Raw genomic sequence first — 56,856 nt, forward strand, 5'->3', positions numbered from 1 at the left:
CCCCCACGGACCCCACCCCGACCCCCACCGACCCCACCCCGACCCCGACGGACCCCACCCCGACGCCCACGGACCCCACTCCGTCCCCGACGGAGCCGACGCCCACCCCCACCGACCCCACCGACCCCACCGCGACCCCCACCGACCCCACGCCGACCCCCACCCACCACTCGCCGCGCCCCACGCACTCGCCGAGTCACCCGGGTGAGCTGCCCGACACCGGCTCCCGGGGCGGCGAATGGATCATCGGGTCCATCGCGGCAGCGCTGGTGGCCGCCGGCGGTACGGTCCTCGTGGCCACGCGCAGGGCTCGTCGCCGCACCTACTGACCGGCACGCGGCCGTGCCCGTTAGCGTGGTTCGATGACCGAACCGCTGCTGCACCTCGCCGAAGCACCTCTGTGGGAGGCGGCCCGGGGGACAGGGACGTACGAGATGTCCACCCGCGGCCGCACCCTCCAGGAGGAGGGCTTCATCCACCTCTCGCTGCCCCGCCAACTCCCCGGTGTGGCCCGGATGCTGTACGGAGGCGACGACCGGGACCTCGTGGTCCTGGTCGTCGACCCCGCCCGCCTCGCCGACCCCGTCCGGTTCGAGGCGATGAAGCCCGGCGGCGAGGAGTTCCCGCACCTGTACGGACCGCTCCCCGTGAGCGCGGTCGTCCAGGTGCGGCCCCTTGACGACTGGTACCACGACCGACGAGAGGAAGACGAACCCCAGTGATCGGCCCCCTCACCGCGGTGACCGGAGCGAGCGGAGCGGTCGGCGGCCGGGTCGCCCGACGGCTGGCCCGGACCGGCGTCCCCGTACGGCTCCTCGGCCGCGACCCCGCCCGGCTGCCCGACGTGCCCGGCGCCGACCATGCGCCCGCCGCCCCCTACGGCGACGGGGAGGCCATGCGCCGGGCCCTCGACGGAGCCCACACCCTGTTTCTGGTCTCCGCCCACGAAAGCCCCCACCGGGTCCGTGAGCACACCACCGCGATCGACGCCGCCGTGGCCGTGGGGGTGGAGCGGATCGTGTACGTCTCTTTCCAAGGCGCCGCCCCCGACGCCACGTTCACCTTCGCCCGCGACCACTGGGACACCGAGGCCCACATCCGTACGGCCGAGATCCGCCACACCTTCCTGCGGGACAACTGGTACCTCGCGGGGCTGCCCGCGATGACCGGGACCGACGGCGTCCTGCGCGGACCCGGTGGCGACGGGCGGGTGGCGGCCGTCGCCCACGAGGACATCGCCGACGCGGCGGCGGCCGTGCTGCTGGACGAGGGCACGGACCACGACGACCGGGTCTACGACCTCACCGGACCCGAGGCGTTCACCCTCGCCGAGGCCGCCGACGAACTGAGCCGGGTCACCGGGCGGCCCGTCGTCTACGTCCCCGAGACCCGGGAGGAGGCCTACGCCTCCCGGGCCGGCTACGGGGCCGAGGACTGGGAGGTGGCCGGCTGGGTCACCTCGTACGAGGCCATCGCGCGCGGTGAACTGGCCGCCGTCTCCGACGCGGTGCCCACGCTCACCGGGCGCCCGGCGCAGAGCTTCGCCCAGTTCCTGGTGGAGAACCCGGACAGCTACCGCCATCTGCTCCCCGGCGGCTGACCGGCGGGCCCACCCCGGCTCACCGCCACGGGATGTGCTTCCACGGACTGCCCTCGCTCTCCGTCAGCAGACGGTGGGCGAGGACGTTCTGTTCGTAGAACGGCCCGTACTCCTCCTCGTCGAACCGCAGCACCCGCCCCAGCGCGTACCCCGCGGAGAACTCCTCCCACGAGCGGTGGGCCGACTTGCTCAGCGCCCCGGCGTACACGATCGCCGCCTCCGCGTCGGCCGGGCCGCAGAACCGCGCCGACAGCCCCCAGCGCGCCAGGTTCACCGCGCGCCCGTAGTCGTACGCGACCGTCGTGCGCACCCGGCCGTCCGGCGGCAGCAGCCCGTCCGCACGGAACCGGGCCTCGTAGCGCATGATCCGGCGCACCAGGTCCTCGATGCCCTTGACCGTGCTCGCTCCGGCCCCGAGGTCCTGGGCGTGCCCGGCGGCGGTCTCCCGCCACTGATCGGCCGAGGGCAGCTCGCCGATCGCCGCCGCCAGCTGCTCGCGGACGCGCAGCGCGAAGTCCGGTTCCGGCGGGCTGTTGGCCGCGTCCAGCAGGAAGTCCAGCTGCCGGCGCCACCCCTCGTGGTCGGTGATACCCCAGGAGTCGCGGAGCTGCTCGCGCTCGTCGACGTACTCGCGGTAGACGGTGCCGATCTCGTTCCACGGCACGGCGTTCCCGATCGCCAGGTGCACCCCGCAGGCCAGCCCGTACGCCAGCGGGCCGTGCAGCGCGCCGTGCCGCAGTGCGACGAGGCGGTTGGCGGAGGTCCGGTCGTTCTCCGCGTACGCCCGCTGCCACAGCGCCAGGTCGGGCGGGGCGGTGGGCAGCAGCAACTGACCCGGTGTTCCCACGTTCACGCCCAGCCACACCTGCGGATCACTCCAGCCGAACTCCGCGACCCACCGCAGCGAGACCCCGCGGAAGACCCAGTCCGGGTGCCAGGCGGGCAGCATGCCCCGGGTGAGGAGCGGCCGGCAGACGAAGCCCGCCGGGTCGATGTGCCGCCGCCACATCACGGTGTCCGGGTCGGCGTCCACCTCGGCGCGCGGGGCCGGGATGTACAGCTCGGTCCCGGCCAGCGCGGACAGCTGGCCGCGCACGTCGCCGCGCAGGGCGGCCTCGTGGAGGAGCTGTTCGGTCTCGGACGGCGGGATCCAGGGGGCGGGGGCCCAGAGTGCGGCGGCGGGCGCGCCCGGGGCCGGGGGAGCGGCGTGCGGGTCCGGGGTCGGGTTCATGAGGTTCCTGACCAGGGGAGGTTCCGGTAGGGGCTTGCAGGGTCCTGGGTCAGGGTGCGGTGCTCGGCGAGCGACTGCCGGTAGGTGGCCTCCGCCGCCTCCGGGCCGTCGTCCTCCGCGCGGTGGACCAGCCGGGCCATGAGGTAGCCGAGGGAGAAGTCCGGCCAGGAGGAGTAGGCGCTCCGCGCGAGTTCGCCGAGGTGCAGGACGTCCTGCTCGGCCTCGTACGGATCGGTGTACCGGGCGCCGAGCGCGAGCCGTACGACGTTGACCGCCCGGCCGAGATCGAAGGCGGCAAGGGTGTCGACGCGGCCGTCCGGGGCCAGCGCGCCGTCGGTCCGGAGCTTGTCCTCGTACAGGGTGATCCATCGCAACGACCGTTCCGCCAGCGCCCGGTCGTCGGCGTCCCGCGCGGTGAACGCCCGGCCCACCGCCTCGGCCCACTCCTCGCGCGTCGGCGTCCGCCCCGTCCTCGCGGCCAGGGTCTGCCGGGCGCGCAGGACGGCTTCCTGGACGCGCCCGACCAGCTGGTTCCTTTTCAGCGACGTGAGGCGGTCGCGGTACTCGGCGCGGTGCTGGATGCCCCACGGACGGCGCAGCCGGGCGCGGTCCGTCGCGTAGTTCTCGTAGGCGGCGCCGAGCCGGTTCCAGATCAGGCCGTTGGTGACGGCCAGATGGGCGCCGAGCGCCAGACCGTGGGGAAGCGGACCGTGCAGGGGCCCGCCGCTGTCGGTGAGCAGCATCCCCCGCTCGGGCCCGCCGAGGCGTTCGGCGGCCTTCAGCCAGGCCTTGAGGCGGCCCGGCCGGGCGTCGGCCATCGCCGCGTACGGGGTGCCGTGGTTCACCGCCAGCCGCCGCACGTCGTACGGCCAGGTCCGGGCCAGCTCGTCGAGACCCACCTCGCGGAAGACCCACTCGGGGTGCCAGGGCGGCAGCATGCCCTGGGTCAGGACCGGGACGCAGGTCCGCCGGGTGGCCTCGTCACGGATCGTGGGCAGCGGGGCCGTCCAGCCGGGGATGTCCGCGTGCAGCCGGGCGACGAGCACGTACAGCCGGGTGCGCGCGAGCAGCTCCACCACGGCCTCGGCGCTCCCGCCCGCGACCGCCGCGGACAGCGCGCGCTCGATCTCCGTGGGCGGCACCGAACCGACGCCTCCTGTTCCTGCCCCGTTCCCCGTCGTCACGGAGCCGATCCTACGAAACGGGCCCCGCGCCCGGCCCGGGTGGTCAGAGGCCCGCCGGGCGCACCAGCCCCGACTCGTACGCGAACACCGCCGCCTGGGTCCGGTCGCGGACTCCCAACTTGACCAGGATGCGGCCCACATGGGTCTTCACCGTCTGCTCGGCGACGATCAACTGCCGGGCGATCTCGGCGTTCGACAGGCCGCCCGCGATCAGCGTCAGCACCTCCGTCTCGCGCTCGGTCAGATCCCCGATCCGCTCCTTGAGCGGCGCGCGGGGCGCCCCGGCCGTCCGGGAGAACTCCACGATCAGCCGCTTGGTGATGTTGGGGGAGAGCAGCGCATCGCCCGCCGCCACCACCCTTACGGCGTGGGCCAGTTCATCGGCGGAGGCGTCCTTGAGCAGAAAGCCGGAGGCGCCCGCGCGCAGCGCCTCGTACACGTACTCGTCGAGATCGAAGGTGGTCAGGACGAGCACCTTCACCGTCGAGCCCTCGGGGGAGGTGATCCGCCGGGTCGCCTCGATGCCGCCCAGCTCGGGCATCCGGATGTCCATCAGGACGACGTCCGGGGCGAGTTCGGCGACCTTGTCGATCGCGTCGAGCCCGTTCACGGCCTGGCCGACGACCTCGATGTCCGGCTCGGCGTTGAGCAGGACCGAGAAGCCCTGGCGGACCATCATCTGGTCGTCGGCGATCACGGCACGGATGGGTGGAGTCATCGGGCTTCCTCGGTCGTCCGGGTTGTCTGCGTGCTGGTGGGGAGAATCGCGGTGACCTCCCAGCCGCCGTCGGGCGTGGGGCCGGTGGCCAGCTCGCCGCCGAGCATCGCGGCTCGCTCACGCATCCCGAGCAGACCGTGGCGTACGCCGGGGGAGGGGGCGGCCGCGTGGTCGGGCGCGGAGTTGACGACCCGGACGGTCAGCCCGGTGGGCCGGTGGCCGATCACCACCTCGGCGCTCGCCCCGGGCGCGTGGCGCATCACGTTGCTCAGGGACTCCTGCACGATGCGGTACGCGGACAACTCGACGCCCGGCGGGAGGGGGCGGGGTTCGCCGGTGGTGGAGCGGGTGACGGCGAGCCCGGCGGAACGCACGGTGGCGACCAGCTCGCCGAGCCGGTCGAGACCGGGCTGCGGGGCATGCCGCGTACTCTGCGCGGGCGCGTCCTCCGAGCGCAGGACGCCCAGCACCCGGCGCAGTTCGGCGAGGGCTTCGAGCGCGTTCTCGCGGATGCCGGTCAGATTCTCCCGCAGCTCGTCGGTGGGGTTCTCCACCAAGTGCGGGGCGACCTGCGCCTGGATGGAGATCACCGACATGTGATGGGCGACCACGTCGTGCAGCTCCCGGGCGATCCGGTTGCGCTCCTCCAGCAGGGTGCGCCGCGCCCGCTCCTCGGCCGTCAACTCGGCCTGGACGACGAGGTCCTTACGGGCGAGGCGCAGGCTGCGCAGCGCGGTGCCGAGCACGATCGCGGTGGCGAACACGAGCGCGGACGCGGCGAGGCCCACATGAGGCAGCGACGGCGTACGCAGGGCCAGGAACAGCGACAGCGCCATCGACAGCGCCAGCGCGGTCACCGCCCGGCGAGGCCGCACGCGCAGCGCCAGCAGGAACAAGGCACCGCCCAGCAACCCCACCCCCGCGAAGGGGGTGGGGTACAGGACCTGAGGAGTCAGGGGGACCATGCTGACCAGCGGGTACGGGAGTTCTGACGGCGCGCCCGCCACGATGACCAGCATCGCCACCGCCGTCAGACCGGTCGCCGCCCACCACGCCCCCACCGGTCGGACCATCCCGGCCACCAGAGCCGCGGCCTGGGCGACGGCCACCAGCACCGCCAGGCCGCTGACCTCGGCCCCGTGCGGGGTGAGTTCGACGGTACGGATCACCATGGCGCCGATCGCGGCGAACACCAGCGCCACCAGGAACACCGGCCGCCACACCGGCGCGCCGGGCTCACCCATACGCGGCACCCGGTCCGCGGGCGCCGCCCACAACTCCTCGTACAGCGCACGTGGCGCACGGCGCACCGCCGCCCGCAGGCGCTCCGCTCTCGATGGCGTCACGGCCCCCACCGCCCCCTCGGCTCCGTTCGCGCTCAGACTAGGCACGTCGCGCCCATCCCTTCCGCTCGGGGGCGGATTCCCGTACGACGAGGGAGCCCCCGCCGCCGCGCCGCCCGCCCTGCTCGTAACTCCGGAACACCGCCCAGCACCCCAGCAGCGCCAGGGCGAACACCGGCAGCCAGAGCAACCGGGCGACCACCCAGCCGGGCCCCTCGGGCACGGTGTGCAGCCCCGGCAGCGGGCCGTCCGCGAGCAGCAGCGTGCTCGTCGTCACGACGATCATCGCGGTCTGGTGCCAGAGGAACACGGTCATCGCCGCCAGGTTCACCACCGCCACCACCGCCCACGCTGCGGGCCTGCGCAGCACCCGCCGCAGCGGTCCGAGCAGCAGCAGCGCCGCCCCGCACTGGGCCAGGCCGAAGGTGACGGCGGCCAGGCTCGGCGGGTCCAGATTCGACATCCGGCCGCCCGGAACGCCGACCATGGAGGCCGGATAGCCGGCCCACAGCACGAGGGCGGCGGCCGCCGTCGCCCCGCCGAGCAGCAGTGCCCAGCGGCTCGTCCGGCCGCGCAGCCCGCCCCGGGCGACCAGCGCCCCCAGGCAGTAGGGCACCAGCCACCCCGCGACCACGTTGACCCACCCCAGCTCGCGCGGGCCGTCAAGCCCCAGGCGTACGAGGTCGACGTGCAGCACCACCACGAGCGGCCACAGCGGGTGCAGCCGCGCCACCAGCGGAGTCAGCGCGGTCAGCGCGGCGAAGACCAGCAGAAACCACAGCGGGGACCAGACCAGCTTGCCCAGCGCCCGGACGGTCGACTCGCCCACCCCGGCCGCCAGCATCGCCGCCGCCGCGAGCGTCCACACCACCAGCACCACCGCCACCGGCCGGAACAGCCGTGCCAGACGGCCGCCCACCCACCGCCCGTACGGCACACCCCGCTTGCGCGCCGCGTCCCAACTCCGGGCCGCCACCATCCCGCCCACCAGGAAGAACACCGCGAGCGTCTGGAAGACCCAGGAGACGGGGGTGAGATGGGGCATGGCGGTCAGCGGGCTCGCCCCGCGCACCGTGCCGCTGTCGGCGACCAGCGCGGTCACCAGCCAGTGCCCGCCCAGCACGCCCAGGATCGCCAGGGCGCGCAGGGCGTCGACGGCCCGGTCGCGGCCGGGCGGGGTGGCGGCCTCGATCCGCGCGACGAGCCCGGTCATCGGGAGGCCCCCGGCGGTTCGGCCCCGGCCACGATCTGGGCGAGGTTCGTCAAGGAACGCGAACCGGGCAGCAGATAGTCGCTGTGGCCGCCGTCGCCCGCGTCGAACACCTCGGCCCCGAACCGGGCCGCCACCGGATCCGTCCCGAACCCCACCGTGGCGACGAACGGCACCCGCACCCGGACATGGGGCACCCGGGCGATCCAGTCGTCACCGCCCCGGCCCGCCCAGACCCGCGCACCGGTGCGCAGCGCGGCCACGCTCTCGGCTCCGACTCCGGGGCTGCCGTACAGCACGAGGGCGTCGGCCGCCGTCCCGGAGGCGGACCGGGCGCAGATCACCGAACCGTACGAGTGGCAGAGCAGGCTGATCCGGGCGGCGGGCCGCACCGCGCGCACCTCGTCCACCAGGGCGCGCAGCCCCGGCGCGGCCTCGTCGGCGCGCCCGGTCGTCAGGGCGGCCGGGCTGACGGTGGCGGGCGAGCGGTAGCCCAGCCAGGCGAGGACGGCCGTGCCCCCACCCAACTCCTCGCGCAGGGCCGTCGCGTCGCGCCGGAGCCGCCCGTACGCGTCCAGACCGACACCGGCCCCCGGCACCAGAACCGCGACCCGCCGAGCCGAGGACAGCTCGCCCACGACCTCCACGCTCCGGCCGCCGTCCCGCCCGTCGAAGGACAGGAACTGCCGCCCGGGCGCTGCCATCGCCCGCAGCGAGGCCGCCCGCGTCCGGTCCCCGTGCGCGTCCGCCGCCCGTCCGGCCGCCCGGATGTCCCGCCGGCTGACCGCGTACCGCTCCGCCAGCGCCGCCGGGCTCGCGTCCCGCAGCGGCCCGAGCGCGGTCGGGGCGGGGGCGGGCACGGCGTCGGGCCGGGCCGCGCCGGACACCGGCACGGCCACCGCGAAGGTGACGAGGGCGGCGAGCAGGGTGCGGCGCAGACGGGGTCTGCGCGGGCGGTCCGCCATGGGGTGAGGTCCTTCCGTACCAGGGGCAATGCGTGCTTCCGGTACAGAAGTTATGAACGGGAGCCGGTAGTCGGCGTCCCGCTGGGGAGTGCACCTGCGGGGTGGCTCTCAGGTATGACGCGGGGTAGGGGGCACGGCGTCATCTCAGGGTCGTACGCCTGGGGGAAAGAGGTGGTGTGCCGTCAGCTCCGGCCCGTGTGCTCCAGGATCGCGGCGGCGAGCGGGGCGTGGACCTCGCGGGGCAGGGCGTGCCCCATGCCGGGGATCTCGACGAGCCGGGCGCCGCGGATGACCTGGGCGAGGTGCTCGGCGTGCGGGGCGGGCGCGACCGGCTCGGCGGGCGCCGAGGTGATCATCGTGGGCACGTCGGTGGCGGCGAGCTGCTCGGTGCGCTCCATACCGGAGTAGTCGGCGCGGGCGTGCGCGGTCCCGGCGTGGTGGTGGCCGGTGTGCGCGATGATCCGGCGCTCCAGCTCGCGGGCGTACGCGGTGTCGAACGGGATCAGGTCGCCGCCGAGCACCCGCCAGTGTTCGACGCGCCGCTCCAGCTCCGCCTCCGGGCCCCGGTCCTCGGCGGGCCGCGACCACAGCTCCATCAGCTCCGGGGAGACGCCGGGCAGCTCCTCCGGCGGGACGCGGCGGCCGTCCGGCGCGACGTACGGAGTGGAGCTGAGCGCGTTCGTCCCGATGACGGTGGCGCTGAGCAGCCGCTCGGGGTGGTCGGCGACGAGCAACTGCGTGAGCATGCCGCCCATCGACATCCCCACCACGTGCGCGCGCTCCACGCCGAACGCGTCCAGCACGGCGACGGCGTCCTCGGCCAACGCGGTGAGCGGATACGGCTGTTCGTCGAAGGTTGCGGTGGAGCGGCCGGTGTCCCGATGGTCGTACCGGATCACCCGGTGCCGTTCGGCCAGCAGCTCGACCAACTCGTCGGGCCAGCCGAGCCCGGACGCCTGCGCACCCATGACCAGGAGCAGGACGGGCGCGTCCGGAGCACCGCGCTCCTCGGCCCAGAGGCGGACGCCGAGGGCGGCATCGACGAAGCGTTCCATGGTGGACCTCACTGTTCGACGATGAATGCTTAGACGAGACGTATCGTCTCGCCATGTCTGTGCAGAGTAGCCCATCATCGGCCCCAGGGCCAGTGGCAAGGGTGAGGGCAAGGGGGACTGGTGGACCGGACGGATTCGGCGGGTGCCTCAGGACCGGAAGGTGCGGCGGTAGGCGTCCGGCGGGACGCCGACGCTGCGCTGGAAGTGGCGGCGCAGGGTGGTGGCCGTGCCCATGCCGGCGGCGGCGGCGACGGTGTCCACCCCGGCGTCGGTCGTCTCCAGCAACTCCTGGGCGTGACGGATGCGTTGGGCGTGCAGCCACTGCAGGGGAGTGGTGCCGGTCAGGTGCTTGAAATGGCGGGCGAGGTGGCGCGAGCTCATCCCCGCCCGGCGGGCCAGGTCCTCCACGGTGAGCGGCTGGTCCAGCCGCTCCAGCACCCACGGGAAGAGATCGCTCAGCGGATGACCGCCCGGCGCGGGGACGGGGGTGGTGATGAACTGGGCCTGGCCGCCGTCGCGGTGCGGCGGGACGACCAGGCGCCGGGCGATCCTGTTGGCGATCGCCGAGCCGTGGTCGAGCCGGACCAGGTGCAGGCACAGGTCCATGGCGGCGGCCTTGCCCGCGGATGTGAGCACATCGCCGTTGTCCACGTAGAGGACGTCCGGGTCGACGGTGGCTGCCGGGTGGCGCCGGGCCAGCTCCCGGGTGTGGCCCCAGTGGGTGGTGGCGCGCCTCCCGTCGAGCAGCCCCGCCGCACCCAGGACGAAGGCGCCCGTGCACAGGGACGCCACCCGTGCGCCCGCCGTGTGGGCCGCGCGCACCGCCTCGACCAGTTCGGCGGGCGGTTCGCGGTCGGTGTCGGCCCAGCCGGGGACGATCACCGTGTCGGCGCGCGTGAGGTGGTCGAGCCCGTGGTCGGGTTCCAGGCGGAAGCGGTCGACCCGCACCGGGCCGCTCCCGCAGAGGGCGAAGTCGTACCAGGGGTCCACGATGTGGGCCAGGTCGGCCCCGAACACCTCCACGGCCACGGACAGTTCGTAGTGGAGGATCCCGTCGGCGACGGCCAGGGCGACAGAGGGCATGTCGGAAACTGTACGGGGCCTGTCGTTTCCGACGCTCGCGCGTGAGGCGGCCCGCGACCAGGATGAGTGGTGTCGAGCCGCGGCGGCCCACCACCGGGGCGGGTCTCGGAGCAGGGCAACAGCGAGGGGGAGTCCCATGGGTTCGGGTCAGCAGGTGGCGGTGTTCGGGGCGTACGGTCACACGGGCCGGTTCGTGGTGGCGGAGCTGGCCGCACGTGGATACGTCCCGGTGCCGTCCGGGCGCAACCCGCAGGCCTTGGAGAAGCTGGCCCTCGACCACGGCTGGACGGCCCGGGTGGCGTCGGCCGACGATCCGGCCTCGCTGGACCGGGTCCTGGCTGGCGTGGTGGCGGTCATCAACTGCGCCGGTCCTTTCGCCTCGACCACCGGCCCCGTGATCGAGGCCGCGCTCCGCGCGAAGATCCCCTACCTGGACGTGGCCGCCGAGCTGGAGGCCAACCTCGACACCTTCGGCCAGTACCGCGAAAGGGCTCTGGGGGAGGGGGCGGTCATCGTTCCGGCCATGGCCTTCTTCGGCGGGCTCGGTGATCTGCTGGTCACGGCGGCGATGGGCGACTGGACCGAGGCCGACGAGGCCCACATCGCCTACGCGCTCAGCAGTTGGCACCCCACCGCCGGAACCCGATTGTCGGGCGCGGTCTCCCGCGAGCGGCGCGGAGACCACCGCCTCCGCTACCGGGGCGGGAAGTGGGAGCGCCGCACCGACGCCGCGCCCGCCCTGGAGTGGACGTTCCCCGAACCGGTGGGCCGTCGGCCGGTGATCGGGGAGTTCACGATGGCGGACGTCGTCACGGTCCCCCAGCACCTCGTGATTCCCGATGTGACCACGTACATGAGCGCCGAGGCCGCCCGTGACGTCGTCTCACCCGACACGCAGGCCCCCGCCGCCGCGGACGAGAGCGGCCGCTCGGACCAGACCTTCCTCGTCGACGCCGTTGTCCGCCGCGGCGACACCGAACGCCGGGCCACCGCGAGCGGCCAGGACATCTACGCCGTCACCGCACCCCTGGTCGCCGAGGCCCTCGACCGCGTCCTCACCGGCCGGACCAGGTCGCTCGGCGTCGTCCCCGCCGGCGGGATCTTCGACGCTCCTGACTTCCTGCGGGCACTGGAGCCGCACATCGCTCTCGACCTGCACCCGGGCAAGGCCGGCGCCTGACCTGCGTCGACTGTCAGGCTCGATCGGTGTGAGCATCCCGTTCCAGGCGGGCGCGCAGGGTGCCCTCGAAGTCTTCGGCGCGGGAGAGCTGCACGCGGAGCTTCTCGACCTGAGCGGCGGCTTCCCGCTGGTAGGTGCGGACGCGTTCCAGGAGGGCTTCGCGCTCGTCGGCACGGAGGGGAGTGTCGGCGTCGAGGCGATCGGTGGCGTCGAGCAGGTCGCGCATCTGGTCCAGGGTGAAGCCGAGCGGCTTCATGCGGCGGATGACCATGAGGCGGGCGACGTCGGTCTCGGTGTAGAGGCGGAAGCCGCCCCGGGAGCGGGCGGAGGGGGCGACGAGGCCGGTCTCCTCGTAGTGGCGGATGGTGCGCAGAGAGAGTTCGGTCCGTGCGGCGACCTCGCCGATCTGCATGTGCTTGCCGTCCACGTCCGTGACCCCTGGCCCTTCTCCTTCGTCGGCGGCCTCGGCCGGGTGGGCGACGCCGCCGATCTCTACCCTAACGTTAGGGTAGAGTTGTTGGTGGTGAGGGCCGCATTCCGCAGCCCCGCCCTTGCCGTGTCGGGGTCGATGGTGGCCCCGGCGAAGTACCGATTCTTGCAGGAGAGAAGCGTGCGCGAGTCCATGACGCATGGTGCCGCCGCCTGCCCGCCGTGACGCTTCGTCTTCGGACGTGACCCTGGCCGTGTCGGCGGCTGTTCCCGGCACCGTCCCCATTCGCCTTCCGGCGCCGTATGTCGCGGCGCCGCCCGCGGGGTCCCGGCCTGGCTTCTCCGCTCCCTCCCGCATGTCCCGGCCCGCCGAACGGGGCGTGCCCGAGTACGACAGGTTCCGCTCCCTTGTCTTCTGCCGCCCCCGCTGTGTCCCCGGCCGCCCGCCTGCGCGGCCTGAAGCCCGACTGGATCTCCGACCCGAAGGTCTGGCGTACGGAGGTCCTGGCCGGCCTGGTCGTCGCCCTCGCGCTGATCCCCGAGGCCATCTCGTTCTCGATCATCGCGGGCGTGGATCCGGCGATCGGCCTGTTCGCCTCCTTCACCATGGCCGTCGTCATCTCGGTCGTCGGGGGCCGCCGGGCGATGATCTCCGCCGCCACCGGCGCCGTCGCCCTGGTGATCGCACCGCTGAACCGGGAGCACGGCTTCGGCTACCTCGTCGCCGCGGTTGTCCTCGCCGGCGTCTTCCAGGTCGTTCTGGGCGCGCTGGGCGTGGCGAGACTGATGCGGTTCATCCCGCGCTCGGTGATGGTCGGTTTCGTCAACTCCCTCGCCGTCCTGATCTTCATGGCCCAGGTCCCGGAGATGCGCGATGTCCCCTGGGCCGTCTATCCACTGATCGCCGCCGGTCTGGCGCTCATGGTGTTCTTCCCGAAGGCCACCACGGTGATTCCGGCGCCGCTGGTCTCCATCGTCATCCTCACCGTGATCACCGTCGGCGCGGCCATCGCGGTGCCGACCGTGGGCGACAAGGGTGAACTGCCGTCCTCCCTGCCCGTGCCGGGCCTGCCGGACGTTCCGCTCACGCTCGACACGCTGACGACGATCGCCCCGTACGCGTTCGCGATGGCGCTGGTCGGCCTGATGGAGTCGCTGATGACGGCCAAGCTGGTCGACGACATCACCGACACCCACTCCGACAAGACGCGCGAGTCCATCGGTCAGGGCGTCGCCAACATCGTCACCGGCTTCTTCGGCGGCATGGGCGGCTGCGCCATGATCGGCCAGACGATGATCAACGTGAAGGTGTCCGGCGCCCGCACCCGGCTCTCGACCTTCCTCGCCGGGGCGTTCCTGATGGTGCTGTGCATCGCTTTCGGCCCGGTCGTCTCCGACATCCCCATGGCTGCCCTGGTCGCCGTCATGATCATGGTGTCGTTCGCGACCTTCGACTGGCACTCCATCGCCCCGAAGACCCTCCGGCGCATGCCGGCGGGTGAGATCGCCGTCATGGTCATCACCGTCGCCGCGGTCGTCACCACCCACAACCTCGCCGTCGGCGTCGTCCTGGGTTCCGTCACGGCCATGGTCATCTTCGCCAAGCGGGTCGCCCACCTCGCCGAGGTGACCGCCGTCGTCGATCCCGACGGCCGGACGGTGGTCTACCGGGTCACCGGCGAGCTGTTCTTCGCCTCCTCCAACGACCTGGTGGGCCGGTTCGACTACGCCACCGACCCGGACAAGGTGGTCATCGACCTGAGTTCGACGCACATCTGGGACGCCTCCTCCGTCGCCGCCCTCGACGCGATCGAGACGAAGTACGCCCGGCGCGGCAAGACCGTGGAGATCATCGGGCTCAACACCCCGAGCGCCCACCTGCACGGCAAGCTCAGCGGCGAACTGACCGCCGGTCACTGACCGGCCTCACGGCCCAGTCACCAGGACCCCGGCCCCACCCGCCCGGCGAGGAGTAAACACGTTGGCCGGCCGTCGGTGAGCTGCGAGGATGCGTCTGTTTCCCGGACGGAGGATGTTTGTTCGTTTTCGTGTGTGCCGGATGCGGCGCCGAGTTGACCACCCCGCTGTCCCAGGTCGCCCTGCCGGTCCACGCCCACCAGTCGTACGGGAACGGGGTCCAGCTTCCGGCGCTCATGAGGGCAGGGACGTTCGCCGCGGACCCGGAGCCCTGGGGCGGGCCGTGGCGGATGTGGGACGAGATCCGACCGGGCGAGGCGGAGGCGCGCGGAATCCACGCACCCGTCCGCGCCTTGTCCGACGCCGCACCCGGGGCCGTCGTCATCGCGCCCGGTGATGTGCGGGGAACCCGGCTGATTCCCGAGAAGCGCGGCGATTCCTGCTGCGGCCTGGACGGAGCCGACGGGCCCAACATGGCCTGCGAGGCATGCGATGCGCCCGTGGCGACCCGCGTCGACGACTGCTCGCTCTGGCAGGCGGTTTGGCTCGGCTCGGCTGCCGTGCACCGCGTCCCCGTCGACGGCAGCCACCCCGCGCCCCTCTCGTGGAGCGAGTTGGCGGAGACGGAGGAGGCGACGCCCCTGTTCGAACCGATCGCCACGTGGGACGGCCGGTGGGGGACGAGCCACTACTGGTCGTGGAGCCCGCGGTGGGAGGCGGCGGCCGGACACGCGCTCGCGCATCTGCTGGTGGCCTCCGAGGGGCAGCCGGTGAAGGCCCCCGACGGTGTGGCAACGGAGGTGTTCCAACGAGCGCTCGACGCCCTGTTGCCCGCTGGTGCCCCGACGCGGCGTGCCGCCCTGGCCGGACCGGAACTGCCTTCGCCCGATGCCGACGCCGACATCCTCCTCGTACCCATCCATCCCCGGACGGGCCGGACCTGGACCCCGGAGGGCCCGACCGCCTCGGCCTACCTGGTGCCCCTGCCGCTGGGGGTGTGGCTGACACTGGTCTCGCCCCCGCCGTACCTGCCGGTTCCGGCATCGGGCCGCATGCCGCGCGACGAACTCCGCGACGACCCGCTCCCCTTGCTTCCCCACTCTCCGTTCTGGGCCGACCGGCGAACGTTCGAGCGCACCTTGGTCCGGCTGCCGGCCGTGCGCAGTCCATGGCTGCGCACGATCCTCGAGAACCTTGACCACGACACCTCGCCTGACCTCGTGCAGGCGGTTGCCCGCTGAACAGGGCCAGGAAGCACCGCACCCGGCCCGCCATGGCCGCCGTGTTCGGCGGCCTGCGGACCGGGTGCGGGTAGCTGAAGCGGCCTGACCGGCGGAATCGAAGGTCAGGCCGCGCAGCCGTGGATCAGGCCTTCTTGGTCTCCCAGAAGATCCGGTCGACCTCGGCGATCAGGTCCAGCGCCTTCTGGCCCGTCTTCGGGTCGTTCGAGCCCTTGGCCGCGGAGAGCGCCTTCAGGGTGTCGTTGATGAGCTGGTGCAGCTCCGGGTACTTCTCGAAGTGCGGGGGCTTGAAGTAGTCGCTCCAGAGCACCGAGACGTGGTGCTTCGCGAGCTCGGCGCGCTGCTCCTTGATCAGGACGGCGCGGGTGCGGAAGTCCGCGTCCTCGTTGGCCTGGTACTTCTCCTGGACGGCCTTGACCGACTCGGCCTCGATGCGGGCCTGGGCCGGGTCGTACACGCCGCAGGGCAGGTCGCAGTGGGCGCTGACCTTCACCTTGGGGGCAAACAGGCGGGAAAGCATGGAGCTGTCCTCCTCGTGATCGTCTTCTCAGGTGGGACATTACTCCGTGGAGCGCCGCTTTCCGTGGCTGCCCCAGGGGCTTAGGTCAAAAGTCCGGTGTGAGAATCGGGCCGTCGGCCGAATGTACGGGGCGGTCGGCGGAAGGGTGTCCTACGGGACGGTGCAGGAGGAGGAACGGGCGGTGGCGCAGATGCCGGAGCGGCGACGGGTGTCCGGGGGCGGGCGGGTGACGCGGCGTCCGTTGCGCGTGGTGGAGGTGACGGGCCCTTCGATGGTGCCCACGCTCTACCACGGCGATCTGCTGCTCGTGCAGTACGGTTTGCCCGTCCGCCCCGGTGACGTGGTCATCCTGCGGCACCCCTTCCAGCAGGACCTGCTGGTGGTCAAACGGGCCGTCGAGCGGCGGCCCGGCGGCTGGTGGGTGCGGGGCGACAACACCTTCGCGGGCGGGGACAGCACGGATTACGGGGTCGTGCCCGAGGAACTCGTGCTGGCCCGGGTGCGGGCCCGCTACCGGCCCCTGGCGAAGGGTCAGCGGTCGGTGACGGCGGTGCTGGGCTGGGCGGCCTCCGCGCTGCGGCCGGTGCGTTCGGCCTCCTCGCGCTTGCGGGCCCGGTAGGCGGCCACGTTCGCGCGCGTCGCGCAGCGGTCCGAGCAGTAGCGCCTGGACCGGTTGGTGGAGGTGTCCAGGTACGCGTTGCGGCAGGGGGCCGCCTCGCACAGGCCGAGCCGGTCCACACCGTGCCCGGTGAGATGGAAGGCCAGGCCCATCGCCGCGATGGCCGCGTAGCCCGCGGTCGCGTTCGACGGGTGGTCCGCCAGGTGCATGTGCCAGTCGGGCCTGCCGTCCTCGTCCCGGAAGTCGTGCCCCGAGATCTGCGGGCTCACCGGGAACTCCAGCAGCAGCGAGTTCAGCAGGTCGACCGCGAGCGTCTCCTCGCCGCCGTCCGCCGCCTCGAAGACCGCGCGCAGCCGGGCCCGTACGGAACGGAACCGGGTCACGTCCGCCTCCGTCGCCCGCCGTGCCGCCTGCTGGCTGCCGCCGAACAGCTCCCGGACCGCCTCGACGGAGGTGAGCGTGTCCTTGTTGCGGGCCGGCTCCTCGGTGTTGACCAGGCGCACGGCGTAGTCCGAGTAAGAGGCCAGTTCCACTTGTAGTCCTTACGGCGTCGGGCTAGAGTCTGGGCGTCGACCAGTGTAATGGTCGATCTAGGTTGATGGGTATTACAGCGGGCTTGATGCGGAGGTTGGCGTGACGGAGACGGCTACGGGCACCGACTGGCAGTCCTGGCAGGAGAGCTGGGACCGGCAGCAGGAGTGGTACATGCCCGACCGCGAGGAGCGGTTCCGGGTGATGCTGGACATGGTCGAGGCGGTCGTCGGACCGGAACCGAGGATCCTCGACCTCGCGTGCGGTACGGGAAGTATTACGGACCGGCTCCTCAAGCGGTTCCCGAACGCCACGAGTACCGGCGTCGATCTCGACCCCGCGCTGCTCACCATCGCCCGCGGCACCTTCGACGGCGACGACCGGGTCACCTTCGTCACCGCCGACCTCAAGGACCCGGACTGGACCACCCGGCTGCCCCACACCTCGTACGACGCGGTCCTCACCGCCACCGCCCTGCACTGGCTGCACAGCGAGCCGCTGGCCGTCCTGTACGGGCAGCTCGGCGGGCTCGTCCGGGACGGCGGGGTCTTCATGAACGCCGACCGCACCATCGACCCGGCCACCCCGCGGATCAACGCCGCCGAGCGCGCCCACCGGCACGCCGCGATGGACCGCGCCAAGGCCGCGGGCGCCCTGGACTGGGCGGAGTGGTGGGCCGTCGCCGCCAAGGACCCCGTCCTCGCCGCACCCACCGCCGAGCGGTTCGCGATCTACGGCGAGCACGCGGACGGCGACATGCCCTCCGCCGACTGGCACGCCCGCACCCTCCTCGCCTCCGGTTTCGGTGAGGCCCGAGCGGTCTGGGCGTCCCCCTCGGACAGCCTCGTCCTCGCGGTGAAGTAGGGCGCGCAAGCCAGAAAGAGGGCGGTACGGACCCGTGTCCGTACCGCCCTCTTCCGTATCGGCTGTCAGTCCGCCGCTACAGCACCTTCGACAGGAACGACTTCGTCCGGTCGTGCTGCGGGTTGGTCAGCACCTCGCGAGGGTGGCCCGACTCGACCACCACGCCGTCGTCCATGAAGACCAGCGCGTCGCCCACCTCGCGGGCGAAGCCCATCTCGTGGGTGACGACGATCATCGTCATCCCGTCCTCGGCCAGGCCCCGCATGACGTCCAGCACGTCGCCGACCAGCTCCGGGTCGAGCGCGGAGGTCGGCTCGTCGAAGAGCATCAGCTTCGGCTCCATCGCCAGCGCGCGGGCGATGGCGACGCGCTGCTGCTGGCCGCCGGAGAGCTGCGAGGGGTAGTTCTTCGCCTTGTCGGCGAGGCCCACCCGGTCCAGCAGCTTCTCGGCGCGGGCCCGGGCCACGGCCTTGGCCTCGCCCTTGACCTGGATCGGCGCCTCCATGACGTTCTCCAGCGCCGTCATGTGCGGGAACAGGTTGAAGCGCTGGAAGACCATGCCGATGTCACGGCGCTGGAGGGCGACCTCGCTGTCCTTCAGCTCGTAGAGCTTGTCGCCCTTCTGCCGGTAGCCGACCAGCTCGCCGTCGACCGAGAGCCGGCCGGCGTTGATCTTCTCCAGGTGGTTGATGCACCGCAGGAAGGTCGACTTGCCGGAGCCGGACGGGCCGATCAGGCAGAACACCTCACGCGGGGCGACCTCCAGGTCGATGCCCTTGAGGATGTGGGCGGCGCCGAAGGACTTGTGGACGCCCTCGGCCTTCACCATGGGGGTGGTCATGCGGAGACACCTCCGGAGGGCCGGTTGCTGAACGCGGCGAGGTTGACCTTGACGCGCTGCAGCGGCGTGAGCGGTAGCGAACGCAGCGAGCCGCGGGCGTAGCGGCGCTCCAGGTAGTACTGGCCGACGCTGAACACGCTGGTCATCACGATGTACCAGATGGACGCGACGAACAGCATCTCCATCACCGCGTACGAGGTGGAGCCGATCTGCGAGGTGGAGCGGAGCAGTTCGTTGTACGTCACCGCGTAGACGAGCGACGAGGTCTTCAGCATGTTGATGAACTCGTTGCCGGTCGGCGGGATGATCACCCGCAGCGCCTGCGGCAGGACCACGCGGCGCATGGTCTTCGCCTGCGTCATGCCCAGCGCGTGCGAGGCCTCGGTCTGGCCCTCGTCGACCGACTGGATGCCCGCGCGGCAGATCTCCGCCATGTAGGCGGCCTCGTTCAGCGCGAGGCCCAGCAGGGCGCACATGAACGGGGTCATGACGTCCGTCATCTCGTCCTTGTAGATGAACGGGATGTTCAGGACCGGGAAGATCAGCGCCAGGTTGAACCAGAGCAGCAGCTGTACGTAGACCGGGGTGCCCCGGAAGAACCAGATGTACAGCCAGGCCACCCAGCTGGTGACCGGGTTCTTCGACAGCCGCATCACGGCGAGCACGACGCCGAGGATCACGCCGAGCACCATCGCGAGGACGCTGATCAGCAGGGTGCGGCCCGCACCGGCGACGACGTTGCTGTCGAACAGCTTGTCGCCGACGGCCTGCCACTGGATGTTGCCCTGCGAGAAGGCGTACCCCAGGGCGACGAGGAGGCCGATGACCACGACGCCGCTGATCCAACGGCCGACATGGCGGACGGGAATGGCCTTGATGTTCTCCGGGGCCGTGGTGGCGGCCTTGGAGACGGACACCTGGCCGGCCGGTGAGGCGGCGGGTGTCTTGTCGAACTTGTCAGTCATCGTGACTGCCCTTCGGTGAAGCGTCCGGTCACTTGCCGCCGTTGACGGCGGCCTTGTCGATCGCTCCCGTACCGGCGCCCCACTTGTCGAGCACCTTCTGGTACGAACCGTCGGCGATGATCGCGTCGACGGCCTCCTTCAGGGCGTCCCGGAGACCGGTGTTGCCCTTCTTGACGGCGATGCCGAACGGGCCGGCGTCGACCTGCTCGCCCACGACCTCGAACGCGTTGCCGCCGTCGGCCTTGCGGGCCAGGTCGACCGCGACCGGGTAGTCGTTGACGCCGGCGACCGCACCGCCGGACTTCACGCGGGTCTGGGCCTCGGTGTCGTTCTCGAAGGGCTCGATCGTGATGGCCTTCTCGCCGCCGTCCGTACAGGCCTTCGACTGCTTCTTGAGGGCCTCCTCGTACGTGGTGCCGCGCTGTACCGCCGCGCGCTTCCCGCACAGGTCCTCGATGGACTTGATGTTCTGCGGGTTGCCCTTCTTGGTGTACACGGCCGTGCCCGCGAGGAAGTAGTCGACGAAGTCGACGCCCGGACCCAGCTTCTTGCCGGCGTCGTCCAGGCCCTCCTGACGCTGCTTGTTGTCCGTGATCGACGACATCGCGATGTCGTGGCGGCCGGAGTTCAGGGCGGTGATGAGGCCGTCGAAGGAACCCGAGGTGAACTCGAACTTCACGCCGAGCTGCTTGCCGAGCGCGTCGGCCAGATCGGGGTCGACACCCACGATCTTCCCGTTCTCCACGGACTCCATCGGGGCGTATTCGGCATTCGTGCCGACCTTGATCACACCGGACTTCTGGTACTTCTCCGGCAGCTTCGAGAAGAGCGGAGCGCCGCTCTTGGTCTCCTTGCCGCTGCCGCTCTCCTGGGAGGCGCTGTCGGTCTGGTCGCCACAGGCGGTGAGGAGCAGCGTGCCGGCGACCGCGATGGCGCCGACCGCCGCGATCCGGGCCCTGGCGGTCGTACGACGCGTGGTGCTTGCGGTCATGTCGGGATCCTCCGGCAGGTGAGGGTGAGGTGCTGGTGGGGCGGCTTGGCACGCACCTTCGAGTGTCGCCACCTCGTGTGAACGGCATCCTGCCATTTGGACTGGCCCATTCAGGGGTCCTGCCATGTCAAAATCGGATAACGGGCGACCCCCGAACATCAACGGCCGGTACCTCGGGACCGGACCTTCTGTGGGGATTCATTCCTCAGGCCGGAGAATCTTCGGCACGTCTTGACTGGTGGACGGCATTTATACCGGTTTGCCGACTTGTCCAGATATTCGACTATGAGTCACGTCACCGCGTCGATATGGACTCGTCCGTAACACCGTTCGTCCGGTAAGAAAGACGTTTACACCCCTCATCCGGGGCTCAGGGCGCGTGTGCGGCGCGCCCGCGCGTATGTACCTCTCCCTGCCAGGGCGGGCCAACCGCTCGGTGCGGGGCACGTACGCGGTGCCCGCCCACCCCTCCTCAACCAGGAGTGGCCACCCTCAAACGATGAAGACTTAAGGGGTCAACACCATGGCAGCGGAGATCGTCAATCCTCGCAGCGACAGCACCATCGACAGCGCCACCGACCGTGGCATCGAGCGCACGAGCGCGGCGGACACGGGGGCCGACGAGCCCTTCGATCCGGCCTTCGCCCTCCACCGGGGCGGGAAGATGGCCGTGCAGTCCACCGTCCCGATCCGGGACAAGGACGACCTTTCCCTGGCGTACACGCCCGGTGTGGCGAAAGTGTGCAGCGCCATCGCCGACAACCCCGAGCTCGTCCACGACTACACCTGGAAGTCCCAGGTCGTGGCCGTCGTGACGGACGGCACCGCCGTGCTCGGCCTCGGCGACATCGGGCCCGAGGCGTCCCTCCCCGTGATGGAGGGCAAGGCCATCCTCTTCAAGCAGTTCGGCGGCGTCGACGCGGTGCCGATCGCGCTCGCGACCACCGACGCCGACGAGATCGTCGACACCGTCGTCCGGCTCGCCCCCTCCTTCGGCGGGGTCAACCTGGAGGACATCTCGGCGCCCCGCTGCTTCGAGATCGAGCGCAAGCTCCAGGAGCGGCTGGACATCCCGGTCTTCCACGACGACCAGCACGGCACCGCGGTCGTCACGCTGGCCGCCCTGCGCAACGCCGCGAAGCTCTCCGGGCGGACGCTCGGCGATCTGCGCGGCGTCATCTCCGGCGCGGGCGCGGCGGGCGTGGCGATCGCCAAGTTCCTGCTGGAGGCGGGGATCGGCGACATCGCGGTGGCCGACCGCAAGGGCATCGTCAGCCGCGACCGCGAGGACCTCACCGAGGTCAAGCGCGAGCTGGCGGAGCTGACGAACCGGGCGGGCCTGTCCGGCTCGCTGGAGCAGGCGCTCGCCGGCGCGGACGTCTTCATCGGCGTCTCCGGCGGTACGGTCCCGGAGGCGGCGGTGGCCTCGATGGCGCCCGGCGCGTACGTCTTCGCGATGGCCAACCCGAATCCGGAGGTCCACCCGGAGGTCGCGCACAAGTACGCGGCCGTGGTGGCGACCGGGCGGTCCGACTTCCCGAACCAGATCAACAACGTGCTGGCGTTCCCGGGGATCTTCGCGGGTGCGCTGCAGGTGCGGGCCTCGCGGATCACGGAGGGCATGAAGATCGCCGCGGCGAACGCGTTGGCCGACGTGGTCGGCGATGAGCTGGCGGCGGATTACGTGATCCCGTCCCCGTTCGACGAGCGGGTGGCGCCGGCGGTCACTGCTGCGGTGGCCGCGGCGGCGCGGGCTGAGGGTGTGGCTCGACGCTGAGGCTGTTGCCGAGCGGCGCGTGATGGGCGGGGCCTGTACTTGTACGGGCCCCGCCCGTGCGTTTCCGCCCTGCGGTGATCGAGGCGCCCCTTTTCTGCCCCTGCGGCGATTGAGGCCTGCACCACTGAGCCCCTCCGGCGATTGAGGGGGGTGCCCTAACCACCAGCCCCTGCGGCGATTGAGCAGCGGGGGTCTGGGGGCGGAGCCCCCCGGGGCGCTGCCCCGGACCCCGCTCCTCAAACGCCGGAGGGGCTGAGTTGGCGCGGCTCAATCGCCGCGGGAGCTGGTGGGTGCGGGCCCGCCGGGCAGGAGCTGGTGGGCGCGGGCCCCGTCGGCCAAGCACTGGGCGCGGGCCCACCCCGGTTGGTGTGCGTCACACGCGGAGGCGGTTACGTGCGCGCCCCGCCCCGCCTATCGTCGACCCATGTTCGCCGCCTACGCAGCCCGCATCGACCCCGACCAGCCCCTCGCCGGCCTGGAGCTGGGCGATCGCCCGGCCCCCGAGGCGCGTCCCGGGTGGAGCACCGTCACCGTCCGGGCCGCCTCCCTCAACCACCACGACCTCTGGTCCCTGCGCGGCGTCGGCCTGTCGCAGGACCGGCTGCCGATGATCCTCGGCTGCGACGCGGCCGGCGTCGACCAGGACGGCAACGAGGTCGTCCTGCACTCCGTCATCGGGCAGTCCGGGCACGGCGTCGGGCCCAACGAGCCGCGCTCCATCCTCACCGAGCGCTACCAGGGCACCTTCGCCGAGCAGGTCACCGTCCCCACCTGGAACGTCCTGCCCAAGCCGAAGGAACTCAGCTTCGCCGAGGCCGCCTGCCTGCCGACCGCCTGGCTCACCGCGTACCGGATGCTGTTCACCAACGCCGGGGTGCGGCCCGGGGATTCCGTGCTCGTCCAGGGCGCCGGCGGCGGGGTCGCCACCGCCGCGATCGTGCTCGGGAAGGCCGCCGGGCTGCGGGTCTTCGCCACCAGCCGGGACAAGGCCAAGCGCGAGCGGGCGGTCGAACTCGGCGCGCTGGAGGCGTACGAGCCCGGCGCCCGGCTTCCGCAGCGCGTGGACGCCGTCATCGAGACCGTGGGGGCCGCCACCTGGTCCCACTCCGTGAAGTCGCTGCGCCCCGGCGGCACCCTCGTCATCTCCGGGGCCACCAGCGGCGACCGGCCCACGCACGCCGAACTGACCCGGATCTTCTTCCTGGAGCTGAAGGTCGTCGGCTCCACCATGGGGTCCAAGGACGAGCTGGAGGACCTGCTTGCGTTCTGCGCCACCACCGGGGTGCGCCCGGTCATCGACGAGGTGCTGCCGCTCGACCGGGCCCGGGAGGGATTCCAGCGGCTCGAGTCCGGCGACCTGTTCGGGAAGATCGTCCTCACGCCGACCTCCTAGATCCGCCAGGAACTCCTCCGCTCCGCATACTTGAACAAGTCTCATCTTTGCTGATGGGATGCCGCCCATGCGAATGGGCAGAGCACTCATGGCACTTGTCGTCGCGTCCGTGCTCGCGGCGGGGGCCCTCGCCCCCGCCGCCTCGGCGCGCCCCGCACCCGTCTCCCCCTCCCCGCCCCCGACCTCGTCCTCGTACGACCGCGCCATCCCGCCCCTCACCGACGACCGCGGGCGCACCCTCACCTTGCGCGGCTGGAACGTCGAGGACAAGGCGAACCGCGGCGAGGACGCCCTCAGCGCCATCACCGAACGGCACTTCCGCGACCTGAGGGCCAACGGCTTCAACTTCGCCCGGCTGCTGGTCTTCTGGGACGACCTGGAGCCCCGGCGCGGCCAGTACAGCGCGCGCTACCTCCACAAGATCGAACGCATCCTGGACTGGGCCCGCAAGCACCGCGTCCACGTCCTCATCGACGCGCACCAGGACGTCTTCGGGCCCGCGTTCGGCCACCGCGGTATCCCGGAATGGGCCACCAGGACCGACGGGCTGCCGTTCACGCCGAACCCCGACGACTGGTTCTCGGAGTATTTCCAGCCCGCCGTCCAGCGGGCCTTCACCCACCTCTACGAGGACCCCGACCTCCAGCGCGCCCAGGCCGCCATGTGGCAGGTCCTCGCCGACCGTTTCGGCCGCCACCCCGCCGTCATCGGCTACGACCTGATCAACGAGCCCATGGGGGAGCTGCGGGAGGGCGAGGACCTGCCGACCGCCGCCCGCCGCATCGAGGCCGAGCACCTCACACCCATGTACAACCGGCTCGCCCGCGCCGTCCGCACGAAGGACCGCGACACCTGGATCTTCGTCGAGCCGACCCCCATCGTCGGGGAGGGTGTCCCGACCGGGCTGGGGCGCATCAAGGACAACCGGACCGTCTACGCCCCGCACTTCTACAACACCGCCATGGAGGCGGGCGCCGACTACGACCCGGACGCCGGCTGGATCGAGGCGTACGAGGCCGCCGTCACCGCCTATCCGGCCCGCCACCGTATGCCCGTCGTCGTGGGGGAGTGGGGGCCGCTGAACAACGCCCTCCCCAACATGGGCCGCTTCTACCGCGAGGCCGTCGCCTCCCTGAACCGCTACAGCTCCGGCTGGGCGGGGTACGTCTGGTGCTACGGCGGCGGCTACTGCGCGGTCGACGAGCGCGGCCGCTTCCGTACGAACAAGGAGCAGACCGCCACCCCGTACGCCCCGGCCGTCGCGGGAACCGTCCGCTCCGACACGTACGACGCGGGCACCCGCACCTACCGCCTCGCCTACCGGGCCGCCGCCCGGCCCGGGGTGACGGAGCTGTCCCTGCCGCCCGCGTCCCGGGGCTGGCGTGTCACCGTCACCGGACCCGCCCATGTCCTTGGCGCCTCGTCGCGCGGTGCATGGCCGGTCGTCCTCGCGCGGCCCGGGGGTGAGGTGGTCGTGACCGTGCGGGAAGCTGGGCCGTATGGACGAACTGACCACCCCTGAAGGGTTTCTGCTGCGCCCCTGGCTGCCCGACGACGCCTCGGCGGTGCTCCGCGCCTTCGCCCCGGCCGAGATGGACCGCCAGGCGGACCGGCCCGTGGACGACCGGTCCGGGGCGCTGGCCTGGATCGCCGAACGCGCGCGCGAGCGAGGGGCGCGCACCGGCTACTCCTGGGCCGTCGTGGGGGAGGAGGGCGAGGCGCTCGGCTGTGTGGCGCTGAACGTCGTCAACCGGGCACACGACAGCGGCTGGGTCTCCTACTGGACCACCGAATCCGCCCGCGGCCGGGGCGTTGCCCCGGCCGGCGTGCGGGCCCTCACGCGCTGGGCCTTCGACGAGCTCGGGCTGTACCGGCTGGAGCTGGGCCACCGCACCGACAACGTCGCCTCCTGCCGGGTCGCGACCCGGTCCGGATTCGCGTCCGAGGGCATCGAGCGGGCCAAGCTGCGGTACGGCAAGGTCCGGTACGACGTCGAGCGGCACGCGCGCCTCGCCGACGATGATGTCAACTTTGATTGACGGGCGATGCGTGTCAATGTAAGTTGACATCATGACCGAAGCAACGGATCTGGCCGCGCGCGCCGGTGACCGCGACCCGCGTGTCGGGCTGCGGGCGGTGGCCGCGCTGCGGCGGCTGCTGGAGCAGCTCGAAGCCGTACAAGTCGGAAGCGCCCGCGCTCAGGGCTGGTCGTGGCAGGAGATCGCCGCCGAGCTGGGCGTCAGCCGGCAGGCCGTGCACAAGAAGTACGGGAGGCGTTGATGTTCGAGCGATTCACCCGGGGGGCCCGCTCCACCGTGAAGGGTGCCGTGGCCCAGGCCGAGCGGGCCGGGGCCGGCTCGGTCACCGAGGAACACCTGCTGCTCGCACTGTTGGAACAGGAGGGCGGCCGGGCCGCGTTCGCCGTCACCGCACTCGGCCTCCACGACCGCCGGGCCTCCCTGGACGCCGCCTTCGCCGAGGCCCGCCGCCGCGGCGGCCTGACCAGGGCCGACACCGACGCCCTCGCCGGCATCGGGATCGACCTCGGCGCGATCGTCTCCCGCGTCGAGGGAGCTCACGGCGAAGGCGCCCTGGACGCCGACCGCCGCAGCCGCCGGTGGTGGTCCGGGCACCGCCCCTTCACTCCGGGGGCGAAGACCGTGCTGGAGAACGCGCTCCGGGTGGCCCTCGGCCGTGGCGACCGGTTCATCGGCGAGGAACACCTGCTCCTGGCCCTCACCGCGAAGCCCGGAGTCGTCGCCGACGTCCTCGCCGAGCACGGTGCGACCTACACGGCCGTGCAGCGCGCGCTGTACGGCCCCGAAGCGGGCAGGGGCGGCGCGGGCCAGGGGCACGCCCAGGCCGGGTGAGGGGCGGGGCTCCCGCCCCACCCCCGGGAGCCTCAGGCCTTGTCCTCGTCCTCCGCCGTCAGCAGCGCCTCGATCCGCGCCGCCGCCTCGCCCAGATGGCGGCGGGCCTCCGCGAGCCGGGTCTCCGTCACCCCGTGATCGCGGGCCGTGTCCCGGACGCCGTCGCGGAACCGGTCCAGCAGGCGGTCCAGATCGCGCACCGGGTCCCCGGTCGTCGGCACGTCCTGCCCCCAGTCCGCACCGGGGGCCGGGTCCTGGACGGGCGGGGCGGTCTCCGGCCCGGGCTTGCCGAACGGAGGCCAGGTGCCGGACCGGGCGAAGCCGCCGAGCTGGCCGGTGATCTCCGCGAGACCCTCCCGTACGCCGGAGGGCCAGTCACCCCGGGCGAAGTGCTCCTGCACCTGGCGGGCGGCGGTCTGCATCTGCTCGCGCGCCTTCTCCTGGGCCTCCTTGGCCTGGCGGCGGGCCTGCTGGGCGTCCTCCCGGGCGCGCCGGGACTCGTCCTTCGCCCGGCGCGCCTGCTCCTTCCACTCCTGCTTGGCCCGGCGCAGCTCCTCCTTCGCCGTGCGCCACGCCTCGCTGTCGCCGAGGTCGCCCAGATTGCCGAAGTCGCCGAAGTCTCCGAAGGGCGAGGAGGGTTCGCCCTTCCCCTTCGTCTTCCCGGTCCCCGACCCGGACCCGGACCCGGGCCCCGCCTTCGTGCCGTGCCGGGACTCCGATGCCGCCGCCCGCATGTCGCTGCGGAGCCGGCCCGCCGCGCCCCGTACGTCGTCGCGGATCTCGGCGGCCAGCTCGGAGAGCGAGTCGCGGATCTCCAGCTCCAGGTCGGCCAGTTCGCCGCTGCGGCCCGCCAGTTCCTCGCGGCCGGCGTCGGTGATCGAGTAGACCTTGCGGCCGCCCTCGGTGGCATGGGTGACCAGGCCCTCGGCCTCCAGCTTGGCCAGCCGCGGGTAGACCGTGCCGGCGGACGGGGCGTAGAGGCCCTGGAAGCGCTCCTCCAGCAGGCGGATGATCTCGTAACCGTGGCGCGGGGCCTCGTCCAGGAGCTTGAGGAGATACAGGCGCAGACGGCCGTGGGCGAATACGGGGGGCATGTCAGAGAACCTTTCCGGTCGGCTCGGCGGCGTACGCGTCGTCCTCGGCGGGCGGCCTGCGCAGGAGGGCGATCGAACCGGACACGGTCGTCGCCCGCAGGGTTCCCGTCCCGGCGCCCAGCGTGCCGGTGATCTTCTTCGCGCCCCACTGCCCGCCGACCCGCAGGTCCTCGAAGGCGTTGGAGACGGCCCCGCTCGCGGTGTTCGCCTCGACCCTGGCGTCCGCCGGGTGCGGCAGCCGGATCGCGATCTCGCCGGACACCGTGGTCAGCCGGATGTCCGTGGGCTTCCCGGACGGGTCGACGTCCAGCACCATGTCACCGCTGACCGACTCGGCCCGGACCGAGGCCCCCGCCCCGTCGATCACCGTCAGATCACCGGCCACGGACTGGAAGCGCAGGTCCCCCGTGACGCTCTGGGCCTCCAGGCTGCCCGACACCGACTCCCCGCGCACCGCGCCCGTCAGCCCGACGAGCGTGGAGTCCCCCGTGATGCCGCGGACCTCGGTGCGGCCGCTGATGCCGGAGACGAAGGCCCCCGCGCCGATCACGCCGACCTCGACCGAGGCCGTGGTGGGCACGACGAGCGAGACGACGGCGCTGCGGCGGCGGCCCTTGGGGTCGAGCCAGCGCAGGAGGTCCTGCCAGGGCAGATCCTCGTACGCCACGGTGAGCCGGCCGTCCTCCTGGGTCACGATCAGCGGCGGCCCCTCGATCGCGGAGACCTCCAGCCGGGCGCCCGGCTCGTCGGTCCCGACCACGTTGACCGTGCCGTCGACGACACGCACCTGGAGCGCCGTCACCGGATCGTCGAAGGAGAGCTTCCGCGGCTCATCGATGGTCCATGTCGACACAGGCATGGATGTGACCTCCCGGGAAGCGTGGCAACGCAACATATCGCGTCTCGTGAAGAACACGATATATCGCGGATGGGGGAAGTCAAGGGATGTCGTGCCTCGTCAACGGTCAGCAGAATGCCTGCAACACGATCAAATGTGGGCATATTGCCCTAGCGTATGAGCCATGAACGCGACATCCACCGGGGCCCTCCTGCTGTGCCGGGCCGACCCCGAGACCGTACGGCCGCTCGCCCACCTGCTGCGCGAGCAGATGCTGCTGGTCCGCGCGGGCGAGGAGTGGAGTGCGCTCGTCCCGGAGGGGAAGCCCTGGCGGGCCGGGGGAGCGGAGCAGGACGCCGAGCCGGTCGACCGGGTCCTCGGCGGCTGGGCCACCGCGCTCGCCGTCGGCTCCACCTGGCCGGTGCTCGCCCTGTGGTGGGACGCCGACCGGGCCGGATACACCCTCGCCGCCGGGTTCCGCCGGCCCGTGGGGTACGTCTGGCTGACCGACGGCACCCCGGTGGGCGAGGACGAGGCCATGCGCACCTTCGCCGCCCGGCTCGGCCTCGACCCGGTGCTGGACGTCCAGGCGCTGGAGCAGCTGACCCGCCCCGATCCGGAAAGCGACGCGGAAGCCCGGCTGCGCGGACTGCTCGCCGTCCTCACCGGCACCGGACTGGCCCTGCCCGCCGGGCTCTCCCCGGGCGAGAGCGCCGACCGGCTGCGCAGCGTCGCTGCTGCGCAGCGCCAGGTCGACCGCGTCGAGTGGGCCGGCTGGCGCGATGCCGTACGGGTCGAACTGGACGCGGTCGAGAACAGCCGGGTCGGCCCGTGGGTACGCGGCCCCCGCGCCCGGGCCGTCGCCGCCGTCCAGCTCGCGGCCGGGCTCCCGCTCCTGCTCTGGGGCGCGCGACGCCGCAGCGGCGGCTGGGCGGCGGCCGGGGCGGTGCTGCTGGCACAGGGCGCGCTGGGGCTCCTCTACGAGCGGGCCAGGGCGGGTACTCCCTAGACCCTTGGACCCCGCAGATCAGGCCCCGAGGATCACTCGTCCTCGTCGTCCTCGTCGTCCAGCCGGGCCAGCCAGGTCGCCAGGCGCTCGACGGGCACCTCGAAGTCGGGGTTGAGATCGACGAAGGTCCGCAGCTGCTCGGCGAGCCACTCGAAGGTGACCTCCTCCTCGCCGCGCCGCTTCTCCAGTTCCTCGATGCCACGGTCCGTGAAGTACATGGGAGAAGGATATCCAGCGGGGAAACGCCGGGGACCCGGCCCCGCGACAAGCGCGGAACCGGGTCCCCGGGATGTTCAGCTGTGCGTCCTCAGGCCTCGAAGACCTCGTTGACCAGCTGCGTCTGCTCCGCCTGGTGACGCTTGGCCGAGCCGACCGCCGGGGACGAGCCGTGCGGCCGCGAGATGCGGCGCAGGCGCTCGCCGTGCGGCACGTCCGCGCCGACCGCGAGGTCCAGGTGGTCGATCAGGTTGAGCGCGATGAACGGCCACGCACCCTGGTTCGCCGGCTCCTCCTGCGCCCACAGGTACTTCTCGGCGTTCGGGTACTTCGCGATCTCGGCCTGGATCTCCGCACCCGGCAGCGGGTACAGCCGCTCCAGGCGGATGATCGCGGTCTCCGTGTCGCCCCGCTTCTCCCGCTCGGCGTCCAGGTCGTAGTACAGCTTGCCCGAGACGAAGACGACCTTGCGGACGTCCTCCGCCTTGACCGACGCGTCGCCGATCACCGGGCGGAAGCCGCCGGAGGTGAACTCCTCGATGGACGAGGCGGCCGCCTTCAGACGCAGCATCGACTTCGGGGTGAAGACGATGAGCGGCTTGTGGTGCGGGTTGTGCACCTGCCAGCGCAGCAGGTGGAAGTAGTTCGACGGCAGGGTCGGCATCGCGACCGTCATGTTGTCCTGCGCGCACATCTGGAGGAAGCGCTCCGGGCGGGCGGACGAGTGGTCCGGGCCCTGGCCCTCGTAGCCGTGCGGCAGGAGCAGCGTGACGCCGGAGGTCTGGCCCCACTTCTGCTCGGCCGAGGAGATGAACTCGTCCACGACGGTCTGCGCGCCGTTGACGAAGTCACCGAACTGGGCCTCCCAGATGACCAGCGACTCCGGACGGGCCAGCGAGTAGCCGTACTCGAAGCCCATCGCCGCGTACTCGCTGAGCAGTGAGTCGTAGACGTTGTAACGGGCCTGGTCGTCCGCCAGGTACAGCAGCGGGGTGTAGTCCTCGCCGGTGACCTGGTCGACCAGGACCGCGTGGCGCTGGCCGAACGTGCCCCGGCGGCTGTCCTGGCCGGCGAGCCGGACCGGGGTGCCCTCCATCAGCAGCGAACCGATGGCCAGGGTCTCGCCCATGCCCCAGTCGATCGTGGCGTTCTCCACCGAGGCCGCGCGACGCTGCATCTGCGGCATCAGACGGGGGTGGACGGTGATCGACTCGGGGATGTTGACCTGCGACTCGGCGATCCGCTTGACGACCTCGGCGGAGACGGCCGTCTCCACGGCCACCGGGAACGCGGCCTGCGGCTCCGGGACGTGCGGGGACGCCGGCTGCGAGGTGGCCTCGCGGACCTCGGCGAACACCTTCTCCAGCTGACCCTGGAAGTCCTGGAGCGCCTGCTCCGCCTCTTCCAGCGTGATGTCGCCGCGACCGATGAGGGACTCGGTGTAGAGCTTGCGCACCGAGCGCTTCTTGTCGATCAGGGTGTACATCTGCGGGTTGGTGAACTCCGGGTTGTCGCCCTCGTTGTGACCGCGGCGGCGGTAGCAGATGAGGTCGATCACGACGTCCTTGTTGAACGCCTGCCGGAACTCGAAGGCGAGCCGCGCGACGCGGACCACGGCCTCCGGGTCGTCGCCGTTGACGTGGATGATCGGCGCCTCGATCATGCGCGCCACGTCGGTGGCGTACATCGAGGAGCGCGAGGACTCCGGGGCGGCGGTGAAGCCGACCTGGTTGTTGATCACCACGTGCACGGTGCCGCCGGTGCGGTAGCCGCGCAGCTGCGACATGTTGAGCGTCTCGGCGACGACGCCCTGGCCCGCGAAGGCCGCGTCGCCGTGGAGCGCGACCGGCAGGACCGTGAAGTCCGTGCCGCCCTTGTTGATGATGTCCTGCTTGGCGCGGGCGATGCCCTCCAGAACCGGGTCGACCGCCTCCAGGTGCGAGGGGTTGGCGGCCAGCGAGACCTTGATCTGCTCGCCGTCCAGACCGGTGAAGGTGCCCTCGGCGCCCAGGTGGTACTTGACGTCGCCGGAGCCGTGCATCGAGCGCGGGTCGAGGTTGCCCTCGAACTCGCGGAAGATCTGGGCGTACGACTTGCCGACGATGTTCGCCAGGACGTTCAGGCGGCCGCGGTGGGCCATGCCGATGACGACCTCGTCGAGACGGGCCTCGGCGGCGGAGTCGAGAACGGCGTCGAGCAGCGGGATGACGGACTCGCCGCCCTCCAGCGAGAACCGCTTCTGGCCGACGTACTTCGTCTGAAGGAAGGTCTCGAACGCCTCCGCGGCGTTCAGCCGGCGCAGGATGCGCAGCTGCTCCTCGCGCTCGGGCTTCGGACGCGGGCGCTCCACCCGGTCCTGGAGCCACTTGCGCTGCTTCGGGTCCTGGATGTGCATGAACTCGATGCCGGTGGTGCGGCAGTACGACTCACGGAGCACGCCGAGGATGTCGCGGAGCTTCATCATCGTCTTGCCGGCGAACCCGCCGACCGCGAACTCCCGCTCCAGGTCCCACAGGGTGAGGCCGTGCTCGGTGATGTCCAGGTCGGGGTGCTTGCGCTGGTGGTACTCCAGCGGGTCGGTGTCGGCCATGACGTGGCCGCGGACCCGGTAGGAGTGGATCAGCTCGAAGACCCGCGCGGCCTTGGTGACGTCGTCGTCGTGCGATGCGTCGATGTCCTTGAGCCAGCGGACCGGCTCGTAGGGGATGCGCAGCGCCTTGAAGATCTCGTCGTAGAACTCGTTCTCGCCGAGCAGCAGCTGGGACAGGACGCGCAGGAACTCGCCGGAGGCGGCGCCCTGGATGACCCGGTGGTCGTAGGTCGACGTGAGCGTCATGACCTTCGAGATGCCGAGCTTGTTGAGGGTGTCCTGCGAGGTGCCCTGGAACTCCGCCGGGTAGTCCATCGCGCCGACGCCCATGATGAGGCCCTGACCGGGCATCAGGCGGGGCACCGAGTGGACGGTGCCGATGCCGCCGGGGTTGGTCAGCGAGGCGGTGACGCCGGTGAAGTCGTCCATGCCGAGCTTGCCGATGCGGGCGCGCCGGACGATGTCCTCGTACGCCTGCCAGAACTCGAAGAAGTTGAGCGTCTCGGCCTTCTTGATGGCCGCGACGACCAGCTGGCGGTCGCCGTTCGGCTTCACCAGGTCGATGGCCAGACCCAGGTTGACGTGCTCCGGCTTGACCAGGGTCGGCTTGCCGTCCTTCTCCGCGAAGGAGTAGTTCATCGACGGCATGGCCTTGAGGGCCTGCACCATCGCGTACCCGATGAGGTGCGTGAAGGAGATCTTCCCGCCGCGGGCGCGCTTGAGGTGGTTGTTGATGACGATGCGGTTGTCGAAGAGCAGCTTCACCGGGACCGCGCGGACGGACGTGGCCGTCGGCAGCTCCAGCGAGGCGTTCATGTTCTTCGCGACGGCGGCCGAGGGGCCGCGCAGCGTCACGTACTCCGGTCCTGCCGGGGCCTCGGTGGACTCGTCCGCCTTGGGCTTCGCCTTGGCGGGCGCGGCAGCGGGCTTCGCCGCCGCGGGCTTCGCCTCGGCGGGGGCGGCCTTCGCCGGAGCGGGCGCGGCCTTGGCCGGGGCCGGCTGCGCGGGGGCTGCCGGAGCGGCGGCGGGCGCGGCCTTCGCCGGAGCCGGAGCGGCTGCCGGAGCTGGCGCGGCCGGGGCGGCTGCCTCGGTCACCGGGGCCCCCGAGGCCCCGGGAGCGGGCTTGTCCGCCGTGCCGGCGGCACCCGGCTTGTAGTCGGCGAAGAAGTCCCACCAGGCACGATCGACCGAACTGGGGTCCTGGAGGTACTGCTGGTAGATCTCGTCGACGAGCCATTCATTGGCGCCGAAAGCCGCGGCCGGGTTGGTGCCCGGGCTGGCTTGGTCGGTCGAGACGCTTGAGTTACTGGGGGACTGAGACGACACGGCGGCAACCGCCCTCTTCCGCTTCACAAGGTGATGGACAGCGGAAATCAAGGCTACGCCCCCCGAACCGTTCCTTGCAGGCCGGGCCGGTGCTTCGTCGTGCACATCACATCGAAGGGCGGGTTTCGGCGCAGGAAATGGCGGGAAACAAGCGAGGTTCCACTGCACTTCGGGTACGCAGGACCGTGGACACGGCCCTGCGACCGCATCCCCTTGAGGCCCCTTGCTGGCAGGACACGTATGAACGTGCCCTTCCGGTTCGACCCTATGCCAACGAGACGGTCAACCGCGCGGCTCGGAGATTCCCGGGAGAGTGACCTGGATCCGGCAGCCCCGCACGGATTCGGCCACACCGATCCGGCCGCCGTGCAGATCGACCGCCCACCGGGCGATGGCGAGGCCGAGACCCGTACCGCCGTCGCTGCCCGGCCCCTGCGGGGAGGGCGCCTGGCCCCGGTTGAAACGCTCGAACACCCGGTGGCGCTCCGCCTCCGGAATGCCCGGCCCCTCGTCGATGACTTCCAGCTCCAGCGACTCGGGGTAGGCCCCGCGCCGCGCCAGCACCGTCACCCGGCCGTGCGGCGGGCTGTGCTTGACCGCGTTGTCGATGAGGTTCGCGACCACCTGGTGCAGCCGCTCGGCGTCCGCGTGCGCGGTGAGTTCCGGCGGCGAGACGTCCAGATGCAGATGGACGTCCGTACGGGAGTGATTGCCCGAACCCGACGACAGCCGTCGCTGGGAGGCGGCGAGATTCGCCTCCTTCAGTACGCCCGACAGATACGGCCACACCTCGAAACGGCGTGCCTTGAGGGCGACGACCCCGTTGTCCAGGCGCGACAGGTCCAGCAGCGTCTCGACCAGCCGGCCGAGCCGCTCCGTCTGTTTCAGCGCCGTGCGCATCGTCTCCGGATCGGCGGCGGACACCCCGTCCACCACGTTCTCCAGCACGGCTCTGAGCGCCGCGATGGGCGTACGCAGCTCATGGCTGACATTGGCGACCAGCTCTTTTCGATGCCGGTCCTCCGCCTCCAGATCGTCCGCCATGCGGTTGATCGTCTGCGCCAGGTCGCCCAGCTCGTCCCGCCGCCCGGCGCCGCTCACCCGGCGCGTGTAGTCGCCGTGCGAGATCGACCGGGCCACCGCTCTCATCTCGTCCAGCGGCGCGGTCAGACCGTGCGCCACGAACTGGGTGATCAGCAGCGTGGCGATCACCGAGAACACCGTGATGAAGCGGAACTCCGTACGGGTCCGCAGCGCGACGATCAGCAGACCCGTGGTGATGAACACCGAGACCACGACGAGCGTGCCGAGCTTTGCCTTGATCGAGAAGGGCCGCAGTCCGGACCCTGGCCGGGTCATGGCGCGGGGGTCTCCAGGGCGTAGCCCACACCGTGCACGGTACGGATCCGCTCCGCGCCGATCTTCCGGCGCAGCGCCTTGATGTGGCTGTCGACCGTGCGGGTGCCCGAGGCGTCCGCCCAGTCCCACACCTCGGCCAGCAGCTGCTCCCGGGAGAGCACGGCGCGCGGGGTGTTGGCGAGGCAGACCAGCAGGTCGAACTCGGTCGGCGTGAGGTGGACGTCCTCGGCGCGCACCCGGACCCGGCGCTGCGCGTGGTCGATCTCCAGCTCACCCAGGCGCAGTATCCCGCTGCGCGGGGTGACGGCGGCCAGCGCCGCCCGCTCCACCCGGCGCAGCAGCACGTGCACCCGGGCGGCCAGCTCCCGCATGGAGAACGGCTTGGTCATGTAGTCGTCGGCGCCGACCCCGAGCCCGACCAGCATGTCGGTCTCGTCGTCGCGTGCGGTGAGCATCAGCACCGGCACCGGGCGCGACGCCTGCACCCGGCGGCAGACCTCCAGGCCGTCGAAGCCCGGAAGCATGATGTCGAGCACCATCAGATCGGGCTGCCAGGCCTCGGCCGCGTCCACGGCCGCGGGGCCGTCCAGCGCGGTCTGCACCAGGAAGCCCTCCGCCCGCAGCCGGGCGGAAATGGCGTCGACGATCGTGGCGTCGTCCTCGACCACCAGCACCCGGCGCTGAGCCCCCGGGGTGGCCGCGACGCCGTTGTGGGTGGTGTGTGTCTGTTCCATCGCCCCGCCCCTGCCCGTTCTCGCGGGGGCCATTCCCCCGGAGGCACGGTCTTCGCTCGTGGATTTCGTGGGTGATCCCGTGTGCCGGTCAGCAGCGTAAAGGCAGCGGAGGCCTCCCGGCTACGCAGGGTGTTGCCCCGGGGTCACGAGTTCGGGCCGGACGGGCGGCCGGATCGTCGGCCTTGTGACGGTTGACCCGTGCCACCGCCGGGGCCACGCATACCGGGAGGGGGTTCAGCCGGCCCGGAGTGCGAGATGGACCACGTCGGGCACACCTCGGGCAACGGCCACTTCTTCGGTCCGAACCCCGCTGAACCCGGCATTCCGTAATGCCTGTTCGAAGGCGGGCGACGGCTGCGCGGACCAGACCGCGAGCACGCCGCCCGGGGTCAGCCGGTCGTGGCAGTGCGCCAGACCGGAGGGGGAGTAGAGGCTTCCGTTGCTCTCCGTGACCGTCCAGTCGGGGCCGTTGTCGATGTCCAGGCAGAGAGCGTCGTAACGCTCCGTGGTGGTACGGACGTGGGCGACCAGGTCCGTGTGCAGGATCCCGGTCCTGGGGTCGGCCAGCGCCGCTCCGGAGATCCGGTCCAGCGGCCCCTCCCGGTGCCAGTCCACGATCGCCTGCTCCCGCTCCACGACCACGATCCGCCCCCAGCGCTCCTCCTCGGCGGCCCGCACCAGGGAGAACCCGACACCGAGGCCGCCGATGAGTACGGAGGGGGCTGTCCGGTCTGCGGGCAGTGAGGCCAGCGCGACATCGATCAGCAGCCGCTCGGAGCGCCCGTCGGAGGTGTCCATCAGGAAGCAGCCGTTGGCGATGATCTCGAAGTGCTCCCCGCGCTCGCGCAGGACGACCTCGCCGAAGGGCCCCTCCCGGCGGTCGAGGACGACGGGGGTGCCGGGGGAGCGCACAGGCAGCGATTCCATCGGTTCGGGGGCGGTCGTCGCGGACATGATGCGGCTCTCCGGTATCCGGTCGTGGCGGTCGGTGCCCGCCCATCCTGGCCCGCTGTGGGGGTGGATGCCAGCGCCTTTCCCGCGCCGGGGAGGGGAACAACCGCTCGCCTTCGAGTGCTGCCGTACGGGGGAGGGGAGCCCTGGTGAGACGTACCGCCGCCGGGCTGATCGCTCAGAGCGAACACCGGTCGGGGAACATTCGGCGACTCACAAGCATTGAGCCCACATAGCTCAACTTGCCTGCCGAAGGGGAGATCATGACTAACGAGTCCCAGGCGTTCACACCGATCGACCTGCCCGTGCTGCCGCTCGACGACGAGGTCGTCCTGCCCGGCATGGTGGTGCCGCTGGACCTGTCCGACACCGAGGTGCGCGCCGCCGTCGAGGCCGCGCAGGCCGCAGCCCGCCCCGGCGGCGGCAAGCCCCAGGTGCTGCTGGTCCCGCGCATCGACGGCACCTACACGGGGACCGGTGTCCTCGGCACCGTCGAGCAGGTCGGACGCCTGTCGGACGGCGATCCGGGCGCCCTCATCCGGGCCCGTGACCGGGTCCGCATCGGAGCCGGGACCAGCGGTCCCGGCCGGGCGCTCTGGGTCGAGGGGACCGTGCTGGAGACCGCCGCCCCCGATCCGCTGCCCGGATCCGCGGCCGAGCTGGTCAAGGAGTACAAGGCGCTCGCCACCAGCTGGCTGAAGAAGCGCGGCGCCTGGCAGGTCGTGGACCGGGTCCAGCAGATCGACGACGTCTCCGCGCTCGCCGACAACTCCGGATACTCACCGTTCCTCTCCACCGCCCAGAAGGTCCAGCTCCTGGAGACCGTGGACCCGGTCGCCCGGCTGAAGCTCGCCATCCAGTGGCTGAGCGAGCACCTCGCCGAGCAGGACGTGGCCGAGTCCATCGCCAAGGACGTCCAGGACGGCGTCGACAAGCAGCAGCGCGAGTTCCTGCTGCGCCGCCAGCTCGACGCCGTACGCAAGGAGCTCGCCGAGCTCAACGGCGACCCGGAGGACGAGTCCGACGACTACCGGGCCCGCGTCGAGGCCGCCGACCTGCCCGAGCACGTCCGCGAGGCCGCGCTCAAGGAGGTCGAGAAGCTGGAGCGCTCCAGCGACCAGTCCCCCGAGGGCTCCTGGATCCGCACCTGGCTGGACACCGTCCTCGAACTGCCCTGGACCGAGCGCACCGAGGACGCCTACGACATCCGCGGCGCCCAGGAGGTCCTGGACGCGGAGCACGCAGGCCTGGCCGACGTGAAGGAGCGGATCACCGAGTACCTGGCGGTGCGCAAGCGGCGTGCCGACCGAGGGCTGGGCGTCGTCGGCGGGCGTCGCGGCGGTGCCGTGCTCGCCCTCGTGGGCCCGCCCGGCGTCGGCAAGACCTCGCTCGGCGAGTCCGTCGCTCACGCCATGGGCCGCAAGTTCGTCCGCGTCGCGCTCGGCGGTGTCCGGGACGAGGCGGAGATCCGGGGCCACCGGCGTACGTACGTCGGCGCGCTCCCCGGCCGGATCGTGCGGGCCATCAAGGAGGCCGGTTCGATGAACCCGGTCGTCCTGCTCGACGAGATCGACAAGGTCGGCTCCGACTTCCGGGGCGACCCGGCCGCCGCCCTCCTCGAAGTCCTCGACCCGGCGCAGAACCACACCTTCCGCGACCACTACCTTGAGGTCGAGCTCGACCTCAGCGACGTGGTCTTCCTGGCCACCGCCAACGTCCTCGAAGCCATCCCGGAGGCCCTGCTCGACCGCATGGAGCTGGTCCGCCTCGACGGCTACACCGAGGACGAGAAGGTCGTCATCGCCCGGGACCACCTGCTCCCGCGCCAGCTGGAGCGGGCCGGTCTGGAGAAGGGCGAGGTCGCTCTGGAGGAGTCGGCGCTGCGCAAGCTGGCCGGCGAGTACACCCGTGAGGCGGGCGTACGGAATCTGGAGCGGGCCGTCGCCCGGCTGCTCCGCAAGGTCGCGGCCCAGCACGAACTGGGCGACCGCGAGCTGCCGTTTCCGCACAGGACCCGGCCGAGCGCCGCACCGCGGTGCCGGGCGTGGCGACCGGGCTCGCGGTGACCGGGGCGGGCGGTGACGTCCTCTTCGTCGAGGCGTCGCTCGCCGACCCGGAGACCGGGGCGTCCGGACTGACCCTGACCGGTCAGCTCGGGGACGTCATGAAGGAGTCGGCGCAGATCGCGCTGAGCTTCCTGCGGTCGCACGGCGCGGAGCTGGAGCTGCCGGTCGCGGACCTCAAGGACCGGGGCGTGCACGTCCACTTCCCGGCGGGCGCGGTCCCCAAGGACGGCCCGAGCGCCGGCATCACGCTGACGACCGCGCTGGCCTCGCTGCTCTCCGGACGCCTGGTCCGTACGGATGTGGCGATGACCGGCGAGGTGTCGCTGACCGGACGGGTGCTGCCGATCGGTGGCGTCAAGCAGAAGCTGCTGGCCGCGCACCGGGCGGGCATCACGACCGTGGTGATCCCCCAGCGCAACGAGGCCGACCTGGACGACGTGCCGGCCGAGGTGCTGGAGAAGCTGGACGTCCACCCGGTCACCGACGTCCGCCAGGTGCTGGAGATCGCCCTCGCCCCGGCCACGGCCCCGGCCGGAAGGATCCCGGCCGCGGCCTGAGTGCCACGCAGTGACGGGCGCGGTATCAGGTGCGCGACCGGTACGGACGGCCCGCTTCCCGAGTCAACGGGGGCGGGCCGTTCCGCATGCCGTGATGGCCGGCCGGGGCGCTCAGGGGCGGTAGATCGTGCCCGGCTGCGGCTCGGCGGGAGCCATCAGCTCGGGGACGGTCACGAGGGTGTAGCCGTCCTTCTGGAGCGCGTCGATGATGCCGGGCACGGCGGGGACGGTGCCCTCGTAGATGTCGTGCAGCAGGATGACGCCGTCCTTGCTCGCCTGGTCCAGGATCCGCTTCTTGATCAGCGCGGAGTCGTTGGTCGAGTAGTCCTTGGCGGTGGCGCTCCACAGCACCTGGGAGAGCCCGAGGTCCTTGCTGATGTCCGAGACCGTGTCGTCGGTGCGGCCCTGCGGCGGACGCATCAGCCGGGGCTTCTTGCCGGTGATCTTCTCGATGGCCACCTGGGTCTTCTCCAGCTCGGCCCGTATCTCGTCCGGCTTCCGGTCGGTCAGCACCTGGTGCGTCCAGGTGTGGTTGGCGACCTCGTGGCCCTCGTCCTCGATGCGCTGCACCACGTCGGGGTGCTTGACGACGTGGTGCTTGCCCAGCAGGAAGAAGGTGGCGTGCACCTTCTTCTCCTTGAGGATGTCCAGCAGTCTCGGCGTGTCCTCGCCCGGGCCCGCGTCGAAGGTCAGGGCGATGCACTTGGCCTTGCGGCAGTCGACCGGCCCGAACTCACCCTTGGCGTCGGACGCCGCCTCCCCGCGTGCCGAACCCGGCGCGGTCGTCTCCATCGAGCAGCCGCTCAACGTCAGTGTGAGCGCCGTCACCAGCGCCGCGGCCAACCCCATCCCGGGCAACGGCATCTTTCCGGGCACGACACATCACTCCTCTGTGCGGGAAATCCCGCACAGGTGTGCGGTACGGCGATGACTATACATAGCATGTATACATCGAGTGCATAGTGGGGTGAGGGATGGCGACAGGCCCCGGATCGGGGCCGGGGCGGCGTGGTGGGTCCACTCCTGCGAAATACTGGCCGAGCTGCGGCGATGACCGGCCGCGGTGGCAGCTTTCATCGGCAGGGAACCGTACGAGGGGTACTGACGTGCGCGGAGACGACAGCGGGCCGGAGCCGGGCGCACCCGAGGGGCCGGGCGCGCCCGACGTGAGCGGCGTGGACCATGAGTTCCTGGCGCTGGAGCGTGAGCTCGCCGTGTTCCTGCGCCGGGCGCGCGCCAGCTCGGGCGAGATGGCCCGGGAGGTCCACCCCGAACTGGAGCCCGCCGCCTACGGTCTGCTCGTCCGCCTGGAGGCGGCGGGCCGGCAGCGGGCCACCGAACTGGCCGCCTACTTCGGCGTCGGCAAGGCCACCATGAGCCGCCAGCTCCACTCGCTGGAGAACCTCGGTCTGGTGGCCCGCGAACCCGATCCGGCCGACGGGCGCGCCTGGCTCGTCCACCTCACCGACGACGGCCTGGCCCGCTTCCGCAGCGTCCGGGACGCCCGCCGCGGGCGCTACGTGCGCAAGCTCGCCGACTGGGACCGGGCCGAGGTCGCCGAGCTGGCCCGGCTCCTGCACCAGCTGAACGCCCGCGCGGAGAGCTGACCCGGCTTCCGGCTGTCCGTCAGACCAGCTCCACCAGGAGCGCGGTCGCGTCGTCGTGCGTCTTGCCCCGCCGCAGCCGTACGCGCCCGGCCGCCGCGTCGGCCTCCTCCAGCTCCCGCACCCGGTCGATCAGCCCCTGCGGCCCCGCCTTCCGCAGCAGCCCCAGCGTGTCCGCCCAGTCGCCCTCGCCGAACACCTCCGTCCAGCGGGCCGCGCCGTCCGTGAGGGCGGCCAGCGCCCGGACGTCCGCCGCCGGGACACGGCCCGTCACCGCGCGCGAGGCCACCGCCGGATCGGCGGCGGCCGTGAAGAAGCCGCCCTCCTTGTTGCGCACGGTGGCGTCGGCGATCTCGTTCGAGGCGAGCGAACCCGGCGGCAGCCGCGTCAGCCGGTCGTCCAGAATCGACCGGACCGCACCGTCGTGGGACTCCAGCAGCAGGACCGAGTCGGACAGCACCAGGTACTCGATCGTGCGTTCGCCCCAACGCGCCAGGGCCACGGTCGCCTGAGGCGTGCGCACGTGAGAAAGGTCACAGGTGACCCGATGGGCTTCGGCTGTACGGGAGATGGCCGCGGCCAGGATCTCGGCCAGGGTCAGATCAGGGCGGGAACCGGACAGTTCCACCAGCGCACCGCCCAGCCGCGCGGTGAACCACGGGACCGAGTGCACACAACCGTCGTTCCCCCGCGGTGGGGTGACACCGTCGAGCAGCACCAGCGCACCGCCCTGGCCGGACGCGGGAAGAGTCCCGGACACCCAGTCCTCGTTGGGGCGTTCGGGACTGCCGGGGACGGTGGCGAGTTCGATGCGCATACCGCCAGTCTGCACGAGCCCTTCACCATCCCCGCACGCGGCCGAAGATGGCCTGTACCAGCAGGTCAACGCGGGCGCGCGAGGCGGAAGGACGGGCTCCGGGGAGCGTGCGGGCGGGCATCCTGCCAAAGGCTGAGCGGAAGTTCCACCCCGTGACCCACGCATGGTCAGGGGTCCCGCGGGGGAGACTTGTTCGTCAACTCCAGAGTGATGTTCACTCCTTCGAGTGGCGGAGCGGTTGATGCGCGCCCCCCTCTCATAAGCGCTGGAATGGTCGGAAGCCGTACCAGGAGCGGGGCGCCCTTCCATGTGACCGTGCGTCACCTCTGCTTCAAGGGTGGACGAGTCAAGATTGCGAGCACCGGTGCAGAAGAAGCGGCCGCGGAGCAAGGGCACGACGCGCGACGGTTCCGGGGCGACGCCTCCGGCACCCGGTGCGGACAAGCGGACCGTGCGGGTGCGCAGCCGACTGGTCGCCGGGGTCGCGGTCGTCGGCGTCATCGTCGTGGCGGCGGGCACCCCCGCCGTGCTCGGAGCCTCCGCCGATCTCACCGAGTCCCAGAGGCTGGTCACCCTCGCCGAGCTGAACCAGCAGGCGGTCACCCTCGGGCACTCCCTCGCCGACGAGCGTGACGCCGTCACCGCGTACATCGCCGCCGGCCGCGCCGAGGAAGGCGACGGCGGCGACGGCGCGAAGAACCGCACCGCCCGCACGACCCGCGTCGACCAGCAGATCGACGAGATCCACGACGCGGCCTCCGCGGCCCTGCGCCGGGACCTCTCGACGGTCCCCTCCGTGCGCCGCTCCGCGCTGACCGGCAAGGGCTCGGCCCTGGAGGCGCACCAGGCGTACTCCGACCTCATCGCCAAACTGCACGGCATCGCCGCCGAACTCGCGGAGAAGACCCCGCCGCGCGCCGCCGACGCCACCCGGGCCCCGCTCACCCTCGGCGGCGCCTCCGAACAGGCCTCCGCCACCCGCGGGCTCCTCCTCGCCGCGCTTTCCGTGCCCAGCCCCGAGCCGACGGCCCCGCAGACCGACCCCTTCACCGGGCTGCCCGTGCAGACCCAGGACGAGGGCGCCGCCCGGGCCGACCGCGAACGCGACGAGCTGAGCGCCGCCGCCCAGCAGGCCCGGGTACGGGAGCTGGCCGCGCTCGCCGACTTCGACCAGGCGGCGGACCCGGAGGCCCGCGACAAGCTCTCCGCCACCGTCACCGGCTCCCAGGTCAACGACGCCGAGAAGTACCTCACCCGCCTCACCGACCGCCCCGAGCTGTCGGAAGCCGAACGCAAGGTCAGCCCCCGGAAGCTGGAGGCCGCGCTCTCCGCCCGCGTCGACCGGATGCGCAGCGTCGAGTCCGCCCTGACCACCGGCCAGGTCCAGCACCTGGAGGGCCTGCGCGACGACGACGTCACCGCCCTCGAACTGGCCATCGCCCTGCTCGGCGGCTGCTTCCTGCTCGCCGTCGGCGTCTCCACCGCCGTCGCCCGCACCCTCACCCAGCCGCTCGCCGTCCTGCGCATCGGCGCCGCGCGCCTGGCCGAGGACCCCGAGAACGCCGAACCGGTCCGCTACACCGGCCGCAACGACGAGTTCGCCCAGGTCGTCCGGTCGATGAACACCCTGCACGGCCGGCTCACCGCCCTCCACCAGGACCTCGGCGGACGCGTCGAAAGCCTCACCGCCGAACGCTCCGGCCTGATCAAGAGCCGCGAGTCCCTGGCGCAGCAGCGGACCGAACTCCAGGAGCGGACCGCCGAGCTCGCCACCCAGCTCGGACAGCTGAAGAACACGGTCCACCACACCTTCGTCAACCTCTCGCTGCGCACCCTCGGCCTCGTAGAGCGGCAGCTCGGCGTCATCGAGGGCCTGGAGGAGCGCGAGCAGGACCCGGAGCGCCTGGCCACCCTCTTCAAGCTCGACCACATGGCCACGGTCATGCGCCGCCACAGCGAGAACATGCTCGTCCTCGCGGGCGCCGAGCACGGCCACGGCCACGCCGGGCCGATCCCGCTGGTCGACGTGGCGCGCGCCGCCGTCAGCGAGATCGAGCGGTACGAGCGAGTCACCATCCAGTCCCTGCCGCCGCACGCCCAGATCGCCGGGTTCGCCGCCGACGACCTCAGCCACCTGCTGGCCGAACTCCTGGAGAACGCCACCTCCTTCTCCCCGCCGGACTCCCATGTCGAGCTGTCCGGCTGGTTGCTGGAGAGCGGCGAGGTGATGCTCTCCGTGTCGGACGAGGGCATCGGCATGTCGACGGTCCGGATGGACGAGCTGAATGCCAGGCTGGCCGACCCGGCCTCGTTCGAGGCCGGTGAGCAGAATGCCGACGGCGCCGGACTCGGTCTCCAGGTGACGTCGTTGCTGGCCGCCCGGCACGGCGTGCGGGTCCAGCTGCGCGAGCAGAAGGGGAGTGGAGTGACGGCCGTCGTCGTCCTGCCGCAGGCCCTGCTGCCCAAGACGCTGCCCGCCGCCACCCCGCCCGCCGTGCAACTGCCCGGCGACGCGCCCACGCTCAACCTCCCGGGCTCGGTGGCCGAAGCCAACTCCAATGCCCTGCCCAGCCGTTCCCCGCAGCCGGCCGCGCTGCCCGAGCCGGCCGCCGACGCGGAGAACGCCCACGAGACGGCCGCCGGGACGCCCGCCGAGCCCGGCCCGGCCGAAGCCGACCCGATGATCGCCGCCGCCGAGCGGACGATCCGCGAGAACGCCGACGCCTCCGAGGGCGCCGACGCCGGGACCGCTCCGGCCGAGACCGCCGACGAGAACCCGGAAGCCACCGCCGTACCGCCGCAGGACCGGACGCGGGAGGTCCGGCAGCCGATCGCGGAAACCGAGACCGACGCCGGGACCGCCCCGGACGCCGACGCGGACGCCGACACGGACACCGCCGCCGAGTCGGAGTCCGAGATCACGCTGCAGGTCCGGCTGCCGAAGCCGCCCGCGGCTCCGGCGGAAGAGGCCGCACCGTCCGCCGACCCGTACGCCATCGGCCCCGACCGCCACGAGCGCCCGGCCGACACCGGACCCGGCCACCACGACCCGGACGGGCCCGCGTTCCGCCCCGCGCCCCGCGCCGAGGCCCCCGAAGCGGCCGCAGTGCCCGACGCCCCCGCCGAGACCGTCCCCGGCCCCCGCCGCCCCGAGCCAGGCCGTGTCACTGACAAGGGACTGCCGAAGCGCACCCCCAAGGTGGTCCGGCCGGACGACGCGACCCCCGCCCCCGGACGCACCGGCAGCCTCGACCGGGACGCGCTGCGCCGCCGGCTCGGCAGCTTCCACCAGGCGGCGAAGGAGGGCCGGCGCGACGTCGAGGCCGAGATCGCCGAGACCGGCGGCATCGCCGTCGCCCAGCCCGGGAGCGTACCCACGGGGCGTACGGGGCACGAGAGCACCACCGCGCACCCCACAGGCGCCGCACAGGACACACGGAACGAAGAGACGGGGGACACAGTCGAGGAGGCACGCAGTTGACTGCGCCCAGCACATTCGGGCTGAGTACCGAGGCCCGGAACCTTCACTGGTTGCTGAGCAATCTCGTGGAGGAGGTGCCAGGGGTCCACTCGGTCACCGTCGTCTCGTCCGACGGCCTGATGCTGCTCTCCTCCGACCCCGGCCATCACCAGGCGAAGGCCGCCGGACCGTCGGACGGCCCCAAGGGATCCAGCGCCGACCTGGCCACGATCGTCTCCGGCATCGGTTCGCTGACCGTCGGAGCCGCGAAGCTGATGGACGGCGGCGGCGTCAAACAGACGATGGTCGCCATGGACGAGGGCAGCGTCTTCGTCATGTCGATCAGCGACGGCTCCCTCCTCGGCGTCCACGCCACCCCGGACTGCGACATGAGCGTCGTCGCGTACCACATGGCCCTCTTCGTCGGCCGGGCCGGACACGTCCTCACCCCCGAACTCCGCAGCGAGCTGCGCACATCGATGGAGAGCGCCCTGTGACCACCGCCGCAGCGGAACCCGCCCCCCGGCTCCCCGTCCGCGGGGCCGACAAGCGCCCCGCCCGGGTCCGCCCGTACTCCCTCACCGGCGGCCGCACCCGGTTCGGGCACGTCCTGCTGGTCGAGACGTTCGTCGCTGCCCTCGAAGCACCCGAGGAGCGCCGCGAACTCACCAACGGCAACCTCGCATCGCGGGTCATGCCGGAGCTCCAGGCCATCGTCGAACTCTGCCGCCGCATGCGTACGGTCGCGGAGATCTCGGCCCTGTTGAAGATGCCGCTCGGAGTCGTCCGGGTGCTGCTCAGCGACCTGGCCGACCAAGGAAAGATCCGCGTGTACGGAACCGGTCACGGCACCGGCCAGCCCGACCGCGCACTGCTCGAAAGGGTGCTCAATGGACTCCGCCGTCTCTGAGGCGCCGCTCTTCGCCCCGCGTCAGCCGGGCTCCCGGGACGACCGGCCGTCGCAGCCCCAGGACCAGGCCGAGGAGTCCCTCCAGGCCTGGCAGCTCGACCACACCCGCGCCCCCACCGCCACCAAGATCGTGGTGGCGGGCGGATTCGGCGTCGGCAAGACGACGTTCGTCGGCTCGGTCTCCGAGATCACACCGCTCCAGACCGAAGCGCTGATGACCCAGGCCAGCGAGGAGACCGACGATCTCTCGGCGACGCCGGAGAAGACCACCACGACGGTGGCCATGGACTTCGGCCGTCTCACCCTCGACGACGACCTCGTCCTGTACGTCTTCGGCACCCCGGGCCAGCAGCGCTTCTGGTTCATGTGGGACGACCTGGTGCGCGGGGCGATCGGCGCGGTCGTCCTCGCCGACACCCGGCGTCTGGAGGACTGCTTCCCGGCGCTCGACTACTTCGAGAGCTGCGGCCTCCCCTACATCGTGGCGGTCAACCACTTCGAGGGAACCCCCGGTTACGAGGCGGAGGACGTCAGGGAGGCCCTGACCGTACCCCCGCAGGTGCCGATAGTGATCATGGACGCGCGTAACAGGATCACGGTCGTCGAGTCGCTGCTGGCCCTCGTGGGCCATGCTCTCGACGTCACCCCCGCCTGACGCCTCGAATTCAGAAACGACGGAGCACGGAGAGCCGCGATGCGGAAGATACTCATAGTCGGAGCCGGCCAGTCCGGGCTCCAGCTGGCCCTGGGGCTGCAGTCCAGAGGCTACGAAGTCACCCTGATGTCCAACCGGACCGCCGACGAGATCCGCTCCGGCCGGGTCATGTCGACGCAGTGCATGTTCCACACCGCGCTCCAGCACGAGCGGGACTACCAGCTGAACTTCTGGGAGTCCCAGGCCCCGAAGATCGAGGGACTCGGCGTCTCCGTCGCCGCCCCCGACTCCTCCCGCGCCATCGACTGGGTCGGCAAGCTGGACGGGTACGCCCAGTCCGTCGACCAGCGCGTGAAGATGGCCGGCTGGATGGAGACCTTCGCCCAGCGCGGCGGACAGCTCGTCATCCACGGGGCGGCCGTCTCCGACCTGGACTACTTCTCCCGCACCTACGACCTGGTGATGGTCTCGGCCGGCAAGGGCGAACTGGTCTCCATGTTCGGCCGGGACGCGGCCCGTTCGCCGTTCGACGCCCCGCAGCGCGCGCTGGCCGTGGCGTACGTCCACGGCATGGGCCCGCGCCCGGAGCACCCGGAGTTCGACGCGGTCCGCTGCAACCTGGTGCCGGGCGTCGGCGAGCTCTTCGTCATGCCGACGCTCACCACCTCGGGCCGCGCCGACATCCTCTTCTGGGAGGGCATCCCGGGCGGACCGCTCGACGCCTTCCAGGGCATCAAGGACCCCTCCGAGCACCTGGCGAAGACCCTGGAGCTGATGGAGAAGTTCACGCCGTGGGAGTACGCCCGCGCCACCAAGGTCGAGCTGACCGACGCCAACGGCACCCTCGCCGGCCGCTACGCCCCCACGGTCCGCAAGCCGATCGGGCGGCTGCCCGGCGGCGGCCTGGTCCTCGGCGTCGCGGACGTCGTCGTGGCCAACGACCCGATCACCGGCCAGGGCTCCAACTCGGCCTCCAAGTGCGCGAACGCGTACCTGGACGCGATCGTCGAGCACGGCGAGAAGGAGTTCGACGCGGCGTGGATGCAGTCCACCTTCGACCGTTACTGGGAGACCGCACAGCACGTCACCAAGTGGACCAACGCGATGCTCGGCGTCCCGCCGGAGCACGTGCTGAACCTGATCGGCGCCGCCGGCCAGCTCCAGCCGGTCGCGAACCGCTTCGCCAACGGGTTCAACAACCCGGCGGACTTCGAGAACTTCTTCTACGAGCCGGACAAGACGAACGCCTACCTGGCCTCGGTCGCCGGGGCCTGAGCGCCCCGATCACCGCTTCGGCGGCCGGACCAGCACCGCCGGTCCGGCCGCCGAGGTCTGTTCGTACGGGCCACGTACGGCCTACGAGGCGTCGGGCGCCGCATCCGTGCCGTACCCCGTGTCCGAGCCGTCCCGCGCGCCCTCGGGCAGCTCCGGGCGGGTGTACGTCGACAGCGGGGCGCCGCCGGGGTCGGGGCGTACGGCCCCCAGCAGCGGGTTCGACGCCAGCGGTGAGACCTTGACCTTCGCGCCGGGGCGGGGCGCCTGCACCACCAGGCCGTCGCCGATGTACAGCGCCACATGGGTCGCCTTGGGGAAGTAGATCACCAGGTCCCCGGGGCGCAGCGCGGACACCGGCACCCTCGGGAGCTGCTTCCACTGCTCCTGCGAGGTGCGCGGGATCGCCCGCCCCGCCGCCGACCAGGCTTCGGACGTGAGCCCGGAGCAGTCGAAGGAGTCGGGCCCCTCCGCGCCCCACACGTACGGCTTGCCGATCTGCCGGACCGCGTACGCCACCGCGTCCCCGCCCTGCCGGGTCGGCGGCCGGGTGGAGCTGAGCGCGCCGGAAGCCACCAGCTCGCGCTGGGCCTTGTCCACGCCCTGCTGTTCGAGACCGGCGAGCTGGGTGATCTGTTCCTCGGAGAGCGTGGCGAGCAGCCCCTCGACCTCCCTGAGCTTGCCGTTCACGGCATCGCGCTGCTTCTTCTGGCGGGCTGCGAGCTTCTTCTGCTGGTCCAGCGCCTTGCGGGAGGCGGCGGCCAACCGGTCGGCCCGCCGGGCGGAGTCGGTGAGCCGGTCCACCGTCGCCGCGCGGTTCGCCGCCAGCCGCCCCACGACGTGGCTCTGGTCCAGGGCCCGCTGGGGATCGTGGGCCAGCAGGAGCCGGAGGTACGCGGAGAACTCCGTACGCCCCTGGTACTGCTCCCGGGCCAGCCGCCCGGCGTCCCCGCGGCTCACCTCCAGCGCGGCCCGCGCCTTCGCCAGGTCCGCGTTCACCTTCTTGAGCTGGGCCGTGCGCTGCTTCAGCTTCTCGGCGGTGGCGTTGTAGGTCTCGCTCGCCTCCTCCGCCGCCTGGTAGCGGGTCTGGAGTTCGCGCAGCAGGGCGACGACGCTTCTGGGCGCCTCGGGGGCGGCGAGGGCGGTCTCGGCGTCGACCTCCGCAGCGTCCGTTTCCGTGTCCGTGTCCGCAGGGTCCTCGTCCGCCGCGTCCGTGTCGGCGTCCGCATCCGGCGTGTCCGTGTTCGTGTCCGTCGCGTCGGATTCCTCGGACGGTACGGGGCCGGGCTCGGCCGAAGCGACGGTGGCCGGCGAGACCGTGAGCGCCGTGGTCAGCACGGTCGTGCAGACCGCGCGCAGGAACCTGCCTGACACGACATCACCTCCGTGACGGAGACGCGGCCCGGCAACGGACCCGTCCATAAGTGAGCGAATCCTATTAATCCGGTCACTCGGTGTCGGGTGATGCAAGCACCGCGCGGCGCGCCGCCCGGGGCATCCCCCGGACGGCGGTGATGACGGGAGGGCGTGCTGCCTCAGGCCACCGGGAAGGCGTAGAAGGACCGGTCCCGCTGGACGACGACGGTCTCGCCGAAAGCGAGCGTCCGGTACGACGCGCTGACCGTCTCGCCCTTCGGGTCGGCCGACCCGATGTCCTGGAACTTCCACAGCCGCTCGCCGTCGGCCGCCGAGAACACCGTGACCTGGATGGCGTCGGCGGCGATCAGGGTCTTCTCGCTGCCGCTCAGCGTGAGCGAGGGGGCGGGTCCGGTGCCCGGCACCTCCGTGGAGCGGCGCCACACGAGCCGGCCGCTCTCCCGCTCCACCGCGCCGACCAGCCGGCTGCGTTCGGTGGTGTGGATGAGGGGCCCGGCGATCAGCGGGGTGCCGAACCACGAACCGTCACTGCCCTCGACGCGCCACAGCGGCTTCGCCGTGTCCGCCTCGAAGGCCTGGAGGTCCTGGCCGACCGCCGCGTACAGCGACCCGTCCTCGTCGCCCGAGGTGGCGGCCTCCAGGGAGGCCGCGCCGTACTGCCTGGTCCACAGCAGCTTGCCGGTCTTCTGGTCGAATGAGCGGACCGACCCCTTCCCCTTGGCCTTCTTGACCTCGGCCGCCGTCAGACTGACCGCGTCCTGCCGTACGAGGACGTCGGCGGAGCGCTCCGCTACCACCCGGTAGGCGGGGGTGCCGGGGGCACGGCCCGCGGGCACGGGGGTACGCCACAGCTCCTTGCGCTGCACGATGTCGTACGCGAAGAAGTAGGCCTCGACGACTTCCTTGTCCTTGCCCTTCTTCTTGCCCTTCTTCGGCTTCGGGGCCTTCACCGTGACCGTGTGCGACCCGGTGAACCAGATGACCGGCCCGGAACTCCCGGCCAGCCGCCCGACGGTGAGCCCCGGCAGGTCGTCGAAGGCCTCGGTGTAGCGCACGCGGTGTACGACCTTGCCGTCCTTCGGTGACAGCCACAGGAACTCCGTCGGGCTCGCAACGAAGACGAGATCGGCGCCCGCCGCCAGTGCGACCTGTCCCTTCGCCCCGTCCGCGCGCTGCCACAGCCGCTTGCCGGTGCGCAGGTCGACGGCGCTGGCCTGGCTCTCGCTGGTCACCACGAGGAGCTTGTCCTGCCAGAGCGCGGTGGTGAGCGGGGACGACTCGGAGGCGGGGTGCGCGTAGATCCAGCGCGGCTCGGGGGCCTGGCCGGGGAGCGTACGGCGGGGCTTGGGCGCGGGCTTGTCGTCCGTCGCCCGGGCGGTGTCCCCGGACCCGAGCGCGGCGACCGAACCGCCGCCCACGATCAGCCCGCCGACGGCCGCCGCCGCGATGGTCAGGAGGGTCCGGCGGCTAGCGGCCGGGTCGGGCGCCGGGGCCGGTGCGGGCGGCAGCGGCAACGACACCATCGGCCCCTGGCCGGGACCGGCCGGGCCCGCGGGCCTGGCCGGGAGAGCGGCCGCGGGGTATGGCGCGGGCCCGCCGTGCGTGTGGCTGTGCGGCTGCGCGGTGACGGGTGCGGCGGGCAGGGCGAGGGGTGCGGCGGGCTGCACGGGGTGCGGAGCCGGGAGGGCGTCCGGGGCCCGGGGCGCGGTGAGTTCGTGGGGGAGCGCGAGCTGGGTGGTCGGCCGGTCGTTCTGCGGCGGGCGCGGCCCGGTGTTGAGGAAGCGGGTGGTGCCCCGGTCCTCGCCGATGTCCCCGTTCCCCGTGTCGGCGTTCCCGGAGGGCGCGGGGGCGTCGGCGGGCTTCTGGAGCGCGGGCGCGTCCACCGGCGGCGCGGGCAGCGGCCGGGCGTCCTCGGGCTCCGGGGCCGCGGGGCTCTCGGCGGCCTTGGGGGCCCCGGAGGCCGTCACCGGCGGCGCGTCCTCCGGCCGTGCGTCCTCCGGTTCCGGGGCCGTGCGCGCGCCCTCCGGCTCCCGGAGCGTCCGGGGGGCCTCGGGCCGGGCGTCCTCGGGGGCGGCGGCATCGGCCTGGTCGGGCTTCGTCCCGGCGTCCCCGGGCGCGGCGGGGGCGACCCCCTGCTCGTGCTCCGCCGCGGCCGCCCCCTCCTCCGGCACCTCCAGGGCCAGCACCCGCGCCTCCTGGTCCGCCACCGCCGCCGCGAGCGGTTCGGGCAGCCAGCCGCCCCGGGCGAGGCCCGCCGCGCCCTCCAGGGCCAGCTCGGCGGCGACCGTGCCGGCGGTGGGCCGCTGATCCGGGTCCTTCGCCAGGCAATTCGCGATCAGCTCGCGCAACTCCTCGGGTACGGCGTCGAGTTCGGGCTCGTCCTCGGCGATCCGGCGGGTGGCCTCCTCGGCCGGGCCCTCCGTGAACGGGGTCGTCCCGGTCGCCGCGTACGCCAGGAGCAGCCCCAGTACGAACAGGTCGGAGGCGGCGGAGACCTCCTTGCCCTCGATCTGCTCGGGCGTCAGATAACCGAGCCGTACCGACAGCTGGCCGCCCGGGCGGGCCTCCGCCGACGCTGCCGCGCCCAGCGGACCGAAGGCGGTCAGGCGGGGGCCGTCGGCGGCCAGCAGCACCGTGCCGGGGGCCAGGCCCTGGAGCACGGACCCGGCGGCGTGCACCCGGGAGAGGATCTCGGCGATGCCCGCGCCCAGTATCCGCAGCGCCCGCTCGGGCAGCGGACCGGCGATCCCGATCGCCTCGGCCAGCGGCAGCGCGGGGACGTAACCCGCCGCCGTCCACAGGGGTTCCGTCTCGCCCGCCGGCGTCTCGGCCGGGTCGCCGGTGTCCAGGGGCGGGGTCACCCAGCCGCCCGCGAGGCGTTCGGCGGTGCGGGCCTCGGCCTGGAAGCGGCGGCTGAAGACGGGGACGGCGGCCAGTTCGGGGCGCGCGGCGGTGATGAGGGCGGTCTCGCCGGACGCGATGTCCCGGGCCACGTACCGCACGGCGCTCGCGCCTTCGTCGAAGCGGGCCAGCGCGGTGAAGCGACCGAAGCGGCGTGGATCGTCCTGACGCAGCGCCTCCATGGCGCACCCCCTTGTGACCGTTGTGCGGCGACCGGATGGCCCGTCCCCGGCGCCTGACCGTCGATCTTAGACCCACCCCCCCCATTGCCGATGGGTCTAAGGGCCTGTGCCGTACGCGGGGACCGCCCGCGGTCGTTCAGTCGCGGCGCGGGGGCTTGGACCAGGGCCACTTGAGCGTGCGGTGCTCACGGCCGCCGGGGGCGTACTCGTACACCCAGCCGCGCTGGAACCCGAGCCGCTTGGTGTAGCCGGCCGGGACCCGCTGGTAGGCGTACACCGTGGCGGGGCCGCCGTCGGGGGAGGGCACCGGGACCTCGTACCACTTCGGCGGATGGCCGGTCGGGCCCAGCAGGATCGGCAGGACCCGGCCGTCCAGGGGACCGCCGCGGAAAGGGGTGTTCTCGCTCTTCACCCGGTCAGTCTGACGCAGGGGACGCGGGCAGCAGGTGCGCCGCCTCCGCGACGACCGGAATCACCCGTTCCGCGAGCTGTCCGGCCGGTCCTTCGGAGGTCTCCAGGGCCAGCAGGTCGTTCACCACCGCCGCGGTCTCCGGGTCGGTGGCGGCGGTCGCGGCGAGCAGGGCGATGAGGTGGTCGACCAGCCAACCGCGCAGTTCGGCCGCGGCCGGCTGCTTCCCGTCGTCCAGCCACATCAGCGACGCCGCCTCGACGGCCGCGATCCAACTGCGCACCATCATCCGCAGCCTGGGCCCGGCGGGCTGCTCCCCGGCCCCGCCCATCCGCCCGAGGTGCCGCAGGATCTCGTCGGCCGCCGCCCGGCGCACCCCGTCCACGATCGTCGTGGTCCGGGAGGTCTCCACGACGCTGCCGCCGCGCAGCAGGGCGCTGAACCCGGTGTCGTGCTCGTCGACGAAGCGCAGATAGCGGTCCAGGACCCGGGCGACCCGCTCGGTCGGCGGGCCCACCGGCGGTTCGGTGAAGCACAGCGTCAGCTCGTCGGCCGCCGAGCCGAGCGCGGCCTCGTACAACTGCTGCCGGCCGCCCGGGAAGTAGCGGTAGACGAGTGGCCGGGACACCCCGGCCGCCACCGCCACCTCGTCGAGCGACACCTCGTCGGGCGCCCGGTGGGCGAAGAGGCCGAGCGCGGCGAGCAGCAGCTGGGCGCGGCGCTCCTCGACGCTGAGCCTCCGGTACGTCGCCCGGGGCGGCGGGACTGCGGCGGTGGACGTCATGCCCCCGAGCCTAGACCGTGCCGGCCCGTACACCTCAGGCCAGCAGGCCGGAGCTTCGCCACAGCCGGCGGCCGACGCCGTTCAGCAGCCCGATGTCGTCGAAGAAGTCCGTGAGCCGTTTCGCCCCGGACTGCATGACCTCGGCGCGGTGGCCGCTCGCCTTCACCTGGGCGAGGGCCTCCCGGCGGTCCAGGCCGACGTTCTCGTACACCTGCGGGTTCACGAAGCAGACGGAGAACACCCGGGCCGCCTCGCCGCAGCTGACCTTGGTCAGTTCCCGCTCCCAGCGCGGGGCGGTCACCATCTGGCGGCGCAGCTCCTCGCGGGCGTACCGGACGTGCCGGGCCTCCTCGATGACATGGATCCGGGTCACCCCGCGCACCAGGGTCTGCACCCGCTCGTCCGGGAAGGTGAGGCGCTGCATCCAGTCGAGGATCTCCTCGCCGAGCAGGGTCGCGGCGAACGAACCGGGGGTGGTGGAGACGGTCTTCAGGACCCGCGCGAGGTTGTGGTAGACCCGCGGCACCGGATACGTCGGGGCGCCGCCCCAGTCGATCATGCGGCCGAACATCATCGAGTGCCGGCACTCGTCGGCTATCTCCGTGAGCGCGTAGCGGACGTGGTTGCTGGTGACGGGCTTGTCGTAGATGTGCCGGACCAGCAGCTGCATCAGGATGATCTCGAACCAGATGCCGAGCGAGGCCAGGGCCGCCGCCTCGTGCCGGGAGAGGTCGAGCCGCTGCTCCTCGGACATGCGGTCCCACATCGGGGTCCCGTACAGCGAGAGCAGCTCCGGCGGCCAGAACCACTTGCCGTCCTCGACCGCCGCGTCCCAGTCGAGTTCGGTGTCGGGGTCGAAGGAGTGCTTGGCCGAGGATTCGAGCAGCCGCAGGGCGATCTGCTCGCGGTCGCGGAGCGGCCCGAGCGCGTCGCGGAGCACGGTCGCATCGCGAGCGGTGACGGTCGTCATGGCGGGAGCACCTCACAGAGGGGGACCGGGAACAGGAGCCACCGGAAACGGGAGTTACCGACGGTCACCTCTTATGAGACTGCTCGTCAGCAAGGCCGTCAATCCCTTGCGCACGGTTCCGTCCGACTTGTTGACCCGATGTCTACCAACGTGTGAACCTGCCGGGGAGGCGGCTGACGCACGCGCTCAACTGCCTTCGGCGTCACGGAACTTGTCGATCATGTCCCGCTGTCCGAGGCGAAGGAGCCGTCCGTGTCCACCCATGAGCTCTACACCACCCCGCCCGCCGAACCGATCTGGCAGGTCCCCGCCACCGGGGCCGCCCGGTTCAGCTGGGACTACGACGACGGCCGTGAACGCCTCCTCGCCCTCTACCAGAAGGGCAAGGACAAGCAGTGGGACGGCAACAAGCGCATCGACTGGTCCCTGGAGGTCGACCCCGCCGACCCGCTCGGCACCCCCGACGAGGCGCTCACCCTGTACGGCACCCCGCACTGGGCGAAGATGACGGAGAAGGACCGGGCGGAGCTGCGCAAGCACTACACCTCCTGGCAGTTCAGCCAGTTCCTGCACGGCGAGCAGGGCGCGATGGTGTGCGCGGCGCGCATCGTGGAGTCCGTCCCCGACCTGGACGCCAAGTTCTACTCCGCCACCCAGACCATGGACGAGGCCCGGCACGCCGAGATCTACGGCCGGTTCCTGCACGAGAAGATCGGCATGCTCTACCCGGTCAACGACAACCTCCAGGGGCTGCTGGGCGACACCCTGCGCGACTCCCGCTGGGACATGCCCTACCTCGGCATGCAGGTCCTGATCGAGGGCCTGGCGCTGGCCGCCTTCGGGATGATCCGCGACACCACGACCAAGCCGCTGCCCAAGCAGATCCTCGCGTACGTCATGCAGGACGAGGCCCGGCACGTCGCCTTCGGGCGCATGGCGCTGCGCGACTACTACAAGCAGCTGAGCGACGCCGAACTGCGCGAGCGCGAGGAGTTCGTGATCGAGGGCTGCTACCTGATGCGGGACCGGCTCAGCGGGGTCGAGGTCCTGGAGAACTTCGGCATCGGCAAGCAGGAGGCGAATGACCTCTCGGAGCACTCGGAGTACCTCCAGCTCTTCCGGAAGCTGCTCTTCAGCCGCATCGTCCCGTGTGTCAAGGACATCGGCCTGTGGGGCCCCCGCCTCCAGAAGGCGTACGTCGACATGGGCGTCCTCGAACTCGGCGACTCCAACCTCGACCTGCTGATGTCGCAGGACGAGGAGATAGCCGAACAGCTGGACCGGGACCGCTTCGCCGCCGAGGAGGAGGCCCGGGTGGCGGAGGTCGCGGAGGCGATCGAGGAAGGCGGCGAGGCGGCCGCCTGAGCCGAGGAGGGCGGCGAAGCGGCCGCCCGGGACGCCTTCCTCTCGACCTGATACCGATATCGGCCGCATCGAAATTCTGTTCGCAAACCTGCCGTACCGTGAGCGCATGACCACCCCGCCGCATCCGCCGCAGGGCCCGTACGGGCCGCCGCACCCGCAGAATCCGTACGGCGGCCCGCCGCCGGTCGCGCCGGGGGCCGTGCCGCACCAGCAGCCCTACGGCTACCCGCAGCAGCCCCCGCTCCCGCCCCAGCAGGGCGGCTGGGGGCAGCCCGGCCCTCCGGGTGCGGGCGGCGGCTGGCCGCCCCAGGGACCTCAGCCCCCGCGCCGCAAGCGGACCGGGCTGATCGTCGGGATCGCGGTCGGCGCGGTCCTGGCGGCGGGCGGGATCGTCTTCGGGGTCACCCAGCTCGCCGACAAGGGCGCCGACCTGGTGTATCCGAAGGCGGAGTACGAACTCGTCGTGGAGAAGAAGCTCCTGGACGGCGAGTTCAGCCTGGAGCAGGACCTCTCGGAGACCGAGGGCGAGGAGATCGAGAAGACCCCCGACGCCAGCATCCGGGACGCCGAGGCGGTCGTCGCGCACTACACCTCGGCCAAGGGCGGCGCGTTGGTGCTCTCGGGGATGTACGGGCGGCTGGCCAGCCCCGACTTCATGCGCGGCAAGATCATGGAGGGGGCGGCGGAGGCCGACGGCGCGACGCTCGTCGTGCGCCCCAAGAAGTTCCGGCCCGAGGGGCACAGCATCACGGTCGAGTGCCAGGTCGTGCAGTCGAAGGAGTCCGGCGGCCTCGTCAGCATCCCCATGTGCGCCTGGGGCGACGACAACACCGCCGCGATGATCGGGGTGATCCGCCCGGAGACCCTGCTCAAGGACCCGAAG

The 56,856-nt window shown here is 72.0% G+C and carries 50 protein-coding genes and 2 pseudogenes (1 of these 52 only partly in view); 24 read left to right on the plus strand and 28 right to left on the minus strand.

Going from position 1 to position 56,856, the window contains the following annotated elements; all coding sequences use genetic code 11:
* The 3 genes and pseudogenes from IE134_RS14275 to IE134_RS14285 form a co-directional block, all read left to right on the plus strand.
* Positions 1-329 (plus strand): annotated as a pseudogene (locus IE134_RS14275) (choice-of-anchor A family protein); the annotation flags it as partial.
* A 33-nt stretch (positions 330-362) separates the two neighbouring features.
* Positions 363-722, plus strand: coding sequence for a DUF952 domain-containing protein (locus IE134_RS14280; RefSeq protein ID WP_097887383.1), 360 nt, complete (start codon positions 363-365; stop codon positions 720-722).
* Positions 719-1,600 (plus strand): SDR family oxidoreductase, encoded by an 882-nt coding sequence (locus tag IE134_RS14285; protein WP_030715471.1) that lies wholly within the window; start codon positions 719-721, stop codon positions 1,598-1,600. The genes IE134_RS14280 and IE134_RS14285 overlap by 4 nt, the downstream gene beginning before the upstream one ends.
* Before the next feature lie 19 nt (positions 1,601-1,619).
* On the opposite strand, the gene IE134_RS14290 is transcribed toward IE134_RS14285, so the two are convergent.
* From IE134_RS14290 to IE134_RS14325, 8 genes are all read right to left on the minus strand, one after another.
* Positions 1,620-2,831 carry a DUF1266 domain-containing protein gene (locus IE134_RS14290; RefSeq protein ID WP_030715468.1) on the minus strand — a complete coding sequence of 404 codons (1,212 nt, stop codon included), beginning with the start codon at positions 2,829-2,831 and terminating at the stop codon, positions 1,620-1,622.
* A complete protein-coding gene (locus IE134_RS14295; protein WP_189430693.1) occupies positions 2,828-4,015 on the minus strand; it encodes a DUF1266 domain-containing protein in 1,188 nt (395 codons plus the stop codon). Before IE134_RS14295 ends, IE134_RS14290 begins: the two co-directional genes overlap by 4 nt.
* Positions 4,016-4,058: 43 nt before the next feature.
* Positions 4,059-4,733 (minus strand): response regulator, encoded by a 675-nt coding sequence (locus IE134_RS14300; RefSeq protein ID WP_030715461.1) that lies wholly within the window; start codon positions 4,731-4,733, stop codon positions 4,059-4,061.
* On the minus strand, positions 4,730-6,088 hold the full coding sequence (locus IE134_RS14305) for a sensor histidine kinase (protein WP_229823583.1): 1,359 nt from the start codon (positions 6,086-6,088) through the stop codon (positions 4,730-4,732). The genes IE134_RS14300 and IE134_RS14305 overlap by 4 nt, the downstream gene beginning before the upstream one ends.
* Positions 6,089-6,116: 28 nt before the next feature.
* A complete protein-coding gene (locus tag IE134_RS14310; protein ID WP_098896137.1) occupies positions 6,117-7,289 on the minus strand; it encodes an acyltransferase family protein in 1,173 nt (390 codons plus the stop codon).
* Positions 7,286-8,251, minus strand: coding sequence for an alpha/beta hydrolase (locus IE134_RS14315; RefSeq protein ID WP_189430695.1), 966 nt, complete (start codon positions 8,249-8,251; stop codon positions 7,286-7,288). Before IE134_RS14315 ends, IE134_RS14310 begins: the two co-directional genes overlap by 4 nt.
* 182 nt (positions 8,252-8,433) lie before the next feature.
* Entirely contained in the window at positions 8,434-9,306 is an 873-nt protein-coding gene (locus IE134_RS14320) for an alpha/beta fold hydrolase (protein ID WP_030715451.1), read from the minus strand.
* 147 nt (positions 9,307-9,453) lie between these two features.
* Positions 9,454-10,389 carry a helix-turn-helix domain-containing protein gene (locus IE134_RS14325; protein ID WP_089116543.1) on the minus strand — a complete coding sequence of 312 codons (936 nt, stop codon included), beginning with the start codon at positions 10,387-10,389 and terminating at the stop codon, positions 9,454-9,456.
* A 136-nt stretch (positions 10,390-10,525) separates the two neighbouring features.
* Between IE134_RS14325 and IE134_RS14330 the strand changes: the two genes are divergently transcribed.
* The gene (locus IE134_RS14330; protein ID WP_189430698.1) at positions 10,526-11,569 is read left to right on the plus strand and encodes a saccharopine dehydrogenase family protein; all 1,044 of its coding nucleotides are present in this window, start codon (positions 10,526-10,528) and stop codon (positions 11,567-11,569) included.
* A gap of 13 nt (positions 11,570-11,582) precedes the next feature.
* Here the strand turns inward: IE134_RS14330 and IE134_RS14335 are convergent, their stop codons facing one another.
* Entirely contained in the window at positions 11,583-11,996 is a 414-nt protein-coding gene (locus IE134_RS14335) for a MerR family transcriptional regulator (protein WP_189430701.1), read from the minus strand.
* Between the two features lie 431 nt (positions 11,997-12,427).
* On the opposite strand from IE134_RS14335, the gene IE134_RS14340 reads away from it, so the two are divergent.
* On the plus strand, positions 12,428-13,918 hold the full coding sequence (locus IE134_RS14340) for a SulP family inorganic anion transporter (protein WP_098895572.1): 1,491 nt from the start codon (positions 12,428-12,430) through the stop codon (positions 13,916-13,918).
* Positions 13,919-14,034: 116 nt separating this feature from the next.
* A complete protein-coding gene (locus IE134_RS14345; protein WP_032768822.1) occupies positions 14,035-15,156 on the plus strand; it encodes a hypothetical protein in 1,122 nt (373 codons plus the stop codon).
* A 124-nt stretch (positions 15,157-15,280) separates the two neighbouring features.
* On the opposite strand, the gene sodN is transcribed toward IE134_RS14345, so the two are convergent.
* Positions 15,281-15,676, minus strand: coding sequence for a superoxide dismutase, Ni (gene sodN, locus IE134_RS14350; RefSeq protein WP_003966342.1), 396 nt, complete (start codon positions 15,674-15,676; stop codon positions 15,281-15,283).
* Between the two features lie 121 nt (positions 15,677-15,797).
* Here sodN and sodX point away from each other — a divergent pair, with 121 nt between their 5' ends.
* A complete protein-coding gene (gene sodX / locus IE134_RS14355) occupies positions 15,798-16,295 on the plus strand; it encodes a nickel-type superoxide dismutase maturation protease (RefSeq protein ID WP_032768819.1) in 498 nt (165 codons plus the stop codon).
* Here sodX and IE134_RS14360 read toward each other — a convergent pair.
* Positions 16,208-16,828 carry a CGNR zinc finger domain-containing protein gene (locus tag IE134_RS14360; protein WP_032783552.1) on the minus strand — a complete coding sequence of 207 codons (621 nt, stop codon included), beginning with the start codon at positions 16,826-16,828 and terminating at the stop codon, positions 16,208-16,210. The two genes, sodX and IE134_RS14360, sit on opposite strands and share 88 nt — an antisense overlap.
* A 100-nt stretch (positions 16,829-16,928) precedes the next feature.
* Between IE134_RS14360 and IE134_RS14365 the strand changes: the two genes are divergently transcribed.
* Positions 16,929-17,690 carry a class I SAM-dependent methyltransferase gene (locus tag IE134_RS14365; protein WP_030715430.1) on the plus strand — a complete coding sequence of 254 codons (762 nt, stop codon included), beginning with the start codon at positions 16,929-16,931 and terminating at the stop codon, positions 17,688-17,690.
* 76 nt (positions 17,691-17,766) lie between these two features.
* On the opposite strand, the gene IE134_RS14370 is transcribed toward IE134_RS14365, so the two are convergent.
* From IE134_RS14370 to IE134_RS14380, 3 genes are read right to left on the minus strand one after another with little or no spacing between them, the layout of a single operon-like run.
* Complete coding sequence (locus tag IE134_RS14370; RefSeq protein ID WP_030715429.1) at positions 17,767-18,531, minus strand: amino acid ABC transporter ATP-binding protein; 765 nt, start codon at positions 18,529-18,531, stop codon at positions 17,767-17,769.
* Positions 18,528-19,496, minus strand: a complete 969-nt coding sequence (locus IE134_RS14375; protein ID WP_030715426.1) for an amino acid ABC transporter permease — start codon at positions 19,494-19,496, stop codon at positions 18,528-18,530. The genes IE134_RS14370 and IE134_RS14375 overlap by 4 nt, the downstream gene beginning before the upstream one ends.
* Before the next feature lie 28 nt (positions 19,497-19,524).
* A complete protein-coding gene (locus tag IE134_RS14380) occupies positions 19,525-20,487 on the minus strand; it encodes an ABC transporter substrate-binding protein (RefSeq protein ID WP_030715416.1) in 963 nt (320 codons plus the stop codon).
* A gap of 523 nt (positions 20,488-21,010) precedes the next feature.
* Here IE134_RS14380 and IE134_RS14385 point away from each other — a divergent pair.
* The 6 genes from IE134_RS14385 to IE134_RS14410 all read left to right on the plus strand — a co-directional run bounded on the left by IE134_RS14385 (position 21,011) and on the right by IE134_RS14410 (position 26,527).
* Complete coding sequence (locus tag IE134_RS14385) at positions 21,011-22,264, plus strand: NAD(P)-dependent malic enzyme (protein ID WP_032783558.1); 1,254 nt, start codon at positions 21,011-21,013, stop codon at positions 22,262-22,264.
* 424 nt (positions 22,265-22,688) lie between these two features.
* Positions 22,689-23,657, plus strand: coding sequence for a zinc-binding dehydrogenase (locus tag IE134_RS14390; protein WP_030715412.1), 969 nt, complete (start codon positions 22,689-22,691; stop codon positions 23,655-23,657).
* Positions 23,658-23,745: 88 nt separating this feature from the next.
* On the plus strand, positions 23,746-25,179 hold the full coding sequence (locus IE134_RS14395; RefSeq protein ID WP_098895574.1) for a cellulase family glycosylhydrolase: 1,434 nt from the start codon (positions 23,746-23,748) through the stop codon (positions 25,177-25,179).
* A complete protein-coding gene (locus IE134_RS14400; protein ID WP_030715407.1) occupies positions 25,157-25,696 on the plus strand; it encodes a GNAT family N-acetyltransferase in 540 nt (179 codons plus the stop codon). Before IE134_RS14395 ends, IE134_RS14400 begins: the two co-directional genes overlap by 23 nt.
* Before the next feature lie 31 nt (positions 25,697-25,727).
* Positions 25,728-25,937: a helix-turn-helix domain-containing protein gene (locus tag IE134_RS14405; protein WP_010061472.1), complete on the plus strand. Its 210-nt coding sequence runs from the start codon at positions 25,728-25,730 to the stop codon at positions 25,935-25,937.
* The gene (locus IE134_RS14410) at positions 25,937-26,527 is read left to right on the plus strand and encodes a Clp protease N-terminal domain-containing protein (RefSeq protein WP_098895575.1); all 591 of its coding nucleotides are present in this window, start codon (positions 25,937-25,939) and stop codon (positions 26,525-26,527) included. The genes IE134_RS14405 and IE134_RS14410 overlap by 1 nt, the downstream gene beginning before the upstream one ends.
* Before the next feature lie 32 nt (positions 26,528-26,559).
* Here IE134_RS14410 and IE134_RS14415 read toward each other — a convergent pair whose 3' ends face one another.
* Positions 26,560-27,621, minus strand: a complete 1,062-nt coding sequence (locus IE134_RS14415; protein ID WP_030715401.1) for a PadR family transcriptional regulator — start codon at positions 27,619-27,621, stop codon at positions 26,560-26,562.
* Position 27,622: 1 nt separating this feature from the next.
* Positions 27,623-28,480: a DUF4097 family beta strand repeat-containing protein gene (locus IE134_RS14420; protein ID WP_030715399.1), complete on the minus strand. Its 858-nt coding sequence runs from the start codon at positions 28,478-28,480 to the stop codon at positions 27,623-27,625.
* A 163-nt stretch (positions 28,481-28,643) separates the two neighbouring features.
* Between IE134_RS14420 and IE134_RS14425 the strand changes: the two genes are divergently transcribed.
* Entirely contained in the window at positions 28,644-29,468 is an 825-nt protein-coding gene (locus tag IE134_RS14425; RefSeq protein WP_030715397.1) for a hypothetical protein, read from the plus strand.
* 32 nt (positions 29,469-29,500) lie between these two features.
* On the opposite strand, the gene IE134_RS14430 is transcribed toward IE134_RS14425, so the two are convergent.
* The 5 genes from IE134_RS14430 to IE134_RS14450 form a co-directional block, all read right to left on the minus strand.
* On the minus strand, positions 29,501-29,686 hold the full coding sequence (locus IE134_RS14430; RefSeq protein ID WP_010061466.1) for a DUF6104 family protein: 186 nt from the start codon (positions 29,684-29,686) through the stop codon (positions 29,501-29,503).
* Between the two features lie 89 nt (positions 29,687-29,775).
* Positions 29,776-33,600 (minus strand): multifunctional oxoglutarate decarboxylase/oxoglutarate dehydrogenase thiamine pyrophosphate-binding subunit/dihydrolipoyllysine-residue succinyltransferase subunit, encoded by a 3,825-nt coding sequence (locus IE134_RS14435; RefSeq protein WP_030715395.1) that lies wholly within the window; start codon positions 33,598-33,600, stop codon positions 29,776-29,778.
* Between the two features lie 282 nt (positions 33,601-33,882).
* On the minus strand, positions 33,883-34,959 hold the full coding sequence (locus IE134_RS14440) for a HAMP domain-containing sensor histidine kinase (protein ID WP_030715393.1): 1,077 nt from the start codon (positions 34,957-34,959) through the stop codon (positions 33,883-33,885).
* The gene (locus IE134_RS14445) at positions 34,956-35,693 is read right to left on the minus strand and encodes a response regulator transcription factor (protein WP_010061462.1); all 738 of its coding nucleotides are present in this window, start codon (positions 35,691-35,693) and stop codon (positions 34,956-34,958) included. The genes IE134_RS14440 and IE134_RS14445 overlap by 4 nt, the downstream gene beginning before the upstream one ends.
* 234 nt (positions 35,694-35,927) lie before the next feature.
* Positions 35,928-36,647 carry a spermidine synthase family protein gene (locus tag IE134_RS14450; protein WP_098019795.1) on the minus strand — a complete coding sequence of 240 codons (720 nt, stop codon included), beginning with the start codon at positions 36,645-36,647 and terminating at the stop codon, positions 35,928-35,930.
* Positions 36,648-36,907: 260 nt separating this feature from the next.
* Between IE134_RS14450 and IE134_RS14455 the strand changes: the two are divergent.
* Positions 36,908-39,267, plus strand: a pseudogene (locus tag IE134_RS14455) (endopeptidase La).
* Between the two features lie 111 nt (positions 39,268-39,378).
* On the opposite strand, the gene IE134_RS14460 reads toward IE134_RS14455, so the two are convergent.
* Complete coding sequence (locus tag IE134_RS14460) at positions 39,379-40,131, minus strand: polysaccharide deacetylase family protein (protein WP_030715384.1); 753 nt, start codon at positions 40,129-40,131, stop codon at positions 39,379-39,381.
* A gap of 242 nt (positions 40,132-40,373) precedes the next feature.
* Between IE134_RS14460 and IE134_RS14465 the strand changes: the two genes are divergently transcribed.
* Positions 40,374-40,874, plus strand: a complete 501-nt coding sequence (locus IE134_RS14465) for a MarR family winged helix-turn-helix transcriptional regulator (RefSeq protein WP_030715381.1) — start codon at positions 40,374-40,376, stop codon at positions 40,872-40,874.
* A gap of 19 nt (positions 40,875-40,893) precedes the next feature.
* Here IE134_RS14465 and IE134_RS14470 read toward each other — a convergent pair whose 3' ends face one another.
* A complete protein-coding gene (locus tag IE134_RS14470) occupies positions 40,894-41,688 on the minus strand; it encodes a protein phosphatase 2C domain-containing protein (protein WP_030715378.1) in 795 nt (264 codons plus the stop codon).
* Between the two features lie 364 nt (positions 41,689-42,052).
* Here IE134_RS14470 and IE134_RS14475 point away from each other — a divergent pair, with 364 nt between their 5' ends.
* Genes IE134_RS14475 through IE134_RS14495 form a run of 5 tightly spaced genes read left to right on the plus strand, consistent with a single transcriptional unit; the run spans position 42,053 to position 47,988 of the window.
* Positions 42,053-45,169 carry a sensor histidine kinase gene (locus IE134_RS14475; RefSeq protein WP_189430799.1) on the plus strand — a complete coding sequence of 1,039 codons (3,117 nt, stop codon included), beginning with the start codon at positions 42,053-42,055 and terminating at the stop codon, positions 45,167-45,169.
* The gene (locus tag IE134_RS14480; protein WP_029182359.1) at positions 45,166-45,645 is read left to right on the plus strand and encodes a roadblock/LC7 domain-containing protein; all 480 of its coding nucleotides are present in this window, start codon (positions 45,166-45,168) and stop codon (positions 45,643-45,645) included. Before IE134_RS14475 ends, IE134_RS14480 begins: the two co-directional genes overlap by 4 nt.
* On the plus strand, positions 45,642-46,058 hold the full coding sequence (locus IE134_RS14485; RefSeq protein ID WP_006127542.1) for a DUF742 domain-containing protein: 417 nt from the start codon (positions 45,642-45,644) through the stop codon (positions 46,056-46,058). Before IE134_RS14480 ends, IE134_RS14485 begins: the two co-directional genes overlap by 4 nt.
* Positions 46,039-46,713 (plus strand): GTP-binding protein, encoded by a 675-nt coding sequence (locus IE134_RS14490; RefSeq protein WP_030715365.1) that lies wholly within the window; start codon positions 46,039-46,041, stop codon positions 46,711-46,713. The genes IE134_RS14485 and IE134_RS14490 overlap by 20 nt, the downstream gene beginning before the upstream one ends.
* Before the next feature lie 39 nt (positions 46,714-46,752).
* Positions 46,753-47,988, plus strand: a complete 1,236-nt coding sequence (locus IE134_RS14495) for a styrene monooxygenase/indole monooxygenase family protein (protein ID WP_030715363.1) — start codon at positions 46,753-46,755, stop codon at positions 47,986-47,988.
* Positions 47,989-48,069: 81 nt separating this feature from the next.
* On the opposite strand, the gene IE134_RS14500 is transcribed toward IE134_RS14495, so the two are convergent.
* From IE134_RS14500 to IE134_RS14520, 5 genes are all read right to left on the minus strand, one after another.
* The gene (locus tag IE134_RS14500) at positions 48,070-49,359 is read right to left on the minus strand and encodes a C40 family peptidase (RefSeq protein WP_030715360.1); all 1,290 of its coding nucleotides are present in this window, start codon (positions 49,357-49,359) and stop codon (positions 48,070-48,072) included.
* Positions 49,360-49,520: 161 nt separating this feature from the next.
* Complete coding sequence (locus tag IE134_RS14505; RefSeq protein ID WP_030715357.1) at positions 49,521-52,445, minus strand: outer membrane protein assembly factor BamB family protein; 2,925 nt, start codon at positions 52,443-52,445, stop codon at positions 49,521-49,523.
* A 136-nt stretch (positions 52,446-52,581) separates the two neighbouring features.
* Positions 52,582-52,857: a DUF8847 domain-containing protein gene (locus IE134_RS14510; protein ID WP_098895586.1), complete on the minus strand. Its 276-nt coding sequence runs from the start codon at positions 52,855-52,857 to the stop codon at positions 52,582-52,584.
* 4 nt (positions 52,858-52,861) lie between these two features.
* A complete protein-coding gene (locus IE134_RS14515; protein ID WP_030715354.1) occupies positions 52,862-53,638 on the minus strand; it encodes a TetR/AcrR family transcriptional regulator in 777 nt (258 codons plus the stop codon).
* A 34-nt stretch (positions 53,639-53,672) separates the two neighbouring features.
* The gene (locus IE134_RS14520; RefSeq protein WP_030715351.1) at positions 53,673-54,608 is read right to left on the minus strand and encodes an AurF N-oxygenase family protein; all 936 of its coding nucleotides are present in this window, start codon (positions 54,606-54,608) and stop codon (positions 53,673-53,675) included.
* A gap of 252 nt (positions 54,609-54,860) precedes the next feature.
* On the opposite strand from IE134_RS14520, the gene IE134_RS14525 reads away from it, so the two are divergent.
* Together IE134_RS14525 and IE134_RS14530 are read left to right on the plus strand one after the other, a co-directional pair.
* Positions 54,861-55,973: a ferritin-like domain-containing protein gene (locus IE134_RS14525; protein WP_126930754.1), complete on the plus strand. Its 1,113-nt coding sequence runs from the start codon at positions 54,861-54,863 to the stop codon at positions 55,971-55,973.
* Between the two features lie 106 nt (positions 55,974-56,079).
* Positions 56,080-56,856: the 5' portion of a hypothetical protein gene (locus IE134_RS14530; RefSeq protein ID WP_030715345.1), read on the plus strand. The gene runs 72 nt beyond the window's last position; only the first 777 of its 849 coding nucleotides appear in the window; its start codon is at positions 56,080-56,082; its stop codon lies beyond the right edge, outside the window.

The organism is Streptomyces rubiginosohelvolus (assembly GCF_014649875.1).
GTDB lineage: Bacteria > Actinomycetota > Actinomycetes > Streptomycetales > Streptomycetaceae > Streptomyces > Streptomyces rubiginosohelvolus.

What these genes read in the sequence shown, in the direction of transcription:
- IE134_RS14280 (WP_097887383.1), top strand. Translation starts at nt 363, where the DNA reads ATGACCGAACCGCTGCTGCACCTCGCCGAAGCACCTCTGTGGGAGGCG.
- IE134_RS14290 (WP_030715468.1), bottom strand. Translation starts at nt 2,831, where the DNA reads ATGAACCCGACCCCGGACCCGCACGCCGCTCCCCCGGCCCCGGGCGCG.
- IE134_RS14300 (WP_030715461.1), bottom strand. Translation starts at nt 4,733, where the DNA reads ATGACTCCACCCATCCGTGCCGTGATCGCCGACGACCAGATGATGGTC.
- IE134_RS14310 (WP_098896137.1), bottom strand. Translation starts at nt 7,289, where the DNA reads ATGACCGGGCTCGTCGCGCGGATCGAGGCCGCCACCCCGCCCGGCCGC.
- IE134_RS14315 (WP_189430695.1), bottom strand. Translation starts at nt 8,251, where the DNA reads ATGGCGGACCGCCCGCGCAGACCCCGTCTGCGCCGCACCCTGCTCGCC.
- IE134_RS14320 (WP_030715451.1), bottom strand. Translation starts at nt 9,306, where the DNA reads ATGGAACGCTTCGTCGATGCCGCCCTCGGCGTCCGCCTCTGGGCCGAG.
- IE134_RS14325 (WP_089116543.1), bottom strand. Translation starts at nt 10,389, where the DNA reads ATGCCCTCTGTCGCCCTGGCCGTCGCCGACGGGATCCTCCACTACGAA.
- IE134_RS14330 (WP_189430698.1), top strand. Translation starts at nt 10,526, where the DNA reads ATGGGTTCGGGTCAGCAGGTGGCGGTGTTCGGGGCGTACGGTCACACG.
- sodN (WP_003966342.1), bottom strand. Translation starts at nt 15,676, where the DNA reads ATGCTTTCCCGCCTGTTTGCCCCCAAGGTGAAGGTCAGCGCCCACTGC.
- sodX (WP_032768819.1), top strand. Translation starts at nt 15,798, where the DNA reads ATGTACGGGGCGGTCGGCGGAAGGGTGTCCTACGGGACGGTGCAGGAG.
- IE134_RS14370 (WP_030715429.1), bottom strand. Translation starts at nt 18,531, where the DNA reads ATGACCACCCCCATGGTGAAGGCCGAGGGCGTCCACAAGTCCTTCGGC.
- IE134_RS14375 (WP_030715426.1), bottom strand. Translation starts at nt 19,496, where the DNA reads ATGACTGACAAGTTCGACAAGACACCCGCCGCCTCACCGGCCGGCCAG.
- IE134_RS14380 (WP_030715416.1), bottom strand. Translation starts at nt 20,487, where the DNA reads ATGACCGCAAGCACCACGCGTCGTACGACCGCCAGGGCCCGGATCGCG.
- IE134_RS14385 (WP_032783558.1), top strand. Translation starts at nt 21,011, where the DNA reads ATGGCAGCGGAGATCGTCAATCCTCGCAGCGACAGCACCATCGACAGC.
- IE134_RS14390 (WP_030715412.1), top strand. Translation starts at nt 22,689, where the DNA reads ATGTTCGCCGCCTACGCAGCCCGCATCGACCCCGACCAGCCCCTCGCC.
- IE134_RS14395 (WP_098895574.1), top strand. Translation starts at nt 23,746, where the DNA reads ATGGCACTTGTCGTCGCGTCCGTGCTCGCGGCGGGGGCCCTCGCCCCC.
- IE134_RS14400 (WP_030715407.1), top strand. Translation starts at nt 25,157, where the DNA reads ATGGACGAACTGACCACCCCTGAAGGGTTTCTGCTGCGCCCCTGGCTG.
- IE134_RS14405 (WP_010061472.1), top strand. Translation starts at nt 25,728, where the DNA reads ATGACCGAAGCAACGGATCTGGCCGCGCGCGCCGGTGACCGCGACCCG.
- IE134_RS14410 (WP_098895575.1), top strand. Translation starts at nt 25,937, where the DNA reads ATGTTCGAGCGATTCACCCGGGGGGCCCGCTCCACCGTGAAGGGTGCC.
- IE134_RS14415 (WP_030715401.1), bottom strand. Translation starts at nt 27,621, where the DNA reads ATGCCCCCCGTATTCGCCCACGGCCGTCTGCGCCTGTATCTCCTCAAG.
- IE134_RS14420 (WP_030715399.1), bottom strand. Translation starts at nt 28,480, where the DNA reads ATGCCTGTGTCGACATGGACCATCGATGAGCCGCGGAAGCTCTCCTTC.
- IE134_RS14425 (WP_030715397.1), top strand. Translation starts at nt 28,644, where the DNA reads ATGAACGCGACATCCACCGGGGCCCTCCTGCTGTGCCGGGCCGACCCC.
- IE134_RS14430 (WP_010061466.1), bottom strand. Translation starts at nt 29,686, where the DNA reads ATGTACTTCACGGACCGTGGCATCGAGGAACTGGAGAAGCGGCGCGGC.
- IE134_RS14440 (WP_030715393.1), bottom strand. Translation starts at nt 34,959, where the DNA reads ATGACCCGGCCAGGGTCCGGACTGCGGCCCTTCTCGATCAAGGCAAAG.
- IE134_RS14445 (WP_010061462.1), bottom strand. Translation starts at nt 35,693, where the DNA reads ATGGAACAGACACACACCACCCACAACGGCGTCGCGGCCACCCCGGGG.
- IE134_RS14450 (WP_098019795.1), bottom strand. Translation starts at nt 36,647, where the DNA reads ATGTCCGCGACGACCGCCCCCGAACCGATGGAATCGCTGCCTGTGCGC.
- IE134_RS14460 (WP_030715384.1), bottom strand. Translation starts at nt 40,131, where the DNA reads ATGCCGTTGCCCGGGATGGGGTTGGCCGCGGCGCTGGTGACGGCGCTC.
- IE134_RS14470 (WP_030715378.1), bottom strand. Translation starts at nt 41,688, where the DNA reads ATGCGCATCGAACTCGCCACCGTCCCCGGCAGTCCCGAACGCCCCAAC.
- IE134_RS14490 (WP_030715365.1), top strand. Translation starts at nt 46,039, where the DNA reads ATGGACTCCGCCGTCTCTGAGGCGCCGCTCTTCGCCCCGCGTCAGCCG.
- IE134_RS14495 (WP_030715363.1), top strand. Translation starts at nt 46,753, where the DNA reads ATGCGGAAGATACTCATAGTCGGAGCCGGCCAGTCCGGGCTCCAGCTG.
- IE134_RS14505 (WP_030715357.1), bottom strand. Translation starts at nt 52,445, where the DNA reads ATGGAGGCGCTGCGTCAGGACGATCCACGCCGCTTCGGTCGCTTCACC.
- IE134_RS14515 (WP_030715354.1), bottom strand. Translation starts at nt 53,638, where the DNA reads ATGACGTCCACCGCCGCAGTCCCGCCGCCCCGGGCGACGTACCGGAGG.
- IE134_RS14520 (WP_030715351.1), bottom strand. Translation starts at nt 54,608, where the DNA reads ATGACGACCGTCACCGCTCGCGATGCGACCGTGCTCCGCGACGCGCTC.